We start from the raw sequence: 57,671 nt of genomic DNA, 5'->3' as shown, positions 1-57,671 counted from the left end.
AGTATAACAAAGAGAATGAGACTAATTATGCCATATTGCCACAAAGTGTATATTCACTAAGTAACGATGGAACCGTGTCGTTCGTTCCGGAAGAGAATTCGAAAGATCTGGAGATAACGGTAGACCGCACGAAGCTGGAGTATGGAAACTTTGTTTTGCCGCTACGATTGATTGATTGTTCGAAAGACGGATTTGTGATTGATGCTGCTAAAAATGCTTGTTTATATGGTATTTCATATGTACCGGACGAAAGCAAATTGAAAAAAGTGGAATTGACAGCCGATATGCTTTCTTCAAATGCGGTTGAGCCGTCGGAAGGTTCATTGGCAAATCTGTTGGATGGAGATGTGGAAACTTACTTCCATTCTGCCTGGAGCGTTGCTGTGGAAGGTTCTCATTACCTTCAGGTTGCATTACCGGCAGAGACTACTGCGTTTAATTTCTATTATACGACACGTTCGGCAAATGGCAGTGCCGCACCGGCAAAGATCATTATTGAAGGAAGTCTGGATGGTGTATCTTTTAATAAGATAAGCACGCTGACCGATGGACTGCCGACTGGTGGTAAAGAAACTTATAATTCGAAGATTATGGTAGGAAAGCTGTTTAAGATTATTCGTTTCTCTGTTCCGGAAAATGCGACAGGAGGTAATTTCTTCGTATGGAGTGAATTTGGAATGAAGGTTTTCTAGACTTTATTTCCCAGACATAAGTCTTTTGTTATTAAAGGCGGAAGTATGGTTCATTAGATTCCATATTTCCGCTTTCTTTGTAATTGTTCTATGAAATAATCAAATGCTGTAACTTGAAAAATACTTACCCTTTCTTCTGCTTCTTATACTCCCTTGGTGACATCCCCATCACCTTGCTGAATAGCCGGGAGAAATAATAGGTATCTTCTATCCCTATCTTATAACAGATCTGGTTTACCTTCATATCCGTAAAGTCCAGTAGCTGGCAAGCCTGTTGTATCTTCAGTTGGTTGAAATAAGTCAGGGGGGCATATCCGGTACGCTTGCTGAACAGGACGGAAAAATGGGAAGGGGAATAGCCTATATGGGTAGCCAGGTCTGCTAATGTTATTTTCTTTTCCAGGTTTTCTTTCATATAGTGGATGGCAGCGGTAACGATATCGTTCTGATCCGATTCGTTACGGGCTGCCTCACGATATTGTTGGAGATAACGTAAAGAACCTAAGTAATAATGAAAAGCAGAACAGGCATACAATAAGTTTTCATGGCTGTATCCCATCTCCAATGTGCGGAATATCTCTTCGAAAAGATCATTCCGGTTACTGATCCGGGACTGGACGCTCGGTTTTATTTCGATCGGACGGCTGGCCTGGCCGGCAAAGTAAGAGGCCAGCTTCCCCTTGAAATGTATCCAGTAAATGGTCCAGGGATTCGTATCATCCGAACCGTAGGCATGCGTGACTCCGGCTGGCAGGATAAAATACTGGTTGGCTGTGACCGTATATTCCTGGTCGCCGCAACGGAACCATCCGGCTCCCTCTATACAATAAATGAAGACGAACTGGCAGATCGGCTCTTTCCGTTCACGGAAATGATGCAGGGCCTTCGGGTAATAACCGATGTCCGTAATGTGCAGGATCGATGAAAGCGCGTCTTTCTCCATCTCTTGTACGATAGACTGAGGTAATACAAGGGCCCGTTCTCCGCTAAAACCGTCTTTGAGTTTGATCATGGTACTGGATTTATAGATGTGCACAAAGATATATTATTTATATTATATCTTGTTATTTTGGGAATGTAAATCGAAAGATTGTCCATCCCTAAGCCGGTTTTATCTATTTCACTATTAACCGGAAACCTGTTTCTTTGCACCATAACTTTAATACTAATGTCATGAAGCGAACAACAGCTTACTTATTACTTATTTGCCTGGTCTCAGCTATGGGCGGATTATTATTCGGTTACGACTGGGTAGTGATCGGAGGTGCCAAGATATTTTATGAACCCTTTTTCGGACTTGAAGGCTCTGCTGCTCTTCGCGGATGGGCGATGAGTAGTGCCCTGATCGGTTGTCTGGCCGGTGCGTTGCTTTCCGGTGAATGGAGTGATAAGTACGGGCGAAAAAAGATGTTGATTATCGCTTCTTTCCTTTTTGTACTGTCTGCCTACGGAACGGGGGCGGTCAATAGTTTTAACTGGTTTATTATTTATCGTATAGTCGGTGGGTTCGGTATCGGTATCGCTTCGAACATTTCACCGGTATATATTGCTGAGGTCGCTCCGGCCTCTGTCCGGGGAAAGTTTGTTTCCCTGAATCAGCTGACGATTGTTTTGGGTATCTTGATGGCGCAGTTGGCTAACTGGCAAATCGGAGAGTATTTTACACAGGGAGGTGAAACGCTGAGTGCCAACAGCATTGAGTGGGCCTGGCGATGGATGTTCTGGGCGGAACTGATTCCGGCCGGATTGTTTTTTATCCTTTCTTTTATTATTCCTGAAAGTCCGCGTTGGTTGGCAACCGTGCAAAAGACGACCCAGGCACGAACTATCCTGTTGCGCATCGGCGGAGAACAATATGCCGATCAGACATTGGATGAACTGGCGCAACTGACCGATAAGAAAGAAGAAAAAGTAAACTGGGGAGCTCTGTTAAAGCCGGGTGTCCGGAACGTGCTCATTATCGGAATCGTATTAGCGATCTTCCAGCAATGGTGCGGTATCAACGTGATCTTTAATTATGCCCATGAAATCTTTTCGGAAGCCGGTTATGCGGTGTCGGATGTCTTGATGAATATTGTAGTGACAGGGGTGACTAATGTGATCTTTACTTTTGTTGCCATCTATACGGTTGACAAATGGGGGAGACGAAGTCTGATGTTTGTCGGTTCGGCAGGGCTTGCCGTTATCTATGGAATATTGGGAACCTGCTATTTCTTTGAAGTAAGCGGTTGGCCGATGCTTCTGCTGGTAGTGATGGCGATTGCCTGCTATGCAATGTCTCTTGCACCGGTGGTTTGGGTGGTTCTTTCCGAGATATTCCCCGTAAGGATACGCGGGATGGCAATGGCTATCTCCACATTCTTCCTGTGGGCAGCCTGCTTCCTGTTGACATATACTTTCCCGATATTGAATGAAGCGGTGGGTGCTTCCGGAACCTTCTGGTTGTATGGTGCCATCTGTTTGAGCGGATTCTTCTTTATACGTGCAAAACTTCCTGAAACAAAAGGAAAAACATTGGAAGAACTGGAAAAAGAATTAACAAAATAAATATACTGAAATGACTGAGAATGTGAAAGTGTGGGAAGAAGATATCCTTCTTCCTACCTATGGTATTGGCAAAGCCGAAAAGAATCCGATGTTCCTGGAGAAGCGTGTTTACCAGGGAAGCAGCGGAGTGGTGTATCCTTATCCGGTAGTGGAAAAGATAGAAGATACCTGCGAGGAAAAGAGTTACCATGCCGTTTATCTTGAAAACGAATATATCAAAGTTATGATCCTTCCGGAGCTGGGCGGACGTGTACAGATGGCATACGATAAGATTAAAAACCGCCATTTCATCTACTATAACCATGTGATTAAACCGGCTTTGGTCGGTTTGACCGGTCCGTGGATTTCCGGTGGAATCGAGTTCAACTGGCCGCAACATCATCGTCCGAGCACATTCCTGCCGATCGATTATACGATCGAACGTTGTGCCGACGGCAGTGCCATCGTTTGGGTGAGCGAGCGCGAACGTATGTTCCATCAGAAAGGGATGGCCGGTTTTACCCTCCGTCCGGGACGGGCTGTCCTGGAGATTCAGGGTAAACTGTATAACCCGACACCGATACCGCAGACTTTCCTTTGGTGGGCGAATCCGGCTGTGGCCGTAAATGATGCCTATCAATCGGTGTTCCCTGCCGATGTAAATGCCGTGTTCGATCATGGTAAACGTGATGTGTCACGTTATCCGATTGCTACCGGTACTTATTATAAGATGGATTATTCGGCAGGAGTGGATATTTCCCGCTATAAGAATATACCTGTTCCTACCTCTTATATGGCAATCCGTTCCAACTATAATTTTGTGGGAGGATATGAGAATGATACCCGTGCCGGTGTGCTTCACGTGGCAAACCATCATATCTCGCCGGGTAAGAAGCAATGGACCTGGGGGAATGGCGATTTCGGACAGGCCTGGGACCGTAACCTGACAGATTCCGACGGCCCTTATATCGAACTGATGACCGGTGTCTATACCGACAACCAGCCTGACTTCACCTGGCTTCAGCCTTATGAAGAAAAAACGTTTACCCAATACTTCATGCCTTATCGCGAACTGGGTGTGGTAAAGAATGCCTCTTCCGACCTTCTGATGAACCTGGAACCTGATGGAAAGGGCGCTTTATTAAAAGTTTTCGCTACTTCCGTGCAAAACGATTTGCATATTGTCGTGGAGAAAGCCGGAGAGGTTTGTCTGGATATTACCCGTGATATTACTCCCGAAAATATACTGGAGGAATTTGTTCCGGTTGCAGATTTGTGCGATGTGAAAGTCTGTATCCGTAACGCAAAAGGGAAGCAGATGTTGTCCTGGGAACCGGAACCCGATGTGATTAAGGAAGTACCTGAACCGGCCAAAGCGGCTCTTGACCCGAAAGATGTGCGTACCACCGAACAGTTGTATCTGACAGGCTTACATCTGGAGCAATACCGCCATGCCACTTATTCGGCAACCGATTATTATAAAGAAGCACTTCGCCGTGATGCGACCGATGTACGTAATAATAATGCGATGGGATTGTGGTTGATTCGTAAAGGTCAGTTTACCAAGGCAGAACCTTATTTGCGACAGGCGGTGAAAACACTGACGGAACGTAATCCGAATCCTTATGATGGCGAGCCATTATATAATCTGGGCCTTTCTTTGAAATATCAGGGAAAAACAGAAGAAGCATATGACTCTTTCTATAAAGCCTGTTGGAATGCAGCCTGGCAGGATGCCGGCTACTATTCCCTGGCCCAGTTATCGGCAGCACGCGGGGATTGGGAAGAGGCTCTCTATGAAATAGATAAATCTTTACTTCGCAACTGGCATAATCTGCGGGGACGCCATTTGAAAGCAGCTATCCTTCGTCATCTGGGACGGAAGGATGAGGCACTGGCTTTGATTGAGGATTCCCTGCGTATCGACCGTTTCAATTTCGGTTGTGGTTTTGAAAAATATCTGATTACCGGAGTTGAGGCTGACCTGAAAGAATTGCTCGCTCTGATGCGTCCGGAGGCCCACAATTATGAAGAACTGGCTTTGGATTATGCATCTGCCGGCTGTTGGGAGGAAGCATTGATGGTGGCTGAAACGGCTATCAGTCAAAATGTTTCGGGGCAGACTATGCTTCATTATTATAAAAGCTGGTTCCTGATTCAACTGGATCGTAAAGAAGAGGCCTTGGCAGCTATCCGTGAAGCTGAACAGCAATTGCCTGATTGTTGTTTCCCCAATGTATTGGAGGCAATTCTTGCTCTACAGTCTGTTATCGGGTTTGCAACAGAAACTCCAAAAGCCTTGTATTATTTGGGTAATTTGTGGTACGACAAGCGTCAGTATCCGGAAGCAATCACCTGCTGGGAGACTTCCATGCAGCAGGATGATACCTTCCCGACCGTCTTGCGTAACCTTTCCCTGGCTTATTTCAATAAGCTGAATAGGCAGGAAGAGGCGGTTACTCTGCTTGAAAAGGCTTTTGCGCTCGATATGACGGATGCCCGTATCCTGATGGAGCTTGATCAGTTGTATAAACGCCTGAATCGTTCGCATGAAGATCGTCTGGCTTTCCTTAAAAAGCATAAAGACATAGCTTTCCAGCGTGATGACCTGTATCTGGAATATGTCACCTTACTGAATCAACTCGGACAATATGAAGAAGCAATCCGTATGATCGATGCCCGTAAGTTCCATCCGTGGGAAGGGGGAGAAGGCAAGGTCCCGACACAATACCAGCTGGCTCGTGTAGAATTAGTAAAGCAGTTGTTAGCTGAAAAGAAATATGAAGAAGCTCTGGCCTTGATTGAGGAATGTTTCATCTATCCGCATAATCTGGGTGAAGGCAAACTATATGGTGCACAGGAAAACGACTTCAATTATTATAAAGCCTGTGCGTTGTCAGGGTTGGGACGTAAAGAAGAAGCGACGGAGTTATTCCTGGCTGCCAGCATCGGAAACAGCCAACCGGCTGCCGCTATGTATTATAACGATCAGAAACCGGATAAGATATTCTATCAGGGACTGGCTTTACGTAAGTTGGAACGTGAAGAAGAAGCTCGCGGACGTTTTAATAACCTGATTTCTTATGGCGAAAAGCATCTGTATGATGTCTTTAAGATGGATTATTTCGCTGTATCCTTGCCTGATTTACAGATATGGGAGGACGATATGAATAAAAAGAACCGTATCCATTGCAATTACCTGATGGCATTAGGTCACCTGGGATTAGGAAATAACGGGAAAGCAATGAAATATTTCAATATCGCTGCCGAAATGGATAATAACCATCAGGGAGTTCAGATACATCAGAAGATGATCTGATCTTTTCCGATGGCATGAGCAGTGCTTTTTATAGCATTTTTGGAGATACTCATTTAAAGAAGAAATAATAAATATGTTGAAGGTTTTTTTATCTATATGTATAACACTGATGTTGCTGACTTCTTGCCAAAAGCCATCGTCAGAGATTTCTTTGGCAGGCAAGTGGCAGTTTGCCATGGACAGTACCGATATCGGGATAACGGAGAAATGGTTTGAACGTTCGTTTGCTGATAAAATACAGCTGCCCGGAACGACCGATGAAGCGGGATATGGCATTCCGAATACACTTCCTCCTTCAGTGGAGAAACCGCAGATTCTTCACCTGACTCGTAAAAACAGTTATGTCGGTCCGGCCTGGTATTCGCGGGAAATATCCATTCCATCGGATTGGGAGGGGAAGTCTATAGAACTAAAACTCGAACGTGTTATCTGGCAAACTTCTGTTTGGGTAGATGATAACCCTGTGCAGGGAAGTTGTGAAAGCCTGATAAGTCCGCATCGATTCGATCTGACCGGTTATCTGACGCCCGGTATACACAAACTGACGATTCGTGTGGACAACAGGAAACAACATGATATTACTGTAAACGATATGGCGCATGCTTATACCAACGAAACACAGATTATGTGGAACGGTATAATCGGCGATATCTCTCTGATAGCAAAAGAAGCCCTTTCCATCGAAAATTTGCAGGTTTATCCGGACGTATCAGGTAAACAAATCCGTATAAAGGGAAAAGTTTCCAATACGGGTGAAGCTACAGAAGGTTTGCTCTCGGTAAAGGTGGAAAATCAAAAAAGTGGATTGGTCGTATCTGCCCTTAAACAAAAAGTGGATTTTCAATCAGGCGAAAACCTTGTAAATCTAACCTGTTCAATGGGGGACTCGATAGAAATGTGGAATGAGTTTAACCCCGTTTTATATAAAGTGGATTTAGAGGTGAATGCAGGTTCGGTTAAAACGGAAAGGAGTACAAAGTTTGGCATGCGCGAATTCAGCCGGAATCAATCGGACCTGCTATTGAACGGAAATAAGGTCTTTCTGCGAGGAACACTCGAATGTTGTATCTTCCCGCTGACCGGACGTCCTCCGATGGAACCGGAAGGATGGAAGAAAGTGTTCCTTACGGCTCGCGAATGGGGATTGAACCATCTGCGTTTCCATTCCTGGTGTCCGCCCGAAGCTGCTTTCCAGGTGGCAGATTCATTGGGATTCTATTTACAGGTAGAGCTTCCGCTATGGTCGGTAAAAGTGGGAGAAGATTCTCATACAAATGACTTCCTGTATGCTGAAGCTGACCGTATACTTGCAGAGTATGGCAATCATCCCTCTTTCTGTTTCTTCAGCCTGGGGAATGAACTGCAACCGGATTTTGAATTCTTATCCCGATTGTTGAAGCATACCAAGGAACAGGACCCGAGACATTTATATACAACCACTTCTTTTACATTTGAAAGAGGACATGGAGACTGGCCTGAACCGGATGACGATTTCTTTATCACGCAATGGACTAAGAAAGGCTGGGTACGTGGCCAGGGTGTATTCGATTCCCAATCTCCTTCGTTCGATAAGGACTATATCGCTTCTGTCGAAGGAATGGATGTTCCGCTTGTTACTCATGAGATCGGGCAATATTCTGTTTTCCCTAACCTGAAAGAGATAGATAAATATACCGGAGTCCTGGATCCTTTAAACTTTAAAGGCGTAAAGCAGGAACTGGAGAAAAAAGGCTTATTGAATAAGGCTGACGATTACCTGAAAGCATCCGGTTATCTGGCGGCTATCTTATATAAAGAAGAGATTGAACGTGCGATGAAAACGGCAGGTTGCAGCGGTTTCCAGTTATTGGACCTGCATGACTTCCCGGGGCAGGGAACAGCTTTAGTCGGATTGCTGGATGCCTTTTGGGATAGCAAAGGTGTGACTGATGCAGAAACATTCCGTCACGCCTGCTCGCCGGTAACACCTCTGGTTCGTTTCCCGAAAGCAGTTTATACGAGTGGGGAATCTTTTACAGCGTCTGTCGAAGTTGCTAATTTCACAGATAAAGAACTGAAAGATCAGTCTGTTTCCTGGATACTGAAAGATGAAAAGGGAAAAGAAATAGGAAAAGGCATGATGTCCTGCCCTTCGCTGTCAATCGGGTTGAATAGATTGCCGGAAGCGATTACCTGTCCGTTGGCGCAGCAGGAAGCAGCTCGGTTACTCCTGTCCGTTGCTTTGGATAATACTCCCTATAAGAATGAATGGAGTATTTGGGTATATCCGTCCCAATTGAATCCGGTGAAGGATGATGTCGTTGTTACCCGTGATTTACGGGAAACTCAGAAGGCACTTGCCGATGGAAAGAAGGTTTTATATAATCCGGACTATAAAAAGATAGAAGGGTTGGAAGGTAAATTTGTCCCTGTATTCTGGAGTCCGGTTCATTTTCCGAAGCAGGCAGGTTCAATGGGAATCCTTTGTGATGCGTCCCATCCGGCATTCGCCCATTTTCCGACAGGCAATTATACCGATTGGCAATGGTGGTCGCTGCTGAAGCAATCAAAAACGATTGTTATGGATACTTTGCCGTCCGTGACCCCTTTGGTGGAAGTTGTCGATAACTTTGCTAATAACCGTCGTTTGTCAAACCTGTTTGAAGCAAAAGTAGGTGAAGGAAAATTGCTTTTCTGCTCAATGGATATATTGTCGGACTGGGAACAGCGTCCGGAAGCCCGGCAGTTGTATTTTAGTTTGCTTGAATATATGAAAAGTGATTCGTTTGATCCGTCAAGTGCGATGGAATCGGATGTTTTGGCTCAATTGTTTAAATCCGGCCTCTCTTCGGGAGCAAGTAATCCGGAAGATATTTATTGATTAATGTAAAGATGTAACTTATGAAGAAGCTGTTTATCGTATTATTTGCTTTGATGGCAGGGATGACTTGGGCACAGCAATCTCCTGTTACTGCCGGCAGCGACGGAAAGTCGTGGACATTGGCAACACGTTCTTTTATCTATCAGATCCGTGTTTCGGATCAGGGAAAGGTGAATATGTTCTATTTTGGCGATAAAAGTCAGAATCCGGACATGCTACGGAATCCGCTGGGAGAAGAAGTGACTGTCCGTGGCGGTTATTCTGCTACGACACCGATGCTGGAAGCCGTTTTTAAAGACCGGGTAAGGGATATAGAGCTCACTTACGAAGGGGCGGAAATGCTGACGCAGGATGAGTATGCCACATTGGTTATCCGTCAGAAGGATAACTATTATCCGTTGGCTGTTACCGAATATATCCGTGTTCTGCCGGAATACGATTTGCTTGAGAAATGGGTAGAAATAAAGAATACCGGAAAGAAAGGAAATATTGAAATAGAAAATGCCCAGTCCGGAACGTTCTTTCTTCCGAAGAACGCCTATGAACTGACGCATCTGTCCGGCAGATGGGGATATGAGTATCAAATGAATGTAACCAAACTGACACAGGGCTTGAAGACGATTCAGACAAAAGACCTGCGTTCGTACGGTTCCTCTTTCTTTGCAATCAGACCCGAAGGCGAACAGGAGGAGACTTGCGGCGAAGTATGGTTCGGCTCGTTACAATATAGCGGTAACTGGCGGATGGACTTTGAGAAGTATGCTCCCGGAGAAGTTCAGGTTACCGGAGGAATAAATTTCTGGGACCAGTTGTTGGTTCTACAGCCCGGAAAGAGTTTTATCACTCCTAAGATGATGGTCGGATATACCAACCGGGGGATGGAAGGTGTTTCGCAGAACCTGGCTTCGTTTACCCGTGAGAAAGTTCTGTATCCTTCTCATCGCGATCAGGTTCGTCCGGTTTTATATAACAGCTGGTATGCCACTACTTTTGATGTGAATGAAGAACATCAGCTGGCTTTGGCAAAGATCGCAAAAGATTTGGGCGTTGAAGTCTTTGTTATTGACGACGGTTGGTTTAAAGGCCGTATCAACGATAAAGGCGGTCTGGGTGACTGGACGGTCGATAAGAATAAATTCCCTAACGGCTTGCAACCGATGATCGAGAAAATCAATGCCATGGGACTGGATTTCGGTATCTGGATAGAGCCGGAAATGGTAAATCCGAACAGTGACCTGTATCGCCAGCATCCCGACTGGGTGTTCCATTATCCGAACCGCACCCGGCATGAAACCCGTAACCAGTTGATGCTGAATCTGGCACGCGAAGATGTCTATCAGTATTTATATAGCTGCTTCTCTACGTTGTTACGTGAAAACAATATCAAGTTTATCAAATGGGATATGAACAGAGGGGTGACGGAACCTGGATTCCTGTCGGCTCCGACCGATGAACAGCGGGCCGTTCGTATTAAATACATCGAGAACCTGTACCGTTTGTTTGAAACATTGCGTGCGGAATTCCCGGAAGTATGGTTTGAAAATTGTGCCGGAGGTGGCGGTAGGGTAGACTTGGGTATGATGGCCCGTACCGATTTCTGCTGGGCAAGCGACAATACAGACCCGGTGGAACGTACGTTTATCCAGTATTCTTTCCTGAATGCTTTCCCGTCTAATTCAATGATTAGCTGGGTGACACAGGAAGACTGGCATAACCAGAGGCATCCGCTTGAATTTAAGTTCGATGTATCCCTGTGCGGTGTTCTGGGCGTTGGTTATGATATTACGAAATGGTCTGATAAGGAAAAGGAGATTGCCCGTGAGAAGATTGCTCTTTATAAAGAAATTCGTGAAACAGTTCACAAAGGTGATCATTATCGTCTGATATCGCCTTACGAGCATAACCGGAGCGTACTCCAGTTCGTCAATAAACCGAAATCCGAATCAGTTGTGTTTGTGTATAATCTGGCGGAATATCCGGATAATGCCATACCGGAAACCAAACGTTCTAAAAAGGTAAAGCTGCGTGGTCTGGAACCTGATGCCTCTTACCGGATTGAAGGTATGGATGGTCTTTATGCCGGTCGTCAGTTGATGAATATCGGAGTGGAATTTCCCTTGTACGGAGCATTCAAAAGCCGTATATTTAAGATTGTAAAACAATAATACATGGTTTGTCAGATGAATTTATTGTCTGCATCAGCATTCAGCGGAGAGGGTTCAACCTCTTCCGCTGAACTGGTTACATTAAAGAACCGTAACGGCCTTGCCGCCCAATTCACCAATTATGGTGCCCGCTGGGTGAGTATGTGGACACCTGACCGTGATGGCTGTATGGGGGATATTCTTCTTGGTTTCGATACGCTCGACGGTTATTTGACGGCGGGCGAGCAATATCATGGTGCGATAGTGGGCCGTGTTTGCGGACGAATTAATAATGCCCGTTTTACCTTAGAGGGACAAGAGTTTTTACTGGCTTCCAATGATGCTTATGGAAAACCTGTCCGTAATCATTTGCACGGTGGAATGGCCGCTTTTCACAATCGTTTCTGGAAATCCCGCCTGTTTGTCACTTCTTCCGGAGAGGAAGCTGTCGAATTTACAACCTGTTCTCCAAACGGGGAAGAAGGCTATCCGGGAAACCTCGAAGTAAAGGTGACTTACCTGCTGAAAGATAATAATACCCTGCGGATGGAATGCGAAGCGACAACCGACCGCCTAACACCTGTCAATCTCACGAATCATGCTTTCTTTAACTTGCAATCATCCTTTGGTATTACAGATAAAAAGAGTGTTTTATCTCACAATCTAACCCTGAATGCTTCTGCTATCATTGAATGTGATAGTGAATTAATCCCTACGGGCCGGTTATTACCTGTAAACGATACTTTACTGGATTTCCGTTTGCCCCACACTATTGCTTCGTCTTTGACAGAAGAACATTCACAAATACAAAAAGGCAAAGGTTTTTCCCTGGCTTATGCATTGGACGAAGAAAGTGGTGGAGAATTGAATTTTGCTGCTTGTTTGTCAGATGAAATCAGCGGAAGAAAGATGGATATTTATACAAATCAACAATCTGTGCAGGTATATAACGGTTATTTTATGGACGGAACGGATATTGGAAAGGGGGGTACTCCTTATTATACCAGTGCCGGCATCGCCATCGAAACCCAGGGATATCCGGATGCTCCGAACCAACCGTCTTTCCCTTCCATTTTAATAGATAAAACAGAAAAGTATAGGCATGTCGCTGAATACCAGTTTGGAGTTGATTGAGTTTGAAAGAAGGAACAAAAAATATTGAGGGTACGCCGCCCGGATGTTTATCAGCCAGGGATGTACCCTCTTTTATTTGTAATCAGATTTACTTTAAGCCTAATTTTGTTTTGATAGCCTTCGGGATCGCGTCTTTATGAACCATTACATAAATGGTTTTGGCGCGGACGAAGCTTTCCGACATATTCAGGTAGCCACCGAACTTATTTCGGTCTGTGCCCCATGAATTTTTGGTGATGTAATACTTTGTGCCGTTCTGGTCCTTGGTGATACCGGTCAGGTGCATCAGATGGTCATCGGTAGTCACGAATGCTTCGAAACCTTCCTGACGGACTTCGGGGGTTACTTTTACTTCCGGATACGGCTGTTCGAATTTGTATACTTCTTCCAGGCGCTCTTTCTCGTCCATCTTTTCGAAACGGGCGCGGTCGGTATTCGAAAGGTCTTCCACCTTCTTTACTTCCGGATTGATGGCTACACCGTTCTTGAAGGAGAAGCCTTTTTCGCTGACATCACCGTCCCAGCATACGGTGAAACCGTTGTTCAGGGCATAATCGACTGTCTCGATCATTTCGTCGAGCGGCAGGTTATACATGAGCTGATGTTCCCAGTTGTCCGGTACTTCGACGTCGAATTTTACATAATACGGATGATGGGTGAAGCTCGTCAGTTCGATGTAATCGTCCATATTCAGTCCCAGAGATTCAGCAAATGTCTTGGGAGTATATTCTTTCCCTTTGTAAGTGAATGTAGTCGGAAGCTGTCCCAGGTAGGTATCGAACAGGTTTTGTATCAGTTTGTCGTATTCAGGGCTGCGTTTCTTATTTTTTACCGCAACGTCAGCGATAGCTTTCATATATTGAGCCATTTCGCTGTGATTGTGGCGTTCGGAATTGTAGTTGATCCCTTTGTAAACCTCTTCGGGAACGATTCCTACCTGGCGGTATGCATTTTTAAAAGTATGTGCCAGACTGCCTTGTCCGATATTTCCTTCGCCACGTCGCAGGTAATTATCCTGTAACTGGTTCATATATTTCTGGCGTACGATGAACATTTCAGAGAGGTCGTATTCTCCCTTTCCCATGCGTAACAACTCTGATTCCATAAATGAGGTGGTAGCGAAACACCAGCAAGTACCAGTGGCTGCCTGATTTTTTACCGGGGTAGCCGGAACTGTCACGACTTCGGTAAACTGATAGCCTTGGGCGAATGCGCTGAGTGCGGAAAGCAACAAGGCGCAGGATATGAATAATGCTTTCATAAAATATGATTTAATAGTTTGTAATCGTTATTTAGAAACCTCGTGCAAACATCTTCCAGAATTCGTCAGCCATTTCGCGCCAGCGTTGCATGGCGGCGCTGGCAAAGTCGGAAGTATAGCCGGTCAGATAAGCATTTGCAGCTTCATCGCCTTTCGTTTGTTGAATTTGTTTGTATTGAGCTTCAACAAAAGGTAATTCCATCTGTCCTTTTTCTTCGAAATGGGCGATGGCTGTTTGCATTTTCTCTTTTGTCAGTCCCCAGCGTACAGTTGCCAGTTTATTGGCTTCGCGGAACGACCAGATGGCGGCATCGGTACGATGGCGATGCTGTCCGCAGATACCGAAACTGGGAGGAAGTGCGGTGGAACCGGAGAAAATAGGAATACGCGGACTCTGTCCCGGATTGTCGAATGACAACCAGGCAACCCCTCCGACTGCATCAGGCAGCCAGTTTCGCAATTGGATAACATGGGAGTAAGAGCATTGGGGAACGGCTACCAAACGGTTGCGGTCGACCGTCCCGGGCTTTATCTCATTCAACATATTGATCATATCAGTTGTCATCCAGGGATTGGCGGCCGGACTGGTGATAGAATCTTTATCCGAACTGTCTTTCTTTTTGGATGGGGCTTTCAGATTTTTGGTCGTATCCCAATCTGTCCCTTCATAGGTTGCACGCAAAAGCGCCATTACATCGGTTACGGCTACCTGCTTATCCGGTTTTACGCTCAATGGCAGTTCTTCCGAATCATACGATAGCTTCAGGGAAGGTGCAAGGCTGTTCAGGATAAAGAACTCACGCAGGCTAAACGATTTCAGTTCGCCGAAATAGTTCCCTCCGCTGTAAGCCTTCCAGAAACGGAACGGTTCTTTCCCATCCCAGAATCCCATCTTTTTGGCAACATCGAAGACATTGGCGGAAGCCATATAATTGTCTTTATCCTTTAAATCCAAAGTAGATATGCGGGAGATATTAGCCGATACGCTGACATGGTCGTCCGGAATGCGGACAGCTGCCCAGACACCGCCGATTTTGTCCGGCCCTTCACCGAAGACTTCAAATATCCAGACTTCATCCGGGTCGGCAATTGTCAGACATTCGCCGGAATCGCCATAGCCGTGTTCTTTGACCAGCTCACCGATCAGGCGAATGGCCTCGCGGGCAGTCGTGCAACGTTGAAGAGCGATCTTTTCCAACTCTTCGATCATGAACATGCCTTTCTTGTTAACCAGTTCTTTCCGTCCGGAAATAGTCGTTTCTCCGATGCCCAGTTGTTTTTCGTTGAGGCAAGGGTAGGAGGTATTCAAAAACTGATAGGTGGAACGGGCCTGCGGGATGGTTCCTTTTAACTCGACGTTGGTCTGGTCGCCCGGATATTCCGTATGCATCCGTCCGTTCCAGATGGCGACGGTCGTGTCGCGGTCATAAGTGGCGGCCGGAACAATATCCATCCAGGTACGGTAATTTCCATCGCAAGTGTGACTGGTCATTACCGAGCCGTCGGCAGAGGCTTTCTTGCCGACCATAATACTAGTGCAACTTTCCGGTGTGTTGACCGGTTGGGCGTATTCTATCTCCTGCGCTGATGTGATCAGACAGTGGCAGATAAGTGTAAGAGTAAAGAGAAACAATCTGTTCATGTGTTTGTCATTTGATTTAATGGCTAAAGATACAAACTGTATCGGAATAATTGCATATATTTGCCCAAATCTAAGGTGTGTACGATAACATAACAATTATAATCCCATGAGAAAACTATTATCTATTGTAGTATTGCTGGCTTTTCTTGCTTTGCCGGCATTTGCACAACTTGCTTTGTTCCCCACACCGGCGAAGGTTTCGGGAGGCAAAGGATCGTTTACAATCGGCACGGCTTCCCCGATCAGCGGGAATGGAGGATATGCCGATGAATTGGCTAAGAAACTACAGTCCGAACTGAAAGGACTGGGTTTATCAGGAACACCTTCCAAAGGCACGGTTCGACTGGTATTGGATGAAAAACTGAAAATGCCGGACGAGGCTTATTCATTAACAGTCAGTCAGGAATCCGTTTTACTGGAAGCCTCTTCGGAATCCGGCCTGTTCTATGCGAAAGAGGCCCTGAAACAACTGGCCCGTTTTGGAAAAGGAACAGTGAGAGCTTGTAAGATCACTGACCAGCCCCGTTATGGCTGGAGAGGTTTTATGCTGGATGAAAGCCGTCATTTCTTCGGTAAGGAGAAGGTGAAACAATATCTGGATATTATGGCTTCCCTCCGTATGAATATTTTCCACTGGCATTTGACCGACGAACCGGGTTGGCGTATCGAGATCAAGAAATATCCGAAGCTGACCTCTGTCGGTGCTATCGGTAACTGGCATGATCCGGAAGCTCCGGCTAAATTTTATACCCAGGAAGAGATAAAGGAAATCGTAGCTTATGCTGCAGAACGTCATATTATGGTAGTGCCGGAATTCGATATGCCCGGACATGCTACCGCTGTCAGCCGTTCTTATCCGGAACTGTCCGGTGGCGGCGAAGGCAAATGGGACGGTTTTACTTTCCACCCCTGCAAGGAGACGACTTACCAGTTTATCAGCGATGTTCTCGATGAAATCGTTTCTTTATTCCCTTCCCCTTATATTCATATCGGTGGGGATGAGGTTCATTACGGTAACCAGAGCTGGTTTACCGATCCCGAAATCCAGCAGTTCATCAAAGATAAAGGATTGCAGAATGAAACCGGACTGGAGCACTATTTCGTGAAACGCGCAGCCGATATTGTAGCCTCTAAAGGTAAAACCATGATCGGTTGGGACGAGATTATCGATGCCGGTGTTTCTCCCGATAAAGCAATTGTGATGTGGTGGCGTCATGACCGTAAACACCAGCTGGTAAAAGCGCTGGAGAATGGTTACAATGTGATTATGACACCGCGCCGTCCGTTTTATGCAGACTTTGTCCAGTATGGCGAACATAAGGTGGGCCGTCTGTGGAACGGTTATAATGCGATCGAAGATGTCTACCGTTTCCCGGAACCTATTATTCACCTGACGAAAGATTATGAAGACCAGGTGATGGGCTTACAGTTCTCATTGTGGACGGAACGTGTGGCAGATGAGAAACGTTTGGACTTTATGACTTTCCCCCGCCTTGTCGCTGTCGCCGAAGATGGCTGGACACCTGCCAAGGCAAAAGAATGCAGTCTCTTTATGAAGAAGTTGCCTGTTTTCCTGCAATATCTGGATTCATTAGGTATCTATTACTTCAATCCGTTTGATCCGGCTTCGACTCCTGAGCCGAATGCTCCGGAAAAAGAAGATGTGTTGCAGAATGGTTGATCTGAAATAAAAAGAAGGGACGGAATCTATTACGATCCGCCCCTTCTTTTTGTTATCTATAATATAGATTAATATCTTTTCTTACGGGCATTGCGGTCTGACGTTTCACGTCTCCACGGTTTTTCGCTGTTGCGTCTGTCGGTTGTGCTGCCGCTGAAACCACCGTCGCGTTTGCCTTTATAGCTACCGCCACCCTTATAACCGCCTCTGGAACCACTGCCACCGCGTGAGTTATTTCCTCCACGGCTGAATCCTCCGCCCCGGCTGCTTCTGCCTTCGCCTTTGCCCTGTGCAGGCTCAACGGAGATACGGCGTCCTTCGATCTCGAAACCGTTCATGCTGTCCATTACGCGCTGTGCTTCGCCTTCCTCTACTTCAAAGAATGAGAAGTTGTCGCGCAGGTCGATCTTGCCGATGCGAACCTTACCCGGTACGCATTTGTTGACCAGTTCGATCAGTTGGTTCGGATATAAGCCGTCTGATTTGCCGAAGTTCAGGAAGAAGCGTGAGAAACCTTCTTCTGCATTGTGGGCACGGCGTTCGCCGCGTTCTGCACGGTCAAGACGGGCCGAGCGTTCGTCTACTTCCTGAATCTCGTCAGCATCTTTATAATAGTCGATCATACGGTTGAATTCCAGCGAAACAACACGTTTGATGATGTCTTCCTTGTCCAGCCATTCCAGTTTACGATAGATCTGCGGCATCAGTGTTGCGATCTCTTCTTCGTCTACCTTCACTTTTTCGATCTGGTCGACGAGGTTGAAAAGCTGCTTTTCACAGATGTCGTGTCCGGTCGGCATTTCACCTTTTTCGAATTTCTTCTTGATGATATTCTCGATCAGACGTATCTTACCTTTTTCCTTTACGTGGCAGATGGAAATAGAAATACCAGTCTTGCCGGCACGACCTGTACGGCCACGGCGGTGAGTATAAGATTCTACTTCATCAGGTAAACCGTAGTTAATTACGTGAGTCAGGTCATCCACGTCCAGTCCGCGGGCAGCAACATCGGTAGCAACCAACAACTGAATGTTTTTAACACGGAACTTTTGCATCACATAGTCGCGTTGCGCCTGACTCAGTTCGCCATGCAGCGAATCGGCGTTGTAACCGTCCTGTATCAGTTTGTCGGCAATTTCCTGTGTTTCCTTACGGGTACGGCAAAAAACGATACCGTAGATGTTCGGATAGAAGTCGGCAATACGCTTCAATGCCAGGTATTTATCCTGTGCACGAACCATATAGTAGATATCCTTGATGTTCTTGTTACCTTCGTTTTTGTTCCCGATAACGATCTCTTTCGGGTTCTTCATGTACTTCTTCATGATGCTGGCAATACCCTGCGGCATTGTAGCGGAGAAAAGTAACATGTTACGTGCGGGGGGAACCTCAGCCAGAATCGCATTGATGCTGTCGGTGAATCCCATGTTTAGCATTTCGTCCGCTTCGTCCATAATAACGTTCCGGATCGTACCCAGATCGACTGTCTTACGGTTCATCAGGTCGAGCAGGCGTCCCGGTGTCGCTACCACTACATGTACGCCACGTTTCAACGTCTTGATCTGACTTTCAATGCTGGAACCTCCGTATACCGGCAGCACCTTCAGGTTGTCGATATATTTGGAGTAATCATTCAGGTCGTCGGCAATTTGCAGACAAAGTTCCCTGGTGGGACAAAGTATGAGTGCTTGAGGCTGATATCTTGTCACATCGATCTTCTGCAGGATGGGCAGACCGAAAGCGGCTGTTTTTCCTGTTCCTGTTTGTGCCAATGCAATTACGTCGTTGTCTTCTCCCAGCAAGAAAGGAATCACTTCTTCCTGTACCGGCATGGGCGATTCGTAACCCATTTCTTGAATTGCCTTCAATATGGGGGCGGCAACTCCTAATTCTTCAAATGTTTTCAAAATGTGATATATGTGTATATAATAAATTCAGAGGGTACAAAGGTAGATAAATAATTCGGATTCACATTAATATAACATAATTTCTTTTAATGCATCCCGCTTCTTATCTGTCAGATGTAATCCTTTTGACAGATATTTGTCTACCGAGCCGTAATCTTTCCGGATCCGTTTCAAGACCAGGTCGATCAACCCTTCGTTGACAGTGACCAAAGTGGTGATCGTTTCCTGTGCATTTGTACTCAGGTCGCGTGCCATATAGGCCAGATGTCCGATATTGATATTCTCGTTGGAAGCCATGTAATCTTTAATGATCGTTTCTTCCGGTATTCCGAGAGCAAACAGCAGTATGGCGGTCAGGTAACCCGTACGGTCTTTTCCCATCGAGCAGTTAATCAGGATCGGATAATTATCCTTATTCAGAAAAACATCGAGCGCCTTAGCGTATTGTTCGCTGTAATCAGTAACGTACTGCAAATAAGTGTCCTGCATGAACAGGATTCCGTCTCCTTTACGCATCCGGTCTTCCTGTATGCGGGCAACTACGTGATCCATATTCTTTATGGGAATAGGGATGTGTACGATGTTTGCATTGGAATAACGTAGCGGACTGGCTGCTACTTCATCATTCCCGCGCAGGTCTATAACCGTTTTGATATGCAGATTGTTCAGACGGATCGAATCCCATTCGCTCAGGGAGCTGAGTTGTCCGGAACGGAATACCTGTCCCCAGCGGGTCGTTTTATGGTTGTGGGCAGTCCCGTAACCACCGATTTCCCGTAGATTCTGGAGGCTGTCCATCGATACGGAGCGAGCACCGATCGTCTTGAAATATTTATCGTTGAAAGACAACAGGAAATATTTACGCGACATATTATCGTTGGTGATATAAGTCGTGACACCGTCTTTTATGTTGGCATATCCTGCGGGAAGAGATCTGTTGAACGATTCGGGATCGTCGGAAACATACATCTTAAGTATACCTTCCATTTGCGGTTCGGTTTCCCATTTCAGAATATAATTCCCTATATCATCGCGCAGGCAGAGCGTCCGTATTTCCGGACTGTTGGAGGAACAACCCGTTATCAACGTAACACAAGCAAACAGAGAAAAAATCTTTACTAACATCGTCTTTCTAGCATACATACATTACAAAGATAATAATTCCTGCCCTTTTTCGTACCGGAGTTAATGATATTTAAGACTACTGGCGGTATGAGGTTGCAAATTCTTTAGAAATGTAATTATCATAGCTTTGGCATACTTCAGACGCAAGGTCCATGCCGCAGCGGATAATCTTTTCCCAGGTTTCTTTGCTCATGGTCGAAAGATCATGATATCCGATATTATATTTCAATAATCCGTAGATGATACCGGCATTGAAATTATCTCCGGCACCGATAGTACTGACCGGATTGATCATGTCGGTATCGAAATGTTCGGACAATTTGCCTGTGTACAGATTCACCCCATTTGCCCCGTGTGTGGAGATGAACCGTTCACAGTAAAATTTGATATGATCGGTATAGACCCGTTCTACCTCTGTCTTTCTGAAAATATTGAAGAAGTCTTCGTCCGAACCACGTACGATATCTGCATATTCCAGATTTTCGAGGATGGTGGGAGTGAGGTATATCGCTTCATGGGCGTGCGCTTTCCGGAAGTTCGGATCATAATAAATGATCGCTTTCCGTTCTTTCGCATATTCCAGAAATTCAACCATCCGTTCTCTCAGAGCCGGATTCAGGGAGTAATAGGAGCCAAAAATAAAGATATCGTCCTCATTGATGACCGGTAGCGGTACTTCCAGCCGTTGTTTGGGATAATCCTTATAAAAAGTGTAATTGGCATTGTTTTCATTGTCGAGGAAAGCCAGCGATATCGGGCTCTTCCCGTCCGGGAAACGGTCTACAAATTCTGTCGAGATATGATTCTCTTCCATGAATCTACGGATGATCTCACCTACATGGTCGTTGCCGACTTCGCTGATGAAAGAAACCGGGACTCCCAGACGCCCCAGCGACACCAATCCGTTGAAGACTGATCCGCCCGGCACGGCTGTGTGCGGCTGGTCGTTCTTAAAGATAATGTCGAGAATCGTCTCTCCGATGCCAATAACTTTTCTCATATAATGGGCTGTTTATAGTCTATTCGTTCTTGCTTTGTTCGCGGCTTTTCGATCCGAGGTAACCGCCGTGATGCCGTTTGGCATAGTCTTTATTGTTGAAATTGATCCTTTTCATCGTACCTACCACCAAAATATCCCCGATAACGGTCATCACCGTCGTTGAAGTGGTCGGAGTGAGTCCCAGCGGACACACTTCTTTCGGAGCTCCCGTAAGCAGGCATACGTCGGCATCTTTTGCCAGCGAACTTTCCGAATTGCTGGTGATAACAATAAATTTCATGTCGGGCACCAGGCCGCGTGTCAGTTCTACCAGTTCCAGCAATTCGCGTGTCTTTCCGGAATTGGAGATCAGTAACATGATATCATTGTCACGCACGATACCCAGGTCGCCATGTTGTGCTTCGCTGGGATGCAGGAAAAAGGCCGGCGTACCGGTCGAACTGAAGGTGGTAGCAATGTTCATGGCAATCTGGCCGGCTTTTCCCATTCCGCTGGTAATGAGTTTTCCTCCCAGTTCGTGAACATATTTGACAATAAGAGTTACTGCTTCTTCATAGCCGGAGGTTACCGGGATATTCAGTACTGCTTCAGCCTCCTGTTGCAGGATGCAGGCGATTGCTTCGTGTGACATAGATACTTTATTAATTATACAATTATCCTAACAGTGTGCAAAAATACGATTAAAAAAATCAATTCATTCCCCGGGCTTTATAAATTTTTGCCTTAGCATCATTGATGCGCTGGAATTTTTCGTTGGCCGCTTTGTGAATATCTTCTCCTAAGGCTGCCACTTTGTCCGGATGGTGTTTCAGGGCAAGCCGGCGATAGGCGGCACGTACTTCTTCGTTGGTTGCTTCCGGTGTTATTTCAAGAACCTTATAAGCCTCTTCCAGCGTATTTGTCTCCAGATTAAGCATCGACTCGACCTCTCTGTCCGATAATCCCATGGATAAGGCTACTTCTTTGAGAGCTTCTATCTCTGCCGCGCATACATGCCCGTCGCTTTTGGCGATCTGGGCCAGAAAAGCCAGGAGTTGCAGGCGTTCTTCGTAACTCAGGTTGTATGCGATCTGTGTTCCGCATTCCCGGATGGTATTTTTGAAAGCCATCGGATTTTCACGATCCATGCGTTTCTGCTGTTCGAAAAGGTTCAGTAAAATCTGTTCCCCCTGGGATACGGCCATTTCTCCGAAATTTCTTCTGAGGAACTGGCGCACAAACTCCATTTCACTGTGCATGATCCGCCCGTCGGCTTTGATGATGTACGATGCCATTACGAGCATGGAGAAAAGGAAGCTGTTCCGCTGGCCTGTGTATCTGTCTTCCGGGGAGGGTTCACTTTCATAACTCCTTCCGCCGTATGCCTGTCCCGCCTGATTGATTCCTTCATCAAACAAAGAGCCGAATACGATTCCGGCCAGAGCGCCTAAAGGCCCTAAAGCCATAAATCCGATAATGCCGCCGATCCATTTTCCTATTCCCATACGATTTTTGTATACTTTTCCGGCAAAGATATGAATTATTTTATTGGGATGATATATGATATGTATAAGGAGGATGAGAAACCGTTTCTTTGTTCCTGAACAAATATAAAATAGTTCCCGATGTTTTTGGATTTACTATACGTACTAAACAGAATTACTACGGCAGCTAATCAATGGTTGATAACCATCAACCGATTGGCCGACAATCATCAACCGTTTGGTTCATAATTATCAACCATACGGCTGATAATTATCGGCCGCTGAAATGTAACGCTTGTCTCAAAGAAGAGAATGGAGTAACTGGTTGGTAATGAAATAATAACTTTGACAAGCGAAGATAAGGATAAAACTGCTGTGTTGCAAGAAAATTTTGCTTTCTTCAAAACCATTACGGGTTTATTTTAACCGATGAAAGGGAAACCTTGAAATTCCGCGAAAGAAATTGATTCTATCCATGTATTTATGTAATATAAATCTTATATTTGCCACATAACGAGAATCGTTGATCTAAATGCTCTGAATATGAAACCGTTTAAGCAAGTTTACCTTATTATTATTGTGATTGGCCTTTTGTCTTGTCATTCAGGGCAACTCGATAAAGTATTACAGCAGGCAGATTCTCTGATGGAGAATGAACCGGATCGTGCATTGGCACTTTTATCGTCTTTTCCTCATCCGGAAACATTGAATCAGGCGGACTTTGCCGCTTATCAGTTGATGTATACGAAGGCGAAGGATAAATGTTATATGGATTTATCCTGTGATACCACCCTTATTTTAAAATCATTGGTATATTATAAAGAACAAGGCAATGCTTCTCAAAAAGGCTGGTCGAATTATTATGCAGGCCGTGTTTATGAAGAGGCCGGAAAGCTATTTGAATCCGGATTGTATTTCCTGAAAGCAGCGGAATATGCGGGAGAGATACCCGATCCTCTTTTGGGGATGATGGCTAATTATTATTTAGGAGAGTTACACGATAAGCAGTATGCTTTTGATAAATCGCTGGAGGCTTATAAAACATCGTATGCTATTTACGGTCAAACGTCTGAAGATAAATATACGGGTACCTTACTGCGTTCGATAGGCTCTGAATATGGAATAAACGGAAATCGGGACAGTGCTTATTTTTATTTAGAGAAAGCATTAGATATTGCCCGCGAACAGAAAGATACGATAGAAATGGCTGCTATATATAATGATATAGGGGTTTATTTGAAAGAAGATAGCCTGTATTCGAAAGCGAAATGTTATTTGCAACAATCTTTATCTTTAGATAGTGATAGCAGCTGGATGATAACTCGAAAGATTACTTTGGCTGAAATTCATGCATATTTGAATGAGACCGATTCTGCGCTTTTTTTAATGGACGATGTAAAATCCACGGAGAAAATATCAGATGACATAGGATTGCAGGCTATTTATTATTCGGCTTTAGCAGAAATGGAAGTTTCAAATAAAAATTTTGAGGCAGCATTTCTGAATCAGAAACGATATGTTACTTGCGTCGATTCTGTTTATCAGCTTCAGCGTAAAAGTTCATTAGCAGAAACGGAACAAATCTATAATTATCTAAAGTATCAGGAAGAGAATGAAAAATTACATATAGTACAATATTATACAGTTGTAATAATTGTCGGAGTTGTTTTGTTGGGGGGACTTATTCTTAGTGTTGTAATTATTTGGAAAAGATGGAAGAAGAAGCAGGATTTATCGAATGCGGAAGAAACAGTAGATACCTTACGAAAAATGGAAAAAGAAAATCAAAGTCACGGTGATGTCAATAAGACAGTTACATTATCTGGTTCTTCTGATGAAGAAAAGAACAAAATGATAAAAAAAGCATTACTCATGCAGTTAAATATAACGAAGGTTTTGTCCCAACTCAATGAGAAATCGGACAAAGATCAAACCTTTCTTGAAAAATTTAATAGTTTGTTTTATGGAGAGCAACGTTCTAATGATGTGAATTGGAAAGATTTTTATGTGTCAATCAATATACTGTATGATGGTTTTGCTGAAAAAGTACAGGCTACTTATACTGATATTTTGAATGAGCGGGAAATACAGCTTTGTTGTTTGCTGAAAGTTAATATGGATACTACTGAAATAGCCTGTATAATGAAACAACAAATTAATACGGTCCGTGCTCGAAAGACCAGTATACGAAAAAAACTGCAGGCTCCTGATGCCGCTGATATTGTAGCTTTCATTGAAGAGAAGTTGAGAAATAAGAGGTGAATTCGTTAATATATCGACCTGCATTTGCAAAATATTAATCATTGAAGGGAAAATATTGATTTTTCTTAAAATGGTTCCTTGTTTCATATTGATTACTAGTTTATTATGGAATTAACATATCGGATAAATATATGTTAATAGCGGAGCTATATTCATGTGTGTGTTGTTAATTTTAGGGTGTCATTTTAAACGATAATAGTTATGAAAACAAGAATGATTAGTATCATGCTAACCCTTGCAATGATTTGTAGCACGACTTTTTTTGTGAAAGCAGATGCGGTAAAACTTCAGAATGCAAAGAAAAATTCAGGTGGAGTACGTTCCATCCGCTTGGATCCCTCTTGTCTCACGGTTAATCTGGATAATAATGTAATCCACGTTGATTTTCTTATATTATTGAGAGGTGTCAATATTTCTATTGTCAGTTCGGATGGCAGACAGGTTCATCAACAAGTTATTTCTCCTCAAACTTCTTCGGTTGATATTGACTTAAGTGGAGAAGAGTCGGGAGTATACACGGTTTATTTTACTGATGCGACTGGTGTTTGTTTGTTTGGTGAATTTACCATATTATAAATCTGTTATATATCAATTGAAGAAAATCACTGTCTCATTTAGGGATTGTATTAAAAATACTTTTGAAAAACATGTTAACACTCAGAAAGACAAATAATAAACAATGGTATGATTGGGCAATAATAGCACTCTTGGTCATATTGTTTTGCCTGTTGCCTTCTGTTAGTTCAAATGAGCTAATACAAGGGACGATGAGTGGAAAGATGTTTTTTTTCTTGTACGTGGTTTTAATAGGTGGTATTTTAATTGCATTAAAGTTTATTACGAAATCATCTTTCTGTGTCTCTTTTAGTTATATAGATGGAATATTGTTTTTATGGATAGCATACATACTCATAAATGGCTGGTTTCAGCATATCCCTCTTTCAAACAGGCTTTTAGAGTTAAGTGGATTGGTAGTTCTATATATTTTATTGCGACAGATTGAACCATCAAAATTTGGAATTATTTTAATTGCGATGGTTTTAGGCTGCATTATTCAATCTGTTTATGGAAACTTGCAATTGTGGGGATACACGCCATCTAATCATTCATTATTTAAAATGACGGGAAGTTTTTTTAATCCCGGACCATTTGGTGGTTATCTTGCAAGTGTTTTTCCAATAATGATCGGTGGCCTCCTTTTTAATAAGAAATATCTTTTACCTTTAGGGGAGACAGGTAATCTAATAATTTTATGGGTCGGAGTTTCATTGGTTTTACTGACATTAGTTGCTGCTGATTCACGTGCGGCTTGGTTGTCAATTGCCTTGTCATCTATGGTGTTACTAGTCAAGCGATATTCTATAATTCAATTATTTAGAACCGGTACTTCAATAAAACGTAACGTGTTATTACTTTCTTTATTTGTTTTGGTTGGAGTATGTTTTATTGGACTCATGAAACCGAATGATAAGTCGGCAAACGGACGTTTATTGATTTGGAAGGTTTCATCTGGTCTTTTCATGCAGCATCCGTTGATTGGTGTAGGGTTTGATCGTTTCAAAACTTTTTACAAGGATGAACAGGCTGATTATTTTAAAAACACGCTAAACTCTTCTGAAGCGATGGTTGCCGGAGATACCAACTATTGTTTTAATGAATTTATTCAACATGCTGTAGAGAATGGGGTAATAGGTTTATTCTTTATGGCAGGAGTTTTAGTTTGTATATGTGCAGCTACAAGCAATTTGTTTAATAATGAATTATGGATTGCGAAAGCCGGTATAACTGGAATTATTGTTTTTGCTTTTTTCTCATATCCTGCACAAATTTTACCAATCAAAACCGGTTTGGTTTGTTATTTAGCATATATTGCAGATTGTACGGAGAAGAAGAAGGTTGGGTTTCCGCAAAAGGATGAATATGTTTTCAAACCAATATTAGCAATCTTTGCGGTAGGAGTAATTTTTATTGGTTGTACCAGCCTGCCCGCTTATTATATTGCATGTAAAAATTGGAATTCAGCTTATCAATTTACCCAACTAAAAGACTATACAGCAAGTATGAATGCAAGTACAAAGGCATGGCCGTTGTTACGATATAACGGTGATTTTTTGACTCATTATGGAAAAACATTGACTATGGCAGGTGAGCACAAACAAGCTGTGGAAGTTTTGAATCAAGCTGTTTCATTCTACCCTAATATCATTGTTTATACGGCTTTAGGTGATAATTACAAAATATTAGGAAGGATAGAAGATGCAGAACGAGCATATTTAAAAGCATGGTATATGAATCCAAGCCGATTTTATCCAAAGTATTTGTTGGCGAAACTGTATGATGAGACGAATCAGAGTGAGAAAGCTATTACTGTCGCAAAAGAATTGTTGGATAAAGAGGTGAAGATTGAATCGACTGCTGTTCGTGAGATTCAAACAGAAATGAAAAATATTTTAAAGAAACATAAGGAGCGAGGTTGAGGTGTGTCGATTAATTGGTACATTGATTCTTCGTTGAAGTATTAATATTTAAATAACAAACAAAATGAACGCAAAAGTAAAATTACTTGGTGCTGCCGCTGTCTTTGCAGTGGCAATGTTCGTGAACGCATCCGTTAATACGGATAAAGCTTCACAAGATGTAACACTTGCTGATTTGGCGTATGCCTCTGATGCAAATGCTGAGTGCCCTCCGCCAACTGTAAAGAATGGGCGTTGCAATTGGTCCGGTACAAGATGTGCCTTGAATCCTTTCCCGGAAGATCAGAATTGCGATTTTTATTCAATGCCCTGATTCGTGAAACGTGAAAGAAAAGTCAAAAACGATTGACAATTAATCTTATTACAAATGTGTATAAAGATTAAAAATCTAAATGGCTGTTTTTGACAATATACACGTATTTTAATAAGGGTTGGCTGAAAATTGGAATATTAGATTTTATCCTGCTAAGAATCTATCGAAAGGGTATTAGATAATAAACTCATTTTTTAGTCAACCCCTGTATATTAATTACATTCGGATAATTTAACAATACATATTTATGTACAAGAAATGGTATTATGTTTGTTTTATTTTTATTCTTGTTTCTTGTTCTCATGATATAGCAAATATCAAAAATGCAGGAAAGGGGAAATTAAAGGCAAACTATCAATTAGTAACGATAGAAGAAAAAAAATTTCAACTAGATTCAGAAACAGCTCCGAGACCGGTTTATACACAGATGTTTAAAGATGAGTCTGGTACTGAACTGTTTACATTTTTCAATTCATATAATAAATCAATATATATTTATGACTATTTAAGTTCGACATATATTAAAAGTATCCACTATGATAATGAAGGTGCTAATGGAATACTTCATCCAATAGGTTATTATATAAAGAATATGGATTCAATCTTTGTTTATGATATGATGAAAATAGAAGTCGCATTAACTGATAGTTCAGGGTTTGTTAGGGACAGAATATCATTGAAAAACAGTACTGATAATAATTGGGCTTTATATTATCCTCAATATTCTCTCAGTACTATAAATCCCTTTATAGAAAGACAGGGGAGATTGATATTGACTGGTTTTGCTCCTTTTGCAATTCCTTCAGAAAATATAGATAACTTTTTATTTACAGTTTATATTGATTTAAAAACAAAGCAAATAGAATATCATCATAAATATCCTAAGGCATTATATGGCTGTAATTACAATTGGGAAGGAGGATTTGCAACCATGGTTTATCCTTGTTTATCTCATGATGAGAAATTGATTTTTAGTTTTCCTGTATCACATGATTTGTTTTTTTATGATTTCAAATCAGAGAACTTAACAAAGTTATATGCGGGAAGTAATTTTGCAAATACTATTCATTCTATTGATCATGAACAAAGACGTACTCCCAATGAGTTGATAATGGAAAATTACATGCAGGAAGATATGTATGGAGCGATTCTTTATGACCCTTATCGTAAAATGTATTATCGTTTCCTACTGCAAGGTATGCCAGATGCTGCGATTGGAATGTCTACAGGTGAAAAACCTGTGGATATTATTATCATGGATGAAAATTTCAATTATTTGGGTGAAACTACTATAGGAGTAGAAAAAGAATGGAATTGGACAAACTCTTTTGTTACACTTGAAGGGCTGAACATTGAATATATTAGTGGTGAAGGTATAGACGAAGATTATCTAACGTTCAAGATTTTTATTCCTAAAGTAATTTAGTATTAAATATTTGCATTATGAAAAAATATATCTTAAAAATATTCTTAGTCCTTTTAATTGTTTTTGGAGTGTCCTGTAAAGATAGTACAGATATAAAGGAAAAAGAATTTTTAACAAATGCTATTAAACAACTAAATATTACTTCTCAATGTAAATGGATAATAGTATTGCCAGGTCTTGGTTGTCATGGTTGTATTCAGGAAGGTGAGTTCTTTATGAAAGAAAACATAAAGAATAGTGATATTTTGTTTGTACTGACAAATATATCTTCTTTGAAAATTTTTCAGCAAAAAACTAATATAAAAATAAATGACTATCCCAATATTTACATAGATAGAGATAATCATTTCAGGTTACCTACAAATAATGCAATCTATCCTTGTATTATACAAATGAGTGGTGGCAAACTTTTAAATTATTCTTTTCAATCTCCCACATCTGCAGCTTTTTTTACACTGGAAAAAAATGAAAAGTAAAAAATGTTTATATTGAGAAATGATGAAATATATAGCAGCCATACATAGAAAATATATTATTCTGTTGAGTACTATGCTTACGTTTTGCTTTGTAGTTCGTTCACAGCAATCTATGGATGCTATAATGGACTGTTTACAAACAAGATATTCTGTAATGCCTTCTGAACAGATTTATCTTCAAACCAGTAAAGGCATTTATGAAACTGGTGAAGATATTTGGTTCAAAGGCTATCAGTTAGATGCACAGACTATGGGACTGTCAGATAAAAGTAAAACACTTTATCTGCAAATGATTGATTTTAAGGATAGTGTTGTTTGGAAAGAAAAATATTTGATAGAAAACGGTATTGTCTCCGGACATGTTTATGTAGATGAAAAGCTACAGGAAGGCGACTATTTTCTGGAAGGTTATACAAAATATTCTTTTTATAAGAATGATACTGTCGGGATAACCTCTTCCCGTAAAATTAAAATAGTAAAGAATATATCCCATGCCGAAATTTCAGCACTACCTAAAGATACTGCTTTCCGGTTTGAGTTATTTCCGGAAGGTGGAAATCTCGTTTCCGGTATCTTCTCCAAACTAGCTTTCAAAGAGACAGACGGAAAAGGAAATCCCGTGAGTATTGAGGGTATGCTATGTCAGGACGGTAAACCGTTAAGTGAAATAAAGAGTACGCATGACGGAATGGGATCTATATTATTCACACCTCTTCAGGGGAAAAAATATCGGATAGAACTTAAGAACGGAAAAAGTTATTCTTTACCTGAAATCCATTCTGAAGGCATGGTTCTGCTACTCTCCAAACAGAACAAGGAGGGGTTGAACTTCATCGTATCCCAGAGTGAAGGATTGCCGGATCAGCAGATTTATCTAATCGGACAAATGCGCGGAATGGTTTGTTGTATGGCGAAAGGTGTACTGAAAGACAGTCTTAAAATAACAATTCCGCTGAATAATTTTTTTTATCAAGGAATAGCAGAATTCACCCTTTTCAATGAAGCTATGCAACCAATAGCTGAAAGGCTGGTATATGTCTACCCAGAAAAAAAGCTGCATATCGTTCTTGAACCGGAGAAAAAAAGTTACACTATCCGTGAAAAGGCAACAGTGAAAGTACGGGTTACAGATGAAGAAGGCATGCCTGTAAGGGCAAATCTGGGCATTAGCATTTGCGATCAGGCATACAATGATCCTGGCAATCCGGTAAATATCTTGACCCATTGCTATCTTTTATCTCAGATACGGGGAAAGATATATGATCCGGCTTATTATTTTAACGAAAAAAATAAAGACCGGGGTGATGCTTTGGATTTGTTATTATTGACGCAGGGATGGCGGCGTTACATTTGGGACATGGCAAATCCTGCCTATCAAGGAAATATATTTTTAACAGACGAGATAACAGGTAAGCAGACGGTAAGGAGTAATAAAAAAAATATAAATGATCAAAAATCGGAACAACTGATACAAGTCTCCGGTCCGGAAGGCAATTCTTTATTTGTATGGACGGATTCTGCCGGACGGTTTACTGTAGATCAAAATATGATGAAAGAGCTTCGAGGCGGTTATGTGTATTTAAAACCTATGTTGTCTGAACAATTCAAACCGGAACTTGAAATAGATGATTTGTTTTCAGCTATTGATACAGTCAGAAGTAAAAGAAAGAATCATTATCCAATAATTGATCTTCTGCAGGATGAGGAAAAAAGCACTTTTACTCATCCTGTTGTAAGTCTGGATAGCACAATCCTGTTAGATGAGATAACCATAACGGGAAAAGGACGAAAGCCTTTTCGGGATAAATTTATGGGGCGATTGGATAGTTTGGCTCAGAAAGATTTAGGTCCATGGGTATGTGCCGATGGGTGGCTGGAAAATTATAAAGAAGGCTATACACATCATCATGACCCTCGCTATTGCCCATGTCCGACTGATAATGGAGAGCCTAGGTCAGCTCCTGTTATAGGCAAAGTTTATAATATAATGAAAGCTGAATATTTCCCTTGTAATGCGCGTGGAGGTTGGTGCTTTAAACCGTTAGATTATCAAAAGGTTGTTTACCGGGGAGCGATTTATTCCGAAGAAGAATTATTACGTATGAATAACCTTTGGCGCACTAAAGGCTATTATGCCGCGCGAGAGTTTTACCAGCCGGATGAAGTCGATATGCAATTGTCTGTTCCAGATGCCCGTAACACCCTGCTATGGGTGCCTTCCGTTGCTACCGATGAGAAGGGTGAAGTTACTATCTCTTTCTACTGTTCCGACATAAATACCGGATTCACCTGTGTAGCGGAAGGTGTAGATGGGGCAGGGTTGTTAGGTACGGGCAAGTGTGAGTTTAGAGTAATAAGGAAATGATGAAAATACACAGATTGACAATAATTATTTTAGGGTTATCTCTTTTTGTTGCTTGTAAACAACAGAATAAGAAAACTGTGGATGCTGTTCTTGATAGATGGTACGGAAAAGAAATTCTTTTCCCTGAAAAATCAGTTTTTACCCGTTTATTAACGGATACAACTATTTTTGATTATTCGAAGTTCAACATGAAAATTCTGATCTATGCCGATACAACTGAATGTATGGGATGTAAATTGCAGTTAAATAGATGGAAAGAGTTTATGATTTCGGTTGGGTCTGCAACAAGTGATACCATACCTTTCCTTTTTTTCATTTATCCAAAAGATATCGAAGAAATGAGATATTTGATTCAAAGTGAGAACTTCGACTATCCGGTTTGTGTAGATTCTGATGATCTCCTTAATAAACTCAACAAGTTTTCATCCGATGTCTCATTTCTGTTAGATGAAAATAATCATGTTATTGTGGCAGGAAATCCTATTCTCGATTTAGAGACCAGAGATTTGTACATGGAAAAAATTGCAGGGAAAAAAGCGTTCAACAATTCAATCAAAACAACAGTAAATACAGAACAGACAATTTTTGACTTAGGTACATTCGATAAGACTGATATAAAAGATGTTTTTGTAAAAATAAGGAATACAGGAAATAACCCGTTGGTGATTTTTGATGTCAATACCAGTTGCGGTTGTATAACTACTTCATTCGATAAACAACCGGTTAATCCCGGAAACAATATAGTAGTCAAGCTCAAGATAATACCCAATGAAACCGGATTTTTAAGTAAGGTAGTAAGGATTAGCGGTAATTTTGATAAGCCGATCGTAATAAATATTCAAGGAAATATTACCGACTTGTAATGCATGAAAAAAAATAATCAGATACGACATTGGATAAACAGAACAATCAATTGTGTTTTGGGTTTGTCACTGGTTGGACTGTTGTATGTTTTAGTTCAGGTGTTTTTAATCGCTTCTTTTAGGATACCCAGTGATTCAATGGCTCCTGAATTGATTAAAGGCGATCTTGTATGGGTTTTGAAACCGATAATCGGTCCCAGGCTATTTAATATACTAGCTTCAATGAAAGGAGAACAGGTTGAAATATATAGAGTTCCTGGTATTAGAAGTATGAAGAGAAATGATGTATTGGTATTTAATTATCCCTATTCTGAATGGGATCAGTGGAACAAAATAGAAATGCATATCTTAAAATACTATATTAAGCGTTGCATAGCCCTGCCAGGCGATACACTTACTATCCAAGATGGAATTTATCAGATTAACAATAGTGATATTCTGGTTGGAAATATTGAGTCTCAGAAAAGAATTATCACTTTTGATATTGACAGAATACCCAAAGAACAATTTTATACTCTTCCACATGACAGTATCCTTCATTGGAATATCAGAGATTTTGGCCCGATGTACATACCCCAAAAGGGAGATATACTTTCAATGAATAGAACAAATTATCTGCTTTATAAGAGACTAATTGAATGGGAACAAAAGGACAGTTTGCTATATAAAGATGGCAAAGTTTATTTAGGTGATTGTCCCATGAAAGATTATCGTTTTAAGAATAACTACTATTTCATGGGAGGAGACAATTGCCTAGGGTCGGTTGATTCCCGTTTTTGGGGATTGGTTCCTGAAAAGTTCATTGTTGGGAAGGCTTGGATTATATGGAAATCAGTTAATCAGGATACAGGAAAGATGCGTTGGAACCGTTTTCTAAAAAATATTAAGTGAAAAACTGATAAGGGTAATATTATATCTGTGAAATAAATAATACGAGATTTTATGAAAAAGTATTATATATGTTTTATTTTCTTTTGTTTGTTGTCTTGCTCTCATTCTGGGGACAAGGAACTGGAGCAAGCTTTGGAACTATCCGGAAGTAATCGAATAGAGCTGGAAGCTGTATTAAACCACTATAAAAATGATTCACTAAAATTGAAAGCTGCCTGTTATTTAATTAAGAATATGCCTTTTCACTATTCGAAGGAAGAGCATTATGTTTCTCCTGAAGGGAAGAAGTATAGACCGAATTTAACTCTGTTTTCAGGTAAAGATCAAGTAAAGCAGCATTGTGATTCATTAATCCAATGCGGTTATCGGATTGAACAATACAAATTATTTGATATAACTGCTCTTGACAGTGCTTTTCTTGTCAACAATATTGAATTAGCGTTTTCTGTTTGGCAAAAACCTTGGGCCAGGAATGTCTCATTTAGTGATTTTTGTCGATATATATTGCCATATAGGACACAAACAGAAAAGGTATCATTTCTTCGGAAAGAGATAATGGAACGGTTTATTTCCATACTTGATTCAGCAAAAGTAACTACACCGCTCGAAGCCTGTACTCTTTTGAATGAACATTTGAAAACGGTTATAAGATACCAGGATACCGGACTTCCTTTTTATCCTACTATTGAAGAAACTTATTGTACAGGTCTCAGTCAATGTGATGGAATTTGTAATTTAGGAACATTCATTATGCGGGCTGTAGGTATTCCTATAGCAGTGGATTTTACAATTTGGCCGAAAATGGATTTAGGACATAGTTGGTGTACAGTCCTTGATGAGGGACGATTTTATAGTTTTGGTCCGGGAGAGGACCAGCCTGATGTACATGCTAAATTATTTTCTGAGGTACGCCACAGAAGACCTGCCAAAGTTTATCGTTTTCGTTTTGATCCGGTAAATTATAATAAGAACATAGAAGATGACAAGTATAATACTTTTCTTAAAAGTCCATTGTTATATGATGTAACGAATGAATATCTGGATAAGACGGTTAATATAAAAGTTTCGATTAATGAGGATGATAATATCCGTTATGAACAATCTGATCAGGTGTATTTGTGCATATATAACTATTATGAATGGAAACCACTCGCAATAGGCTGTTGTTCAAACGATGTATGTACTTTCGATAATGTAGTTGGAGATAATATATTTATAATAGCTGATTGTCCTGAAGGAAAAGAATTAAGATATATAACAGCTCCTTTTTATGTAAATGTACAAGGTGAAATACATAAGTTTATTCCACAGTTGCAACACAGAAAGATGTGTGTGTTGGAAAAAAGGAAAGCTGATATAAATCATACATTGTTTTATTGGGACATTGTAGAGAAACGTTTTATTCCAATATCATTTACGGAATCAACGGATACAACTCAAATATATGATCAGGTGCCTGATAATGCCTTATTATGGTTTACAATACCGGAACGGATATTTAATCAACGAATATTCTATATAAAGAATGATAGCATAAAAACATATTAGTCAAATATAATTAGGACTATTATATTTCTTGTTAGATGTCGATGTCTTTAGGCAAGAAACCTGCTGAAAAACATTGGTTGACGTATAATGGTGTACCCGAAAATACATTACTTTTACTTCATAACCATACACGAGGAAAAGAAGAGAGGATTTTTACTTATGAGAATGGTTGTCAGGTTTGGTGGTGAGAGTTTGTGAATTGTTAATTTTGATAGATAAAGTTATGAAAATGAAATTTTTGTTGTTTGTTTTTCTTATTATATCTATTAATACAAATGCTCAAATGTGCTTTTTCCCTGGTAGAGCAAGGGATATTAGATCTTTATCTTTTGTTGATTCTGGGAATTTGAAAATTTGGTATACAGTAAATGCTTCTAAAAGTGAGGATATACATATATTGGAAATTGGAGATAATGTATCGAAATATTATAGTTATAATGTTTATTTAGCCGATTCTTTGTTTACTGATTATATATCAAAAAATCCTAATTCATCTGTTGCTCCTCATTTTATGAGACCTAGTTTGGCACGAAAATATTTGTGGTCGGAAATTTATAAAAACTTAAAAAATAATATGCTGACAGAATATGCACATATGCCGCTTTATGTTTCAGACTATAAGTATTCAGAAGAAATTCCGAATTTTTTATGGAAGATATATGAGGATACATTATATATAAAAAATAGATTATGCCAAAAGGCTGTTTGTTCTTTTCGTGGAAGACAATATATAGCTTGGTTTAGTAAAGAGTTCAATCAGAGTAATGGACCATGGAAATTTGGAGGATTGCCAGGAATAATTTTAAAGATATATGATGTTAAAAAAGAATTTGTATATGAGTGTATACGTATAGATAGTGATAAAGAAAAATTTTCAATTGAATCTTATGATTATAGCAATTATGATAATATAGATAGGATAGAGTTGCTAAAATTGTGGACAGATATTTATGATCATTATTTTATTCTTATTGGAGGAACTAGTAAACTTCAGTGTACAGACAAGTATAATCCTTTAGAGTTAGAATGATATCTGGATATCTTTAAGCAAGAAACCTGCTGAAAAACATTGGTTGACGTATGATAGTGTGCCAGGAAATACATTACTTTTACGGCATAACCATACTCGCGGAAAGGAAGAGATGATTTTACTTATGATGAAGAGGCTCGGATTTGCTGATAGAGGCTTTGAATTCTATAAGTTTAGATTGTAAATCTATATTGAAAAACATAAATATTGAAAAGTTATGAAGACGAAAATTTTATTTGCAATTTCGTTGCTATTTGCAGTAACTGTATTGAATGCACAGGAAGCGAAGTATGGGATTAAGTCAGCTATTATTAAAAAGGATGTGGTTGCCATGGGACAGAAAGTTGAATGTACATGGTATATGGATGATTATGGGAAGAAAGAATCTACGGAACTCACTATGAAGACAGGTGGAGTTGCTGGTGTGGAAAAACATATACGAACCATTGCGGATGGGAGTTCAGCGATCAATATAGATCTGGATATGAAAACGGCCATGAAAATGAAATTACCCGAGAAACCGATCAATTATTTGCAGTTAACTCCTGAAATCGTGGAGAAATATAAGATCAAAGAAACAGGCGAAGAAGATATTGCCGGAAAACCATGTAAAAAGTATGGTTTGGAAATCACGCAGATGGGGCAGACAGTTCAGATGTCTGTCTGGGTCTGGAAGGGGCTTGTGCTTAAATCCGAAACATCTTCTAACGGAATGGTCGTTATGGTTGAAACTGCGAAAACGATAGACGAAACTTCCGCTGTGGCGACTGATAAATTTACTATACCGGATGGCATAAAACTGCCTGAATAGGTATTTTATCCGAATGTAGTGATTGGGGTAGTCAACCTGAACTAACAAAATAACATAATTTTCAAGCGATGATAAAGATAGCCGACTTTTTAAAACATAAAGTAACAACTACGATGTACGTCTGGGGTGTTATAATGATTCTGGAGCTTATATATATGGGGGGCGGTATCAGTAATTTGATTCTGGATCCATCATCAAAAGGAGATTGGCCTGCTGTAATATCTGCTGTTTGCGTATTGACTGCAGGCATTTTGTCAATACGAAGAGAATGGAAAACTAAAACGGATGGTCATGAAATTGAAAATGATAAAAAGGAGTTATAGTCTTGAATGGAAAATAGCTCTTCTCATCAGTTTGGGATACTGTGGTTATTTTCTATATGGTTATTTTAAAAATCCGGAAATAATCCATGATAAGTCGATATTTATTGGGTTAGCTATTTTTGTATCGCTATTTGTCATGAGTTTATTAGGACTTTTGTTAGGATGGGAGAAAAGGGAGGCGATCAATCTGGATGGATGGAAATATAAGTTGTATGGCAAAAATAAACGTTTGTTTCTGCTATATACAGGTTTGGTTGATGGTTTGCTGTTTACGGCACTACTTTTATTTATAGGATATTGTTCAGGCTGGATCGAAATGTCTTATTTTCAGGCTAAAGGCTATTTAGGGATAATATCGATTTCTGTGGTTTTCATGATACTTTCTGCTTTCATGAATTATCGGAAATATCATTTTTTTGACCATTGACAAAGCAAAAGTCTCATATCTTCTGTGTTCCGGTTTGAATCCGGAAGAAATTACGTTTGTCAATGTGAATTCTGGTCTAAATCCGACCATCGAAGGATATAATAAACGCTTCAAATTATATACGTTGGGTTTCTCGAATCTGGAGGTCCAATATTATTTTTTGAAAACGAATAAAATCAATCTCTTATGAATAATATCCGGATTTTTATTCGTACTTTTCGAACCAATATTAATATTAAATATAACCGCATGAAAAAACTCAATCTAACATTATGCTGGCTGTTTGTGGCAGTATTCGCGTTACAACAGCTTTGTGCACAACAGTTGCAACCTCTTCCTGTTGATCCGAAGGTAAAATATGGGAAGTTGGATAACGGACTTACTTATTATATCCGGCAGAATAAATTGCCGGAAAACCGTGCCGATTTTTATATTGCACAACAGGTAGGTTCCATACTGGAAGAAGATTCGCAAGCCGGATTAGCTCATTTTCTGGAGCATATGGCTTTTAACGGAACAAAAAATTTCCCCGGAAAAATGATGACTAACTATCTGGAAACAGTCGGTGTCCGTTTTGGCGAGAATCTGAATGCCTATACTAGCTTTGATAAAACTGTGTATATGATTATGAATGCGCCTGTTACGCGTCAGGGTATTATCGACTCCTGTCTGTTGGTGCTTCATGATTGGTCTAACGGTATTTCGTTGGATGGTGAGGAGATCGATAAGGAGCGTGGCGTCATACGTGAAGAATGGCGTACCAGCGGAAATGCCGGCATGCGCTTGATGAAACAACAGCTTCCGGCTATGTATCCGGGTAGCCAGTATGCCAATCGTTTGCCGATAGGAAGTATTGATGTGATCAATAACTTTAAACATGATGAGATACGCGCTTATTATAAAAAATGGTATCGTCCCGATTTGCAGGCTGTTATTGTGGTGGGTGATATTGATCCGGATAAGATTGAGGCTCAATTAAAGACGCTGTTTGCCGATGTGCCTAAGCCTGTAAATCCGGCAGAACGTATTCTGTATCCGGTTCCTGATAATGAGGAACCTTTGGTTTCGGTTGCACAGGACAAAGAGGCGACAATTCCTTATGTGTACCTATTCTTTAAACATGATCAAATGCCAGATGAGGTAAAAGCATCGGCAGCGGGAATAGTGATGAACTACATAAAAAATGTCTCCAGTGTCATGATGAACGAACGTTTCCGTGAAATCCTGCAAAAACCGGATGCTCCGTTTCTGGGAGCTTCGGGATATGATGGTAATTACTTTGTCGCTAAAACAAAAGATGCCTGGAATGTATTTTGTGCTGCAAAAGAAGGAAAGGTTACTGATGCGCTTGCTGCCATTACGCGCGAAACAGAGCGGGTGAACAAATATGGGTTTACCGCTTCCGAATATGAACGTGCCCGGGTGAATGTGTTGAAGAATTATGAATCGAATTATAAAGAACGGGATAAACAGAAAAACGGAACTTACTCAAACAGATATGTGGGCCATTTTACAGACGGGGGTTCCATCTCAGGGATAGAAAATGAATATGCTATGATCAACCAAATAGCACCGTCGGTTACTCTTGAACAGGTCAATCAATATATTCAGGATATAATCGGTGAGAAAAATGTTGTTATATCTGTATCTGGCCCGGAAAAAGAAGGACTTGTATATCCCACGAAAGAAGAATTGTTGGATGTATTTAATAAAGCACGTCAGGAGGAATTGACGCCTTATGTTGAAACGGTGTCTGATGAACCTTTGATAGAGAAATTGCCTGCACCCGGCAAGATCGTATCATCTAAGGAAAATGAGTTGCTGGGTGTAACGGAACTGACTTTGTCCAACGGCATTAAGGTTTTACTGAAAAAGACAGATTTTAAAGATGACCAGGTATTAATGACAGCCACCAGTCCGGGAGGTACGACTATGTTCGGCGATGAAGATATTGCGAATCAGAAGTTGATAAATAGTGCAATCAATCTGGGTGGTGTTGGAAATTTCAGCAAAACGGATTTAGCTAAAAAACTTGCGGGAAAGAAAGTTAATGTTTATGTTTCTCTTGGTCCGGATTGTGAGAAAGTGGATGGGTCTTCCTCTCCCCAGGATATTGAAACAATGTTCCAGTTGATCTATCTCTATTTTAATAAGCCTCGTATGGATAATGATGCGTATGCTTCATTTGAAGAAAGAATGAAATCACAGTTGACAAACCTGGATCTCAATCCGATGGTTTCGTTCAGTGATACACTGAGCACTTATCTATATAATGGAAATCCTCGTGTAATGCGTGTACAGTTGTCTGATTTTGATCATATAAGCTATGCCCGGATGATGGATCTTTATAAAGAACGTTATGCGGATGCATCCGATTTTATTTTCACATTTGTCGGAAATGTAGATACGGATGCTATCAAGCCGCTGATAGAACAATATCTGGCGACTTTACCATCTCTTGGTCGCAAGGAACCGAAAGGTCGGGAAGATGTATATGCTCATATGCAAAAGGGAATTACGGAAAAGCGTTTTGCTCGTTCGATGGAGACTCCTAAAGCTTCTATTGTCGGCATTTATTCCGGACAACTGGATTTTACACCCGAAAATATGACATTGCTCACCGCCTTGAAACAAATACTTGATATTGTTTATGTGGAGAAGGTCAGGGAAGAAGCCGGTGGAACGTATGGCGTCAGTGTTTCTTCACAGTTGGGTTATTTCCCGAAAGGAGAGGTAGCTTTGCAAACATATTTCGATACGGACCCAGAGAAGGCTGATTTAATGAATAAAATTGTACGTGACGAACTTCAGAGTATTGCGAAAGATGGTCCGCGTATTGAAGATTTTAATAAGACGAAAGAAAATATGCAGAAGAAATATGCGGAAAATCTGAAAGAAAACAGTTATTGGTTGCGTGTGGTCGATGATTACTATTTCCATAATCTGGATCGTCATACACCAAATAAAGCAGTACTTGACGGTATGACTTCAAAGCAGATACAAGAGATTGCTCAAAAGATACTTTCGCAGGGGAATATGCTGGAAGTATTTATGGAACCGGCTAAATAGGATTATATAAAAAACTGATATAGAGGATCTGGGAAGTGTTTAAAATACTTCCCGGTTCTTTAAATGAAAATAGGCATTATTAAACGAATTCTGGTCTAAATCCTTATCTTTGTCTGAATGTTTAATCCGGTTGAGTTATGGAAAGAAATTATCCGATAGGAGTACAGAGTTTTGAGAAGATACGGAAGGACAATTATGTATATATAGATAAAACCCGGTATGTTTACAGGTTGGCGAAAACCGGTTCATATTATTTTCTGAGCCGTCCGCGACGTTTTGGAAAAAGTCTATTGATTTCTACGTTTCAGGCCTATTTCGCCGGGAAAAAAGAACTTTTTGAGGGGTTAGATATCGAACAATTGGAGAAAGACTGGACAACTTATCCTGTGCTTCATCTCGATCTGAATGCACGAAATTACGAAGATGAGAATTCCCTGCTGGAAGAATTGAACAAACATTTGGAAATATGGGAGCGTGAATATGGAAGCCATTATGGCGATCGTGCTCCGGAAGAGCGTTTTTTTCATGTCATTCGTTTAGCATATGAGAAAACGGGGCAACGGGTAGTTATTTTGGTGGACGAATACGATAAACCGATGTTGCAGGCTATCGAAGATGACAGGTTACAACAGGTGTACCGAAACCAATTGAAGCCTTTCTACGGGGTGATGAAGAGCATGGATAGTTATATCAAATTTGCTTTCTTGACAGGGGTGACCAAATTTGGGAAAATAAGTGTTTTCAGTGATTTGAATAACTTGAACGACATTTCAATGAACCCTGATTTCGCAGCTATTTGTGGTATGACTGAAAAGGAGATACATCATTATTTTGATTTGGATATCCATACATTGGCAACCAAAGAGGATCTGACTTATGATGAAACTGTTGAATTGCTAAGGGATAATTATGACGGTTATCATTTTACCGAAAATTCGGAGGGTATCTATAATCCTTTCAGCTTACTGAATACGTTTTATGCCATGCGCCCCGATAGTTATTGGTTTGCAACGGGAACACCAAGTTTTCTGGTGTACCTTTTGCAAAGATCCCGTTATGATTTATGGGAATTGGAAGAGGTGGAAACAGACTCCGATGTGTTGGATAGTATTGATTCCTTTTCGAAAAATCCGATACCGGTAATTTATCAAAGTGGATATCTGACCATCAAAGGATATGATAAGCGCTTCAAATTATATACGTTGGGTTTCCCGAATTTGGAGGTCAAAGAAGGTTTTTTTAAATACCTGTTGCCTTATTATGCCGATGTAAAGGAAACGGATACGACTTTCAATATCCGTAAATTTGTAGGTGAAGTGGAAACTGGCGATTACGACTCTTTCTTTTCCAGGCTTCAAACCTTCTTCAGTAACATTCCTTACGACTTGGTCGGCGATTTGGAGAAACATTACCAAAATGTACTTTATATTATAAGTTGCTTGATGGGATTTTATGTTGATGCTGAATATCACACCAATCGTGGAAGGGCGGATTTAATCCTGAAAACTCCGGCTTACATTTATATAATGGAGTTCAAATTGAACGGAACATTAGAAGAAGCGATTCGCCAGATCGAAGAGAAAGGTTATGCCGAGCCGTTTGCTCACGATCCCCGTAAATTGGTCAAGCTAGCTGTAAATTTCAGTTCTAAAACAAGGAATATCGAAGGATGGAAGGTGGTCTGAGCATAACTTTAAAGATTGTCTACCATGGAAATTTATCCGGCATTCTTCCTTTCTCCTTTTATTATTGTACTTTTGCACGTCAATTAAGCGAAAGATAACAATGCATTACTTCTCACATATTTTACCTAATGGTCTTCGTATGGTACATTTGCCGATGGAATCGCCGGTTTCGTACTGTGGATTTGCTGTAAATGCCGGAACCCGGGATGAAGAATCGAACGAATTTGGTTTGGCTCATTTTGTGGAGCATATGATGTTTAAGGGTACCGAAAAGCGGAAAGCCTGGCATATCCTGAACCGGATGGAGAATGTAGGCGGAGAACTGAATGCTTATACGACCAAGGAAGAGACATTTGTGTATTCTATCTTTATGGAAGAACATTATCAGCGTGCTTTCGAATTACTGACGGATTTGATCTTCCATTCACAGTTTCCGCAACAGGAAATAGAGAAAGAAGTGGATGTGATCCTGGATGAGATTAATTCGTATGAGGACAGCCCTTCGGAACTGATCTTCGATGAATTCGAGAATTTGCTTTATGACGGGCATGCGCTGGGACATAATATATTGGGAGATGAGGCTTCTCTTCTGACCTTTAATTCTGAATCGGGCCGTTCGTTTATGCGTCGTTTTTATGCACCGGAAAATATGGTATTCTTTTCGATGGGGCGTGTGGATTTCAAGAAGATCGTTAAACTGGCGGAAAGTCTGCTGTCGGATATCGCTTTCCCGATTGCTTCCCGCAACCGGGTGGCACCTGCCGGAATTCTTCCGTGTGTGAAGAAAGTGCATAAGGATACGCACCAAGCGCATGTACTGATCGGTAGTCGTGCTTATAGTATGCATGATGAAAAACGGATACCGTTGTTCCTGCTTAATAATATGCTGGGTGGTCCGGGCATGAATAACCGTCTGAATGTTTCACTCCGTGAGAAGCATGGATTGGTTTATAATGTGGAATCGAATGTTACTTCTTATACCGATACAGGCCTGGCTAGCATCTACTTTGGTACGGATCCGAAGAATATGGAGAAAGCTCTGAAACTGGTTCATAAAGAGTTAGGTAAGATACGTGACATCAAGTTGTCCGCCACGCAACTGGCTGCTGCCAAAAAGCAGGTTATCGGTCAGTTGGGTGTTTCGGGAGATAATAAAGAAGGACTTTTCCTCGGTTTGGGAAAGAGCTTCCTCCACTATAACCGGTATGATACCCTTCCGGAAGTTTTCAGCAAGGTCGAAAGCCTGACTGCCGAAGAGATACAGGAGGTGGCGAATGAGGTGTTCGCGCCGGAGCGGTTGTTTAGCCTGATTTATCAGTAATATACAATATATCTCATACTTACCAACATTCTGCCTTGTCCTTCAGCTCAGGGATGCTGTTTTTGGTGAATCTGGGGCTTGCTATTCCTTTTCGTTTTTGGGTGATGTAATCGTTGAGTAGGAGGAATGCCTGACGACCGAGCAGGGAGATGGCAATCAGGTTGCAGATCGTCATCAGTCCCATTGTTATATCGGCCAGGCTCCAGGCCAGGTCGAGGCTTGCCAAAGCACCGAACATCACCATTCCACCGACTAACAGGCGGTAGGTGAACAACACGCTTTTCTTTTGAGTGACGAATCGTATATTGGCTTCTCCGTAATAATAGTTACCGATAATGCTGCTGAATGCGAACAGCAAAATGGCTACAGCGACGAAGATACTGCCGATACTTCCAACCTCATTGGTCAGTGCATGTTGCGTCAGTTGTACGCCGTTCACGCTTCCGTCGAGCGGGGCACCGCTGAAAAGAATGATGAAGGCCGTACAGGTGCAGATGATCAACGTGTCGGTGAAAACACCTAATGTCTGGATAAGACCTTGCTTTACGGGATGCGATACATCGGCTGTTGCCGCTACGTTCGGAGCCGAACCCATACCTGCCTCATTACTGAACAGGCCCCGTTTGATTCCCTGCATCAAAGCAGCTCCGACCGTTCCGCCGATGGCCTGTTCCCATCCGAAAGCATTGCCGATGATGAGTTCCAGTACGGCTGGAAGTTTTCTTATATTGAAAAGAACGATGCCCAATGCCAGCGCAACATATCCGAGAGCCATTACAGGAACAATAATACTGCTCACTTTCGCGATCCGTTGAATGCCACCAAAGATAATGAGGATGGTCAGGATGGTTAGTATGCCGCCAATTACCCTGTGGTCGAATCCGAAGGCCCCTTCCCAGGCTGCGCAGATCGTGTTACTTTGTACCGAATTGAAGGCAAAGCCGAAAGTGATAGAAATCAATACAGCAAAAAACACGCCCATCCATCGTAACCCGAGGCCGCGTTCCATGTAATAGGCCGGCCCTCCGATAAAGGAGTCTTTTCCTCTTCTTTTATATAATTGTGCTAATGTCGATTCGACGAAGGCGCTGGAGGCTCCCAATAAAGCAATAATCCACATCCAGAATACGGCTCCCGGACCGCCAACCGCAATTGCCGTAGCTACTCCCGCCAGATTGCCCGTTCCGACACGGCTGGCCAGCGATACGGCAAATGCCTGAAAAGAAGAGATATGTTTTTCACCGTTTTTAGTTTTTCCGGTAGAATCTCCAAGCAATTTTATCATTTCTTTTATCATGCGGAACTGTACGAAACGGGTTTTCAGGGTAAACCAGACGGCACAACCCAATAGCATGATAATTAATATATATGACCATAATACATCATTGATGATGCTAATCCATGAGTTTACGATATCCATGTGTTTGGCTTGTTTTGTTTCAAAGATAAAGTTTTTTTGCGTACCACCTCTTCACTCCTTATAACAACAGCGAAAAAAATCGTGTTAAAATCGCATTAACATTTACCCTCGGAAAATGGCCCATTTGTTAAAGAATTACCTCCGTTTTACCCCCAATCGTAGGGAGTGGACCTTCACTGGAGCTAATACGGAGGTTATATGGAGCATTTCGGTGTTAAAACCGACAAGAATCTTTATGCATATTTAACCGGTTTTGCGTGAACACAATTTTGGATTATTCGCTATCGGCATGTAACCAATATCAACCCGGTAGAGCATGAAGTTTGAATTATTTTTCATGATTTACTATTTGAATGTCAAATTATTAGACACTGGTGTATAAAAATTAGACATTGGTATTTTTATATGGTGCATACAATTATGTGATAAACAATCAGATATGTTTTTGGCATATATTTTGGATAATAGGAGGAAATGATAAATCATATGAAAACGATATTAAGAAATTCTCTAAGTGTATTACGACGTTTTAAGATGGCGGCTTTTTTGAATGTAACAGGGTTGGCCGTTGCTTTTGCCGCTTTTATTGTTATCCTGATACAGGTAGATTACGAACGGAATTTTGATCATTGCCATTCGACTTCAGATCGGGTATATCGTTTGGATTTGACGTTTCCCGGTACTTTCGGTACGATTCTGCCTCGTGCTTTTGTGGAGGAAGTTATCCAGTCATCGCCCCATATCGAAGCCGGTAGTCTGATCTATCCGTATAATCCGGAAGTCTATTTTTCTGTGATGGAAGACGGACAAAAGATTGGTTATCGGGAGTTGATACAAACTTGCCATCCGGCTATTACCCGGGTATTTGATTTTCAGATTATTGAAGGAGAACGGGATTGTCTGAAAGACCCGGAAAAAGTAATCTTGCCGGAAAGTATGGCTCTCAAAATGTTTGGTGAACAGCCCGCTGTAGGAAAAGCCATTCATGCCGAAGAAGCAATTCAGTCGAAAGACAACCGTGAGTATACGGTTGGGGCGGTCTATAAAGATTTTCCGGGAAACTGCCAGATGCGTAACCTGATCTATACGGCAATCGGTGAAACCTATCAGCGGGACAATTTCGATGCCAGCAATTATATTTGTTACCTCTTGCTTGATACGCCGGAGTCGGCACAAGCTGTAACGGATAATTTTAATACCCATTTTGATTATGCCAAAGTAGGTTTGGAGGGAGAGGGAGGTATCAGGTTGACCCCGTTGACAAGTATTTATTATATGAACGAAAGCCAAGACGGAACGATCTTTCGGAGTGGCAATAAGGAAGTTACCAGGTTGCTATTCTTTATTGCTTTGCTAATCATCATTGTGGCTGCCATCAATTTTACCAATTTCAGTACATCGCTGACGCCTATGCGCATTAGAAGCATCAACACTCAAAAGGTATTGGGTAGTTCGGATGCCGTATTGCGTTGTGCGTTATTAGTGGAGGCGGCAATTATCAGTATGATAGCTTGGGTACTGAGCCTGTTTATGATATGGATATTGGGACGTACGGAGGCTTTGCCTTTTGTGGAGGCAAATTTGGAGATAGTAAGTAACCTGTCTATTATATTATTGACCGGTGTTATAGCGCTGATTACCGGTATTGTCGCCGGATTGTATCCCTCCTGGTATGTGACTTCTTTTCCTCCGGCATTGGTTTTGAAAGGGAGTTTCGGACTTTCACCTTCCGGGCGAAAGTTGCGTACGGTTTTGATCGGTGTTCAGTTTGTCGTTTCTATTCTGTTGATTATCGGAGCTGTTTTTGTACGTCTTCAAAACAATTATATGCGTGGTTATTCTTTGGGATTCGGCAAGGAGCAGATTGCCGTTGTCCGTTTGAACGGAGAAATCTATAACAAATCGCGCGAAACGTATGTAAATCGACTGAAAGAATATTCGGGTATCGAAGATGTTGCTTTTGCTATGGAGAAAGTAGGTTCGAAAGATGGTTACAGTACCAGCTCCGGTTCTGTAAAGGAAAAAGAAATACAATTTTTTCAGATATATGCCTCATCCAATTTTCTTCGTGTTATGGGAATTCAGGTAGAAGAAGGGCGTGATTTTTTACAAGCAGATGAGTTGTCGGAAGAAGCCGTATATATCTTTAACCATACAGCGCAAATGAGTGCGGATATGGAAGTTGGCGACCGGGTTACGTCGTGGTTGGCTGGTCGTATTGTAGGTCTTACCGGTGATGTGAAATTTACTTCGCTTCGCAATGGAGAGAATAATATTGCTTTTGTGACAGGTAATATGCCTATCCCTTTGACAGTTTCTTATATTCGCTTGAAGGCCGGAACAGACATACTTGGAGCTGTTTCTCATATCCGTGAAACAATGGCCGACATGGACCCGTCTTATCCTTATGATATTGAGTTTTATGATGAGATATTTAATCAATTGTATCATAAGGAAGAGAACTTGCGTAGTCTGATTATGGTTTTCAGTATATTGGCGATTATCATATCACTTGTGGGGGTATTCGGTTTGGTCGTATTTGATACACAGTATCGTAGAAAAGAAATCGGTGTACGCAAGGTACATGGGGCGACTAACGGGGAAATATTAGAAATGCTCAACCGCTCTTATATGTATATCGTACTGGTTTGTTTTGCCTTAGCAGCGCCGGTAGGCTACTATGGTATTAAGAAATGGTTAGAAGGTTTCGCATATAAAACACCGATGTATTGGTGGGTATTTCCGGTTGCTTTATTGGTGGTGTTGAGCATTACGATCGGAACAGTGACATTCCAGAGTTGGCGGGCGGCAAATGCCAATCCGGTAGATAGTTTGAAATCGGAATAAACGGATTCGGTTAGACAGGTTTGCACATATGTTTTCCGGTAACAAATGTTGCTTGATACCTGGATATCGAAGCCTTCGATACCCAGGTGCGAGCATCATTATATTGCGTTCCTGTTTTTTTGAGGTAAGTGTTTTAGGGTTGTATCATGCATATTGAAAGCCATCCAGTTTATTCTGTAATTCTTTACGAGCGAAAAAGATACGACTTTTCACTGTGTCTAGGGGAAGATTCAGTTTATCTGCTATTTCTTGATATTTGTAGCCGTTTACGAATAAAGAAAACGGGATTTTGTAATCCTCATTTAAAGCGGCAATCGCTTTTGTGATCTCTTTGATCTGATAAATCTTGTCGGGAGAACCGGAAATGGAGTCGCAGGTAATATTCAGGTTGTACAAATCGACATTTTGATCTACTGAAGTTTGTGCACGTACCATCTTATGATAATTATTGATAAAAAGATTGCGCATGATGACCATAACCCAACCTGCAAAATTAACATTGTCTGTAAATTTTTCCTGACTGTTTAACACCTTCAGCGTTGTGTCTTGTAAAAGATCCAGAGCATCCTCTCTGTTTGCTGTTAGTTTGAGAGCAAAATTCATCAGGCGATCTTGTATTCCTATTAGTTTTTGTTGAAATTGTAAGCTGTCCATAATACTAGTTTTTTATTGTTGTTGATTTGATTTTGTTGCAAATCTATTTTTTATGTTGCTTTTGTGATGTTCAATGTGGTACGCATTGTTTCAGGTATTGTTTGATAAAGAGTCTGGAAATTATATATCGGTAAATTTCGAACATTTGCCGAACGATTTCGGTATACGATTATGTGGGGCGATGAGATTTTTTTTTCGTTTTTCGTGTAACTTTTTTTGAAGTAGCTTCGTCTTACTTGCAGAAATAAACGACAGGCAGGTATGGCCACCCTGCCGGAAAAATAAATTATAAACGTATGAAACGAATTCTATTTGCCATCATGCTGCTCGGCTGCATGATACAGGGAGTTTTTGCCCAAAATTTGGAAATAAAAGGTATGGTGAGGAATGGTCGGGATAAAGCTCCTCTTGAATTTGCCAACGTTGTGTTGCAGACGGCAGATTCTGTCTTTATAACCGGTACGACTACGGATGGAAAAGGGCGTTTTATGTTGGATAAGGTGAAAGCAGGCGATTATTTACTGGCTGTATCCAGCCTTGGATATGAAACACAATATATTGCTTTGGATGGATTTAATAAAAGTATCGACCTGAAAGAGATCTTGATGGAAGATGCGCCCGTCTCGTTGGATGGCGTCACGGTCAGTGCCTCTAATACAAGCAGTCGTTCCGATCGCAAACTGATATTCCCTTCCGATCGGCAGGTAAAAGCATCTACTAACGGAATGGATTTGCTGCAACAGTTGATGTTGCCGAAGATAACGGTCAACCCGATGTCGAACGAGATTAAAGTGCCGGGCGATGGCGAAGTGCAGCTTCGTATCAATGGCGTAAAAGTGGAGTTGGATGAAATCAAAGCTTTATTGCCGGCTGATATTATTCGTATTGAGTTTCATGATAATCCGGGTTTGCGTTATAGGAATGCGGAAGTCGTGCTCGATTATATTGTTCGCCGGCCTGAAACGGGAGGAAATTTCAGTGTGGATATGAGCCAGGGGGTGAATGCTTTATGGGGCGAACACCGTGTTTCGGGAAAGATCAATCATAAGAAATCGGAGTTCGGTGCTTCTTACCGGATCGGGCCACGCGATTTCTATGGCATGTCGAGAGATAATGAAGAGATTTTTCATTTGGCGGATGGAACAGTGCTGCATCGAAAAGAGACTGGCGATCCGAGTCATGCCAGTATGTTCATGCATAACCTGAACCTGAATTACAGTGTGCAGGATCCTGAAAAGTATCTGTTCAACGCTACGTTCCGTTATTGGAACAATCATCAGCCGCACTGGGATTACCGGGGAATTCTCTCCAACCTGGACAATCCGGATGATTATGTAGACATGGTTGACTTGAATAGTAGCGATAATCAGGTTCCGGCTTTGGACTTGTATTATCAGCGTAATCTGAAGAACGACCAGACATTGGTGTTCAATGTGGTGGGAACTTATAACCGCACTTCTTCCCATCGTTTCTACCAGGAAAGCCGGGGGGAGGAATTACTGACGGATATCAATAACCGTGTTTCCGGAAAGAAATATTCCCTGATCGGTGAGGCGATCTATGAAAAGAAATTGGCTAACGGGAATAGTCTGAGTGGCGGTGTTTGGCATACGCAATCTTTTTCCGATAATGAGTATCGAAACGGACATGATTATGATACACATATGGATCAGTCTGCTAGTTCTATTTACGGTGAGTTCAAAGGCAAAGTTCGAAAATTGGATTATATGTTGGGAGTAGAATTGGCACGTTTGTACTACAAACAGGAGGGGACGGATGATTCGGATCAGTTTTATACATTTAATCCCCGTTTTACTTTGCAATATGCTTTACCCGGACAGTCGTTTATACGTCTGAAGGGGTATGTCGGCAATCTGTCTCCTTCTTTAGGCAACCTGAATGCCGTCGAGCAGGTGATCGATTCCCTTCAGTTGCAACGTGGTAATCCGAGACTGGAGTCTTATATGAGCTACCTGTTGGATCTTAATTACGAATATCAGAAAGGTATTTTTTATGCGCTCGTCAACGGTACGTATGAATATGTACCTAATGCTATTATGGATGAGAAATACCAGGAGGGCAATAAGATTATCCAGACTTGGAACAATCAGAAAAACTGGCAGCGTGTGGTGGGCTCTGCCATGTTTCGGGTAGGGCCGATCAAGGATATTTTGCAATTTTCTTTTACCGGTGGTGTGAATCATTATATCAGCAATGGCAATACGTATTCTCACCGGTATACGAACTGGTATTGTAATATGCAGGCGTCGCTTACGTGGAAGAAGTTCATGTTGATGTATCAGATGAATACGAACTGGAACAGGTTCTGGGGTGAAACGTTGGAAGGGGGCGAGAATATTCAGATGTTCATGGCGAAATATAATTTCAAGAACCTTTCTTTAGGTATTGGGGCATTTAATCCTTTCTCCGATAACTGGAAGGTGCAGTCCGAGAATTGGAATCAATATGCTTCCAGCAAAAAAACTTCTTATATCAAGGAAAGTTCCCGTCTTTTTGTTGTTTCGGTATCGTATAATTTCTCTTTCGGACGTACATATAAGGCCGGACAGAAACGTTTGAACAACAGTGACAGTGATTCGGGCGTAATGAGTACAGGTAAATAATATTCTTTGTATCTTTGAAGGAAATTAAAGAGTATAAAATATGAAAGCAATTGAACCCAATCTGATAAAGGATAACTTTATTGAAATTATCGGGAAGGAGTGGATGCTGGTAAGTGCCGGTGATAAGGATAAGTTTAATATGATGACAGCCAGTTGGGGCGGCGTAGGTTTCCTTTGGAACAAACCGGTGGTGTTTGTCTTCATCCGTCCAGAGCGTTATACCCGTGAATTTGTCGATGAAAAGGGGGTTTTTACGCTCTCTTTCCTGGGGGAAGAACACAAAGCGGCTCATAAGGTTTGTGGTTCCAAGTCAGGCCGTGATATGGATAAAGTGGCGGCTACAGGCCTGACTCCTTATTTCACGGAGCTCGGAAATCCCTGTTTTGAAGAGTCGCGCCTGACGTTGGAGTGCAAAACGCTTTATGTGACAAAGATGGATAAAAATAGTTTCATCGATCCGGCTTTGTATGAAAAATGGTATAGCGCATTGGCGGGTAATCTGCATAATGTATATGTGGCAGAGATCGTGAATGCCTGGGAAAAGTAAATTTATTTTATTCCCAATTCTCTGAGCATTTGCTCCGTATGAGTCAGAAAATACTTCGTTAACTGGTAATGTTGTGTTTCCTCATACGGAGTAATATGTGCTCCATCCTCATCTATGGAATAGATATCTGCTCTTGGGTAAGCCATGATGATGGGCGAATGCGTGGAAATAATCAGTTGGCAGCCTTGTGCCACCAGTTCTTGTATCCGGACCAGTAAAGCCAGCTGGCGTTGAGGCGATAGGGCTGCTTCCGGCTCATCAAGGATAAAAAGGGTATTTCTTCCCGCATAATTCAGAAAAGTGCTAAGAAAACTTTCACCATGCGACTGTTCGAGGAGGCGGCGTCCTCCGTAAGCTGCCATAGAATAATCGCGGCCATAGTTTAGTATGTCTTTCATCGATTTGGCATCTATTTCGGCTGCATGTTCGAAGAAGGATTCTGCCCGGAAGAAGAAATGGTCGAATGGTTTCCGCTCTTCGATGAGGCGGATGCATTGGGGCAATACGTTTGAATAGGATTTCCAGGCTTCTTTTCCGTCATATAGCATGCCCTGGCTGTCTTCATCCCGTTCTTCGTATTTGAACATGATGCCTTCGAGCAGGGTTGACTTACCGGCTCCGTTTTCACCGACCAGGAAAGTGACCGGTTTTCGGAAAACAATCGATTCGATATACCGTACTGCTGCGGCTCTGAACGGATATTTGAGCTCTTCTACCGGGCCTTCCACTTCGGCAGGGTTGAGTAATTGTGCTTGTTTGAGATAAATCATAGCTTTCTTTTTTACAAATGTATATAAACTTCCTGTTTTATTCAAATGATAAATAAGGAGTCAGTCTTTCTTTATCTGTTTCAGTAAATTCTTCCAGTAATTGAAGATTTTCCCAGCCGGATAACTTCCCTTTCTGTTTCCGTAGCTGTTCGATGATGCGGGCTTGCTGATAATTTATATAAGGATGTTTGCATAGTTCTTTAAAGGAGATTTTATGGATCTCTAACGGACAGATCAGGGACATATCTGCCGAAAACCACGATTTCATCGCATTATATCGTTCTTCATCAAGACCGTACACTTCACGAAGTTGTTCTACCGTATAGAAACCTCCCAGCAGTTCTCTGTATTTAATGATCCGGCGGGCAAAAGAGCTTCCGATCCCGGGAATTTTTTTCAGGATTGTGGTGTCGGCAGTATTTAGTTCGACAACAGTTCCGATAGGGTATTTTTCTGTTTTAGGAAAAGTCCTTCTTTCGGATGTATTTGGGGTTTCTCCCGAATGAAATTTATTTTTCTCTCGGGAGGAATTGTTTTTTCTCCCGGATGCAGGAGTTTTTACCTTTTCCGGATCAGGACTATTTACAGGGATATTTTGAGCCGTTTTTACTGGTTCAGATAGTCTGTTATTGTTGACAGGTGTGTAATTGGTTTTTTCATCCGTCAGCAGTAAAATGATCCAGGAAGCAACAATCAGACAAAGTAGGAGAGTCAACGCTCTGCGTTCTCCTTTGGAGAAATAAAGTAAATCACGCCAGTTCATAGTTGTTACGGTTTAATGTTTCTGTTCTTTTTAGCTTGAGTAATACTTACAGCTTGATGTAAGATGTTCAGAACTTCTATCCGATCTTTTGTTATTCGATAAAGAATAAAATGAGCGGGAAGTATGGCCCTTCTGTATCGCTTATCTTTTGTGGGAAGATAAGGATATTCTGCATTTAACAAATAACCGGAAGTTAATTGTCGAACAGTTTCATAAATAAGGTTTTCGTATTCGATAGCTTTTTTTTCTCCAAAGTTTATTTTTCCATATTCAAAGATTTGGTCAACAGAAGAAAAAAAGAGAAGCGAAACGACTACCGGTTTCTTCTTTGTTCCCTCCATTGTCTTATCATTTCTTGTCCTTCTTCCAAAGTATAAAAAGGTCCTTTTTCTGCAACTTTTACCATTGATTTAAATTCGTCAATAGTTAATTCCCCTCCCTCAATGACTGGATTGAATTTCAGTTCCTTCCATTCCTGCATTTTTTGTTTGATTTCTTCCAATGTATAAAATGGTCCTTCTTCGGCTTTACGAACGCGGGCAATAAACTCTTCCTGAGTCATGTCTAATCCGGGAAGTAACTTTCTTTTCTTTGAGACGGTTTTGATTTCCATATTGATAATTATTAAATGATGAATACTCTTTTGCAAAGATATAAGTTACCTGTTGATAAGCAAACAATTTATACCTTTTTATTTTCAAAACAAGGAGGTTATCTTTTTGATCAGTCCCAATTCGTTCAGGAAGATCAGGCCGATGGCTACGGGAGCAATGTATTTTATAAAGAACGCATACGTATTGAAGAAATAAAAGGTGATTGTTCCCTTATTTGTCAATTCTTCCTTCAATACTTTTCTTTCGATGCGTAAACCGACAAATACGCAGATCATCATTCCGCCAATAGGCATCATAATTTTTGCCGTGAGATAGTCGAGTGCATCAAAAATGATCAGTCCGCCAATGGTATATTCTTTCAATAGACCGAAAGAGAGAGAAGCAAGGGCTCCGATGACGGCAACACCGGCAGAAACGATCCAGGCCGCTTTCTTTCTGGTCATATGATATTCTTCATGTACATAGGCCGTTGCCACTTCATGCAGAGAAATGGTAGAGGTCAAAGCTGCCAAAGCTAGTAGAATGAAGAATATGAAAGACCATATATTTCCGAACGGCAACTGCTCGAAGATATTCGGAAGGGTGATGAACACCAGTTCCGGGCCCGCTGTCGGTTCAATACCAAAGCTGAATACAGCCGGGAATACCATGATGCCGGCCAGTAATGCGACAAAAGTGTTCAGAACAGTCACCTGTATCGCTGTTAATTGCAGATTTGTATCTTTCCCGAAATAAGAAGAATAGGTGATCAGACACCCCATCCCGATACTCAGTGAAAAGAATGTTTGTCCCATAGCACTTAAAATAACGGAGGAGGTGATCTTCTCGAAGTCCGGTTTGAACAGGAAAGATAATCCTTCGTTTACCCCCGGCAGGGTTATGGAACGTATACATAATACCAGTAGTATAAGGAATAAGGCCGGCATCATGATCTTGGATGCCCTTTCAATTCCTTTTTCAACCCCTGAGACGATGATGAAATGTGTGATTGCGATGAATACGATTGTCCAGCCGATCGGTCTGAGTGCGCTGGAGGAAAAGGCTTCGAACTCGGTGGTAAACTCGGCAGTAGTTTTTCCCGACAAAGAGCCGGTCATTGCCTGCCAGATATATTCCAGCGTCCATCCGGAAACGACGGAATAGAAACCTAATATAAGAAATGCAGCCAAGACTCCGTTATAGCCGATCAGCGACCATTGTGTTCCCGGCGCTAGCTCCTTAAAAGCTCCGGCAGCGTTTCTGCGTGAGTGGCGGCCGATAAAAAATTCGGTGATCATGATAGGAAGTCCCAGTAAAACAGTGCATATCATAAAGACCAGCAGGAAAGCGCCTCCACCGTTCGATCCTACCATATAAGGAAAACGCCAGATACTACCCAAACCTACAGCACACCCTACAGTTGCTAATATTACTCCGATTTTACTTCCAAAAGTTACTCTATCTTTATTTGCCATAGATTATTTGTCCTCTTTCTATATTATAATAAAACAACCCCGTCCTTGATATGGATTACGCGGTCGGTGTTGGCAGCCAGTTGTTCATCGTGCGTTACGATCACAAATGTCTGGTGCATCTGGTCGCGCAATTCGAAGAAAAGGCTGTGTAATTCTTCTTTGTTTTTGGTATCCAAGCTGCCCGAAGGTTCGTCAGCCAGGATGACGGCCGGGTTATTGATTAATGCACGGGCCACGGCAACGCGTTGTTTCTCGCCACCGGATAATTCAGCCGGTTTATGAGTCATTCGGTCCGATAGTTTCATGAAATTAAGTATTTCCTTCGCTCTTTTTTCTGCATCGGACGCCTTTTCCCTGGCAATCAGTGCCGGGATCATTACGTTTTCCAACGCTGTAAATTCCGGTAGCAGCTGGTGGAACTGAAATACAAAGCCGATATTCTTATTACGGAAGGCAGCCAGTTCTTTTTCGGAAAGTTTGCCTGTTTCTGTTTCGTTAATAAATAACTTACCGTTGTCCGGCGTATCCAATGTCCCGATAATCTGGAGCAACGTCGTTTTTCCGGCACCGCTGGGGCCAACGATAGCTACAACTTCACCTTTATTGATCGTCAGGTCGATGCCCTTCAATACCTGTAAATTCCCGAAACTTTTAGTAATACCCTGCGTTTGTATCATGTTGATTAAATATTTCTTATTACATAGGAAGCCAGATAACAGCCGAAAATAGCCGGCATATACGAAACTGTCCCGGTAGTCGTCCGCTTACATTGTTCGTTTTCCACTTCCACTACGGCTTCCGGATTGGCGATTTCTGTTGAGAAAACGACCGGAATACCTTTGTTTAGTCCCATTCCCCGAAGCCGTTTGCGCACCGCTTTTGCCAGTGCACAGTTGCAAGTCTTGGAAATGTCAGCTATTTTCACCTGCGACGGATCGATCTTTGCTCCGGCACCCATGGATGAAACAATGGGAATTTCACGTCGGTAAGCATGATATAGCAGATATGCTTTCGGACTGAGTGAATCGATGGCATCCACGATGAAATCGTACTTTTGGGCAGAAAGAACCTCTTCTGTCCGTTCGTCACGCAGGAACTCATTGAGTATTGTCAGCTTCAATCGCGGGTTGATATCCAGTAAACGTTGTCCCACAACTTCTGCTTTCTGCATCCCCAAGGTAGAATGTAAAGCCGGCAGTTGGCGGTTAATATTGCTGTCGTTCACCGTATCCGCATCAACAATGGTCATATGTCCTATCCCGGCACGGCATATCTGCTCGGCTGCATAAGCTCCGACGCCTCCGAGTCCTACGACCAACACATGGCAATGTGACAAGTACTCCATCCGTTCGGCCCCCAGTAAGAGTTCCGTCCGTGTGTTCCATTTGTAACTCATTTATATGTTTTTGAGCACAAAAGTAATAAATCAATCAGAAACCGCCTTTTTATTAGTCATCTTTTAACTATTCCTTCATTTCCGGTTTGTGCAGATGAGTAAAAAGCAGTAATATTGTACGCTTAAATTTAAAATACAATGAAGATAAAACGCTATTTAATGCTGGTTGCAGCGTGTACTCTCTTTTTAGGGAAAAGTTTTGCTGCCAATAACGAGAAACCGTTCGTGATACCTGAATTACAGGAATGGAGAGGTGCTCAGGGTATGTTTACTCCTTCTGCTACTTCCCGTATTGTTTATGCGAGTAAAGATCCTGCCGTTGCCCGTGTAGCCAATCAGTTTGCCGAAGATTATGAAACAATGTTCGGGCGTAAGTTGGCTGTTGTGCAGGGAAGAGCCTCTGCCGGTGACTTTGTTTTCTCCATATCCGGAGACAAACAACTGGGTGAAGAAGGATATGCCGTGAAAATTGCTGACCGTGTAACCGTATCGGCTCCTAAAGCCAAAGGTTTATACTGGGCAACCCGTACGCTTCTTCAGA

The 57,671-nt window shown here is 41.5% G+C and carries 45 protein-coding genes (2 of these 45 only partly in view); 28 read left to right on the top strand and 17 right to left on the bottom strand.

Features of this window, described 5'->3' with window-relative positions; genetic code table 11:
• On the top strand, positions 1-692 hold the 3' portion of the coding sequence (locus K6V26_RS22005) for a BT_3987 domain-containing protein (RefSeq protein WP_224263871.1). It extends 652 nt beyond the left edge of the window; the window shows 692 of its 1,344 coding nt (coding positions 653-1,344); its start codon lies off the left edge, out of view; it ends in the stop codon at positions 690-692.
• 124 nt (positions 693-816) lie between these two features.
• On the opposite strand, the gene K6V26_RS22000 is transcribed toward K6V26_RS22005, so the two are convergent.
• Positions 817-1,704 (bottom strand): AraC family transcriptional regulator, encoded by an 888-nt coding sequence (locus K6V26_RS22000; RefSeq protein WP_048316865.1) that lies wholly within the window; start codon positions 1,702-1,704, stop codon positions 817-819.
• 161 nt (positions 1,705-1,865) lie between these two features.
• Here K6V26_RS22000 and K6V26_RS21995 point away from each other — a divergent pair, with 161 nt between their 5' ends.
• The 5 genes from K6V26_RS21995 to K6V26_RS21975 all read left to right on the top strand — a co-directional run bounded on the left by K6V26_RS21995 (position 1,866) and on the right by K6V26_RS21975 (position 12,675).
• On the top strand, positions 1,866-3,239 hold the full coding sequence (locus K6V26_RS21995; protein ID WP_224263870.1) for a sugar porter family MFS transporter: 1,374 nt from the start codon (positions 1,866-1,868) through the stop codon (positions 3,237-3,239).
• A 10-nt stretch (positions 3,240-3,249) separates the two neighbouring features.
• The gene (locus K6V26_RS21990) at positions 3,250-6,537 is read left to right on the top strand and encodes a tetratricopeptide repeat protein (protein ID WP_224263869.1); all 3,288 of its coding nucleotides are present in this window, start codon (positions 3,250-3,252) and stop codon (positions 6,535-6,537) included.
• 73 nt (positions 6,538-6,610) lie between these two features.
• The gene (locus K6V26_RS21985; RefSeq protein ID WP_224263868.1) at positions 6,611-9,397 is read left to right on the top strand and encodes a glycoside hydrolase family 2 protein; all 2,787 of its coding nucleotides are present in this window, start codon (positions 6,611-6,613) and stop codon (positions 9,395-9,397) included.
• A 20-nt stretch (positions 9,398-9,417) separates the two neighbouring features.
• The gene (locus tag K6V26_RS21980; protein WP_224263867.1) at positions 9,418-11,562 is read left to right on the top strand and encodes an alpha-galactosidase; all 2,145 of its coding nucleotides are present in this window, start codon (positions 9,418-9,420) and stop codon (positions 11,560-11,562) included.
• 15 nt (positions 11,563-11,577) lie between these two features.
• Positions 11,578-12,675: an aldose epimerase family protein gene (locus K6V26_RS21975; RefSeq protein WP_224263866.1), complete on the top strand. Its 1,098-nt coding sequence runs from the start codon at positions 11,578-11,580 to the stop codon at positions 12,673-12,675.
• 88 nt (positions 12,676-12,763) lie between these two features.
• Here K6V26_RS21975 and K6V26_RS21970 read toward each other — a convergent pair whose 3' ends face one another.
• Together K6V26_RS21970 and K6V26_RS21965 are read right to left on the bottom strand one after the other, a co-directional pair.
• Entirely contained in the window at positions 12,764-13,936 is a 1,173-nt protein-coding gene (locus K6V26_RS21970) for a C1 family peptidase (protein ID WP_224263865.1), read from the bottom strand.
• 31 nt (positions 13,937-13,967) lie between these two features.
• Positions 13,968-15,578 (bottom strand): dipeptidase, encoded by a 1,611-nt coding sequence (locus K6V26_RS21965; protein ID WP_224263864.1) that lies wholly within the window; start codon positions 15,576-15,578, stop codon positions 13,968-13,970.
• Positions 15,579-15,684: 106 nt separating this feature from the next.
• Here K6V26_RS21965 and K6V26_RS21960 point away from each other — a divergent pair, with 106 nt between their 5' ends.
• On the top strand, positions 15,685-17,259 hold the full coding sequence (locus K6V26_RS21960) for a beta-N-acetylhexosaminidase (protein WP_009860602.1): 1,575 nt from the start codon (positions 15,685-15,687) through the stop codon (positions 17,257-17,259).
• A gap of 68 nt (positions 17,260-17,327) precedes the next feature.
• Here the strand turns inward: K6V26_RS21960 and K6V26_RS21955 are convergent, their stop codons facing one another.
• The 5 genes from K6V26_RS21955 to K6V26_RS21935 all read right to left on the bottom strand — a co-directional run bounded on the left by K6V26_RS21955 (position 17,328) and on the right by K6V26_RS21935 (position 22,775).
• Positions 17,328-19,109 carry a DEAD/DEAH box helicase gene (locus K6V26_RS21955; RefSeq protein WP_224265869.1) on the bottom strand — a complete coding sequence of 594 codons (1,782 nt, stop codon included), beginning with the start codon at positions 19,107-19,109 and terminating at the stop codon, positions 17,328-17,330.
• Positions 19,110-19,232: 123 nt separating this feature from the next.
• Complete coding sequence (locus K6V26_RS21950; protein WP_224263863.1) at positions 19,233-20,291, bottom strand: tyrosine-protein phosphatase; 1,059 nt, start codon at positions 20,289-20,291, stop codon at positions 19,233-19,235.
• 76 nt (positions 20,292-20,367) lie between these two features.
• On the bottom strand, positions 20,368-21,291 hold the full coding sequence (locus K6V26_RS21945; protein WP_224263862.1) for a carbohydrate kinase family protein: 924 nt from the start codon (positions 21,289-21,291) through the stop codon (positions 20,368-20,370).
• Between the two features lie 19 nt (positions 21,292-21,310).
• Positions 21,311-21,922: an SIS domain-containing protein gene (locus tag K6V26_RS21940; RefSeq protein WP_009860606.1), complete on the bottom strand. Its 612-nt coding sequence runs from the start codon at positions 21,920-21,922 to the stop codon at positions 21,311-21,313.
• A 58-nt stretch (positions 21,923-21,980) separates the two neighbouring features.
• Entirely contained in the window at positions 21,981-22,775 is a 795-nt protein-coding gene (locus tag K6V26_RS21935; protein ID WP_224263861.1) for a DnaJ domain-containing protein, read from the bottom strand.
• Positions 22,776-23,522: 747 nt separating this feature from the next.
• Here K6V26_RS21935 and K6V26_RS21930 point away from each other — a divergent pair.
• The 17 genes from K6V26_RS21930 (at position 23,523) to K6V26_RS21850 (ending at position 44,041) form a co-directional block, all read left to right on the top strand.
• Positions 23,523-25,016, top strand: coding sequence for a helix-turn-helix transcriptional regulator (locus tag K6V26_RS21930; RefSeq protein WP_224263860.1), 1,494 nt, complete (start codon positions 23,523-23,525; stop codon positions 25,014-25,016).
• Positions 25,017-25,217: 201 nt separating this feature from the next.
• Complete coding sequence (locus K6V26_RS21925) at positions 25,218-25,592, top strand: DUF3244 domain-containing protein (RefSeq protein ID WP_224263859.1); 375 nt, start codon at positions 25,218-25,220, stop codon at positions 25,590-25,592.
• A 71-nt stretch (positions 25,593-25,663) separates the two neighbouring features.
• Positions 25,664-27,493: an O-antigen ligase family protein gene (locus K6V26_RS21920; RefSeq protein WP_224263858.1), complete on the top strand. Its 1,830-nt coding sequence runs from the start codon at positions 25,664-25,666 to the stop codon at positions 27,491-27,493.
• Positions 27,494-27,557: 64 nt separating this feature from the next.
• Complete coding sequence (locus tag K6V26_RS21915) at positions 27,558-27,806, top strand: hypothetical protein (RefSeq protein WP_224263857.1); 249 nt, start codon at positions 27,558-27,560, stop codon at positions 27,804-27,806.
• Positions 27,807-28,053: 247 nt separating this feature from the next.
• Entirely contained in the window at positions 28,054-29,232 is a 1,179-nt protein-coding gene (locus K6V26_RS21910) for a DUF4221 family protein (RefSeq protein WP_224263856.1), read from the top strand.
• 17 nt (positions 29,233-29,249) lie between these two features.
• Complete coding sequence (locus tag K6V26_RS21905) at positions 29,250-29,708, top strand: hypothetical protein (RefSeq protein ID WP_224263855.1); 459 nt, start codon at positions 29,250-29,252, stop codon at positions 29,706-29,708.
• A gap of 154 nt (positions 29,709-29,862) precedes the next feature.
• Positions 29,863-32,073: a hypothetical protein gene (locus tag K6V26_RS21900; RefSeq protein ID WP_224263854.1), complete on the top strand. Its 2,211-nt coding sequence runs from the start codon at positions 29,863-29,865 to the stop codon at positions 32,071-32,073.
• Positions 32,070-32,936 (top strand): DUF1573 domain-containing protein, encoded by an 867-nt coding sequence (locus K6V26_RS21895; protein ID WP_224263853.1) that lies wholly within the window; start codon positions 32,070-32,072, stop codon positions 32,934-32,936. The genes K6V26_RS21900 and K6V26_RS21895 overlap by 4 nt, the downstream gene beginning before the upstream one ends.
• A 3-nt stretch (positions 32,937-32,939) precedes the next feature.
• Entirely contained in the window at positions 32,940-33,827 is an 888-nt protein-coding gene (gene lepB / locus K6V26_RS21890; RefSeq protein WP_224263852.1) for a signal peptidase I, read from the top strand.
• Positions 33,828-33,878: 51 nt separating this feature from the next.
• Positions 33,879-35,375, top strand: coding sequence for a transglutaminase-like domain-containing protein (locus K6V26_RS21885; protein WP_224263851.1), 1,497 nt, complete (start codon positions 33,879-33,881; stop codon positions 35,373-35,375).
• Positions 35,376-35,598: 223 nt separating this feature from the next.
• A complete protein-coding gene (locus K6V26_RS21880) occupies positions 35,599-36,405 on the top strand; it encodes a GLPGLI family protein (protein WP_224263850.1) in 807 nt (268 codons plus the stop codon).
• Between the two features lie 217 nt (positions 36,406-36,622).
• Positions 36,623-37,216 (top strand): DUF4412 domain-containing protein, encoded by a 594-nt coding sequence (locus tag K6V26_RS21875; RefSeq protein ID WP_224263849.1) that lies wholly within the window; start codon positions 36,623-36,625, stop codon positions 37,214-37,216.
• A gap of 68 nt (positions 37,217-37,284) precedes the next feature.
• Positions 37,285-37,539 (top strand): hypothetical protein, encoded by a 255-nt coding sequence (locus K6V26_RS21870; protein WP_224263848.1) that lies wholly within the window; start codon positions 37,285-37,287, stop codon positions 37,537-37,539.
• On the top strand, positions 37,508-37,966 hold the full coding sequence (locus K6V26_RS21865) for a hypothetical protein (RefSeq protein ID WP_224263847.1): 459 nt from the start codon (positions 37,508-37,510) through the stop codon (positions 37,964-37,966). Before K6V26_RS21870 ends, K6V26_RS21865 begins: the two co-directional genes overlap by 32 nt.
• A 249-nt stretch (positions 37,967-38,215) precedes the next feature.
• Entirely contained in the window at positions 38,216-41,035 is a 2,820-nt protein-coding gene (locus K6V26_RS21860; RefSeq protein WP_224263846.1) for a M16 family metallopeptidase, read from the top strand.
• A gap of 137 nt (positions 41,036-41,172) precedes the next feature.
• Positions 41,173-42,720 carry an ATP-binding protein gene (locus tag K6V26_RS21855; RefSeq protein WP_010801301.1) on the top strand — a complete coding sequence of 516 codons (1,548 nt, stop codon included), beginning with the start codon at positions 41,173-41,175 and terminating at the stop codon, positions 42,718-42,720.
• A gap of 100 nt (positions 42,721-42,820) precedes the next feature.
• Complete coding sequence (locus K6V26_RS21850) at positions 42,821-44,041, top strand: M16 family metallopeptidase (RefSeq protein ID WP_010801302.1); 1,221 nt, start codon at positions 42,821-42,823, stop codon at positions 44,039-44,041.
• A 19-nt stretch (positions 44,042-44,060) separates the two neighbouring features.
• Here K6V26_RS21850 and K6V26_RS21845 read toward each other — a convergent pair whose 3' ends face one another.
• Complete coding sequence (locus K6V26_RS21845) at positions 44,061-45,461, bottom strand: alanine/glycine:cation symporter family protein (protein WP_224263845.1); 1,401 nt, start codon at positions 45,459-45,461, stop codon at positions 44,061-44,063.
• Positions 45,462-45,947: 486 nt separating this feature from the next.
• Between K6V26_RS21845 and K6V26_RS21840 the strand changes: the two genes are divergently transcribed.
• A complete protein-coding gene (locus K6V26_RS21840) occupies positions 45,948-48,308 on the top strand; it encodes an ABC transporter permease (protein WP_224263844.1) in 2,361 nt (786 codons plus the stop codon).
• A gap of 144 nt (positions 48,309-48,452) precedes the next feature.
• Here K6V26_RS21840 and K6V26_RS21835 read toward each other — a convergent pair whose 3' ends face one another.
• Positions 48,453-48,962: an RNA polymerase sigma factor gene (locus tag K6V26_RS21835; RefSeq protein WP_224263843.1), complete on the bottom strand. Its 510-nt coding sequence runs from the start codon at positions 48,960-48,962 to the stop codon at positions 48,453-48,455.
• A 296-nt stretch (positions 48,963-49,258) separates the two neighbouring features.
• Between K6V26_RS21835 and K6V26_RS21830 the strand changes: the two genes are divergently transcribed.
• Together K6V26_RS21830 and K6V26_RS21825 are read left to right on the top strand one after the other, a co-directional pair.
• On the top strand, positions 49,259-51,586 hold the full coding sequence (locus tag K6V26_RS21830; protein WP_224263842.1) for a TonB-dependent receptor: 2,328 nt from the start codon (positions 49,259-49,261) through the stop codon (positions 51,584-51,586).
• A 40-nt stretch (positions 51,587-51,626) separates the two neighbouring features.
• The gene (locus tag K6V26_RS21825; RefSeq protein ID WP_224263841.1) at positions 51,627-52,133 is read left to right on the top strand and encodes a flavin reductase family protein; all 507 of its coding nucleotides are present in this window, start codon (positions 51,627-51,629) and stop codon (positions 52,131-52,133) included.
• A 2-nt stretch (positions 52,134-52,135) separates the two neighbouring features.
• Here the strand turns inward: K6V26_RS21825 and K6V26_RS21820 are convergent, their stop codons facing one another.
• From K6V26_RS21820 to K6V26_RS21790, 7 genes are all read right to left on the bottom strand, one after another.
• Positions 52,136-52,903, bottom strand: a complete 768-nt coding sequence (locus K6V26_RS21820; protein WP_224263840.1) for an AAA family ATPase — start codon at positions 52,901-52,903, stop codon at positions 52,136-52,138.
• A 37-nt stretch (positions 52,904-52,940) separates the two neighbouring features.
• Positions 52,941-53,666: a helix-hairpin-helix domain-containing protein gene (locus tag K6V26_RS21815; protein ID WP_224263839.1), complete on the bottom strand. Its 726-nt coding sequence runs from the start codon at positions 53,664-53,666 to the stop codon at positions 52,941-52,943.
• A 5-nt stretch (positions 53,667-53,671) separates the two neighbouring features.
• On the bottom strand, positions 53,672-54,007 hold the full coding sequence (locus K6V26_RS21810; RefSeq protein ID WP_010801309.1) for a type II toxin-antitoxin system RelE/ParE family toxin: 336 nt from the start codon (positions 54,005-54,007) through the stop codon (positions 53,672-53,674).
• On the bottom strand, positions 53,980-54,279 hold the full coding sequence (locus tag K6V26_RS21805) for a hypothetical protein (RefSeq protein ID WP_224263838.1): 300 nt from the start codon (positions 54,277-54,279) through the stop codon (positions 53,980-53,982). Before K6V26_RS21805 ends, K6V26_RS21810 begins: the two co-directional genes overlap by 28 nt.
• 84 nt (positions 54,280-54,363) lie before the next feature.
• Positions 54,364-55,734 carry a sodium-dependent transporter gene (locus K6V26_RS21800; RefSeq protein ID WP_009860625.1) on the bottom strand — a complete coding sequence of 457 codons (1,371 nt, stop codon included), beginning with the start codon at positions 55,732-55,734 and terminating at the stop codon, positions 54,364-54,366.
• Positions 55,735-55,757: 23 nt separating this feature from the next.
• On the bottom strand, positions 55,758-56,411 hold the full coding sequence (locus K6V26_RS21795) for an ABC transporter ATP-binding protein (protein ID WP_224263837.1): 654 nt from the start codon (positions 56,409-56,411) through the stop codon (positions 55,758-55,760).
• Positions 56,412-56,416: 5 nt separating this feature from the next.
• Positions 56,417-57,130 carry a tRNA threonylcarbamoyladenosine dehydratase gene (locus tag K6V26_RS21790; RefSeq protein ID WP_009860627.1) on the bottom strand — a complete coding sequence of 238 codons (714 nt, stop codon included), beginning with the start codon at positions 57,128-57,130 and terminating at the stop codon, positions 56,417-56,419.
• A 138-nt stretch (positions 57,131-57,268) separates the two neighbouring features.
• Between K6V26_RS21790 and K6V26_RS21785 the strand changes: the two genes are divergently transcribed.
• On the top strand, positions 57,269-57,671 hold the 5' end (the start) of the coding sequence (locus K6V26_RS21785; RefSeq protein ID WP_122326731.1) for a family 20 glycosylhydrolase. Its footprint extends 1,562 nt past the window's final position; 403 of the gene's 1,965 nt are visible here — the first part of the coding sequence; the start codon lies at positions 57,269-57,271; its stop codon lies beyond the right edge, outside the window.

It is taken from the genome of Parabacteroides goldsteinii (assembly GCF_020091425.1).
Classification (GTDB): domain Bacteria; phylum Bacteroidota; class Bacteroidia; order Bacteroidales; family Tannerellaceae; genus Parabacteroides; species Parabacteroides goldsteinii.
Note: the sequence above shows the minus strand (reverse complement) of the source record. Positions and strands in the feature narration are given on the sequence as shown.

Excerpts from the sequence above, each read along its gene's own strand:
- K6V26_RS22000 (WP_048316865.1), bottom strand. The coding sequence starts at position 1,704 with ATGATCAAACTCAAAGACGGTTTTAGCGGAGAACGGGCCCTTGTATTA.
- K6V26_RS21995 (WP_224263870.1), top strand. The coding sequence starts at position 1,866 with ATGAAGCGAACAACAGCTTACTTATTACTTATTTGCCTGGTCTCAGCT.
- K6V26_RS21990 (WP_224263869.1), top strand. The coding sequence starts at position 3,250 with ATGACTGAGAATGTGAAAGTGTGGGAAGAAGATATCCTTCTTCCTACC.
- K6V26_RS21985 (WP_224263868.1), top strand. The coding sequence starts at position 6,611 with ATGTTGAAGGTTTTTTTATCTATATGTATAACACTGATGTTGCTGACT.
- K6V26_RS21980 (WP_224263867.1), top strand. The coding sequence starts at position 9,418 with ATGAAGAAGCTGTTTATCGTATTATTTGCTTTGATGGCAGGGATGACT.
- K6V26_RS21975 (WP_224263866.1), top strand. The coding sequence starts at position 11,578 with ATGAATTTATTGTCTGCATCAGCATTCAGCGGAGAGGGTTCAACCTCT.
- K6V26_RS21970 (WP_224263865.1), bottom strand. The coding sequence starts at position 13,936 with ATGAAAGCATTATTCATATCCTGCGCCTTGTTGCTTTCCGCACTCAGC.
- K6V26_RS21965 (WP_224263864.1), bottom strand. The coding sequence starts at position 15,578 with ATGAACAGATTGTTTCTCTTTACTCTTACACTTATCTGCCACTGTCTG.
- K6V26_RS21960 (WP_009860602.1), top strand. The coding sequence starts at position 15,685 with ATGAGAAAACTATTATCTATTGTAGTATTGCTGGCTTTTCTTGCTTTG.
- K6V26_RS21955 (WP_224265869.1), bottom strand. The coding sequence starts at position 19,109 with ATGGGTTACGAATCGCCCATGCCGGTACAGGAAGAAGTGATTCCTTTC.
- K6V26_RS21950 (WP_224263863.1), bottom strand. The coding sequence starts at position 20,291 with ATGTTAGTAAAGATTTTTTCTCTGTTTGCTTGTGTTACGTTGATAACG.
- K6V26_RS21945 (WP_224263862.1), bottom strand. The coding sequence starts at position 21,291 with ATGAGAAAAGTTATTGGCATCGGAGAGACGATTCTCGACATTATCTTT.
- K6V26_RS21940 (WP_009860606.1), bottom strand. The coding sequence starts at position 21,922 with ATGTCACACGAAGCAATCGCCTGCATCCTGCAACAGGAGGCTGAAGCA.
- K6V26_RS21935 (WP_224263861.1), bottom strand. The coding sequence starts at position 22,775 with ATGGGAATAGGAAAATGGATCGGCGGCATTATCGGATTTATGGCTTTA.
- K6V26_RS21930 (WP_224263860.1), top strand. The coding sequence starts at position 23,523 with ATGGATTTATCCTGTGATACCACCCTTATTTTAAAATCATTGGTATAT.
- K6V26_RS21925 (WP_224263859.1), top strand. The coding sequence starts at position 25,218 with ATGAAAACAAGAATGATTAGTATCATGCTAACCCTTGCAATGATTTGT.
- K6V26_RS21920 (WP_224263858.1), top strand. The coding sequence starts at position 25,664 with ATGTTAACACTCAGAAAGACAAATAATAAACAATGGTATGATTGGGCA.
- K6V26_RS21915 (WP_224263857.1), top strand. The coding sequence starts at position 27,558 with ATGAACGCAAAAGTAAAATTACTTGGTGCTGCCGCTGTCTTTGCAGTG.
- K6V26_RS21910 (WP_224263856.1), top strand. The coding sequence starts at position 28,054 with ATGTACAAGAAATGGTATTATGTTTGTTTTATTTTTATTCTTGTTTCT.
- K6V26_RS21905 (WP_224263855.1), top strand. The coding sequence starts at position 29,250 with ATGAAAAAATATATCTTAAAAATATTCTTAGTCCTTTTAATTGTTTTT.
- K6V26_RS21900 (WP_224263854.1), top strand. The coding sequence starts at position 29,863 with ATGCCTTCTGAACAGATTTATCTTCAAACCAGTAAAGGCATTTATGAA.
- K6V26_RS21895 (WP_224263853.1), top strand. The coding sequence starts at position 32,070 with ATGATGAAAATACACAGATTGACAATAATTATTTTAGGGTTATCTCTT.
- lepB (WP_224263852.1), top strand. The coding sequence starts at position 32,940 with ATGAAAAAAAATAATCAGATACGACATTGGATAAACAGAACAATCAAT.
- K6V26_RS21885 (WP_224263851.1), top strand. The coding sequence starts at position 33,879 with ATGAAAAAGTATTATATATGTTTTATTTTCTTTTGTTTGTTGTCTTGC.
- K6V26_RS21880 (WP_224263850.1), top strand. The coding sequence starts at position 35,599 with ATGAAAATGAAATTTTTGTTGTTTGTTTTTCTTATTATATCTATTAAT.
- K6V26_RS21875 (WP_224263849.1), top strand. The coding sequence starts at position 36,623 with ATGAAGACGAAAATTTTATTTGCAATTTCGTTGCTATTTGCAGTAACT.
- K6V26_RS21870 (WP_224263848.1), top strand. The coding sequence starts at position 37,285 with ATGATAAAGATAGCCGACTTTTTAAAACATAAAGTAACAACTACGATG.
- K6V26_RS21865 (WP_224263847.1), top strand. The coding sequence starts at position 37,508 with ATGAAATTGAAAATGATAAAAAGGAGTTATAGTCTTGAATGGAAAATA.
- K6V26_RS21860 (WP_224263846.1), top strand. The coding sequence starts at position 38,216 with ATGAAAAAACTCAATCTAACATTATGCTGGCTGTTTGTGGCAGTATTC.
- K6V26_RS21855 (WP_010801301.1), top strand. The coding sequence starts at position 41,173 with ATGGAAAGAAATTATCCGATAGGAGTACAGAGTTTTGAGAAGATACGG.
- K6V26_RS21850 (WP_010801302.1), top strand. The coding sequence starts at position 42,821 with ATGCATTACTTCTCACATATTTTACCTAATGGTCTTCGTATGGTACAT.
- K6V26_RS21845 (WP_224263845.1), bottom strand. The coding sequence starts at position 45,461 with ATGGATATCGTAAACTCATGGATTAGCATCATCAATGATGTATTATGG.
- K6V26_RS21840 (WP_224263844.1), top strand. The coding sequence starts at position 45,948 with ATGAAAACGATATTAAGAAATTCTCTAAGTGTATTACGACGTTTTAAG.
- K6V26_RS21835 (WP_224263843.1), bottom strand. The coding sequence starts at position 48,962 with ATGGACAGCTTACAATTTCAACAAAAACTAATAGGAATACAAGATCGC.
- K6V26_RS21830 (WP_224263842.1), top strand. The coding sequence starts at position 49,259 with ATGAAACGAATTCTATTTGCCATCATGCTGCTCGGCTGCATGATACAG.
- K6V26_RS21825 (WP_224263841.1), top strand. The coding sequence starts at position 51,627 with ATGAAAGCAATTGAACCCAATCTGATAAAGGATAACTTTATTGAAATT.
- K6V26_RS21820 (WP_224263840.1), bottom strand. The coding sequence starts at position 52,903 with ATGATTTATCTCAAACAAGCACAATTACTCAACCCTGCCGAAGTGGAA.
- K6V26_RS21815 (WP_224263839.1), bottom strand. The coding sequence starts at position 53,666 with ATGAACTGGCGTGATTTACTTTATTTCTCCAAAGGAGAACGCAGAGCG.
- K6V26_RS21810 (WP_010801309.1), bottom strand. The coding sequence starts at position 54,007 with ATGGAGGGAACAAAGAAGAAACCGGTAGTCGTTTCGCTTCTCTTTTTT.
- K6V26_RS21805 (WP_224263838.1), bottom strand. The coding sequence starts at position 54,279 with ATGGAAATCAAAACCGTCTCAAAGAAAAGAAAGTTACTTCCCGGATTA.
- K6V26_RS21800 (WP_009860625.1), bottom strand. The coding sequence starts at position 55,734 with ATGGCAAATAAAGATAGAGTAACTTTTGGAAGTAAAATCGGAGTAATA.
- K6V26_RS21795 (WP_224263837.1), bottom strand. The coding sequence starts at position 56,411 with ATGATACAAACGCAGGGTATTACTAAAAGTTTCGGGAATTTACAGGTA.
- K6V26_RS21790 (WP_009860627.1), bottom strand. The coding sequence starts at position 57,130 with ATGAGTTACAAATGGAACACACGGACGGAACTCTTACTGGGGGCCGAA.